Below are 57,671 nucleotides of genomic sequence, written 5' to 3'. Positions count from 1 at the left end.
TATAATTTCTTAAAAAATATACGAGTCTAATTCTTTTCGTTAGTCTAATTTTAAAAACAAAAAAAGAATGAAACTAAAATAAATATTAGGGTGTGAAATAATGCCATTGGAGAACATTGGGCTAACCGTAAGTGCAATTGGCTGTATCTTAGGGATTTTACTGATTATTTTCGGAGTTTCATTCTTTCTAATCGAAAATAATAATAAGGTTATGCTTGCAAAAGCTGCAAGAACAATAGGGATAGGAGTTTTAACGATAACAGCAAGTATTCCGTTTTCCATTCCGAACCACTTATTAGCAGAATCCACTTCAGATGGAACAAGCATATTAGGTGTAATCATTTTGTCGGTCTTCCTAGGATCCCCGTTATTATTTATGGGGCTGGCTTGTTATATAGGCCTAAACGAAAAAGCTAGTCAGATTTTAAACTCTTCTACAGCCCAAGAAAAAATAAGATACTACTCTCCAATACAGAAAAAGAAGATACTTTAATGTAACAATTTAAAAGCCTAATTTCTCAATTAATACTGAGGAATTAGGCTTTTTATATTAAAATCCTTAAGGTGGTAGTTGATGATGCAATTATTTAACTAATGGTGCATTACTCAATAAGCAATAATAGCCTGGATCACCAAGCTGTTTTTGTAAGATTATTGTGGAACATCACTGAATCCTGTGAATTTGTTTTGTTTGTCTCACACTTCAGATTACAAGTCTATCGGCTGTCCGCCTGTCACCCCATAGATCTGACCGGTAATATAACTTCCTTCATCGGAAGCCAGAAGAACATACACCGGCGCAAGCTCTACCGGCTGTCCTGCACGGCCGAGAGGAGAGTTTTGGCCAAACTCAGGGATTTGTCCTTCCAATTTTCCGTTATCCAACTGCAACGGCGTCCAAATTGGGCCTGGCGCGACACCATTGACACGCACACCCTTCGAAGCAAAGTACGAAGACAGAGTAACCGTGAAGTTGCTGATCGCGCCCTTTGTAGCGGCATAATCTATTAAAGGTACGGACGGATCGAAAGACTGAACCGATGTCGTGGTGATAATCGCGCTTCCTGATTTCAGATGTTCTTCAGCAGCTTTTACAGTCTCAAACATGCTGATGATGTTAACTTTGAATGTGTCATGCACTTGCTTCATCGTAAGATCACTTAGGGATGGCTGCGCGATTTGTTGTGCGGCATTCAATACGAGCGTGTCCAATTCGCCGAAAGCTTCCACTGTTTTTGTAACAATCTCCGTCGCTGCGCCGTCTTCCCGCAAGTCATATGGCAGCAGCAATGCTTTTCTGCCTGCTTTTTCAATTAATGCTTTGACTTCGTTGGCATCTTCTTCTTCCCCAGGGAAGTATTGGATGGCGACATTGGCACCTTCGCGCGCATAAGCAATGGCGGCGGCACGGCCAATCCCGGAATCGCCACCAGTTATCAAGGCATTACGACCTTCCAGGCGATTATATCCTTTATACGATTCTTCTCCGCTGTCAGGCTTAGGTCTCATTTCATTCTGTAACGCTGGAGTGTTCTGTTCTTGATCCGGGAACTTGTCCGTGTAAAACTTCTTACGTGGGTCCGTCAGATGTGAGCTTCCCATCAAAATCATCTCCTATCTTGTATTATTCTTAGATCTTAAAGATTAGAAAACTAAGGCATTCACCTTAGCCTTTGGCTGAATTCCTTTGTTGCACTTATGCAGATAAGAAAGTATATATTTTCCTATCTGTAAAACACTTTGCCGGGTTGCAATAACCACTCCCTGTGTTCTTTATTGATTTTCCCTGTGACATCTTCTTTAAACATCTCCAGATGTTACCCTCTTCAAACCCACTCTTATTGCAAATCCCTCCTAAATTAGCATCGAAGTAGAAGTCGAAGAGGGACTATTAATTTATAAATAATTAAGAAACCGAGCGACTTTTCTCATGGAAAGGTCGCTCGGTTTTTTAAAGTTTTTGTTCAAAATAATTCCTAAATAACACCCGGTCAGAGGCTATTAAATTCAGCTGCCGTCAGGTTGTGTCTTTCTCCACCCATAAAGCTGCATGACGTCCTTGTAACATATAAATCATTTTCATTCCCACCTTTCATGTTTTTTAAAGTAATAAAGTTAATAAGGACGCATATAATTAGCTGCTCTATCTCGGTGTTCTTCATAGATTTTTTCAACATTTTCATTATGAATTGCTTCCTCAGGAGATACCACACGCTTGGTAATCGTTATCGTGAAAAAGATAATGTTTATCGTCATTCCATATCACCTCCTTAAATTACCCAAACAGAAAAACCGCAGAGAGACTCCTCCCCTGCGGTAAAAAAAGGCATAAAAATACCACAGGGACACACTTCTCCCTGCAGTATGGGTATGCTTAATAATTACATAAAAAACTTAAGCGATCCATTCCGATCTGGTCGAATGCGTGACTTTCAATTTTTTTGAAGTTGTAGTTACTTGTGAATTTAATTTAACGAATACCATCATTTCATTCGACCTCCTTAAGAATTTTTTAATTTACCTGGCAATTATATCCTTATTTCAACTGTTTGTAAACATGTTTTGCGTAATTTTCTAAATTATCTTTCGACACAAAGCAACATTCGTATTAAGATTGGTGTTTCGATACACCGTGGACATCGTGCGTTTACGCGGATATTGCGTTCTGCATACTCTAATCGTAGAGAACGAGATAAGTTAATAACAACAGCTTTTGCTGCGTTTTATGCTGACTGCCAGGTGATCCAACCAAACCAGTTCTTCAGTAAATTTTACAGCACCGATACCAGCATTGTTAAATAGAATATCATCTTTACCAAATGTCGATAACGTACTGATCGATTGAAAAGTAAGTGTATTTCTTTAGGTGGAGTTCACCAAATGACAGGAGCTTCCGATATAAATAATACAAATGTTATTTAAGGAGAGGTTCTATTTGGCAATTCAACCTAAGTTCCAGATTGGACGTAAATCCCAGCAATATATTGCCTCAAAGAAATTTACAAATCGTGAAGGACCAAGAGCAGTATTTTCAAATACACTTAAAGATATCAAAATGAGAGGATTAACGGATGATAATTTTGATGTCATCATGTATTACGGTGTTGGTGGAATAGGAAAAACAAGCTTACAGAGCCAATTAAAAAAGGATTTATTGGAACTTGAGCCGAACGCACTATATTCTACCGTTGATTTTAAGGATACAGCGCTACATTAACCTCCTAGGGCACTTCTCGAGCTTGTACGAGAAGTCAACTATAAGCATCGTATCCAATTTCCGCATTTTGAAATTGCTTATTCTATTTATTTTTATAAGCGGAATCCAGATATATCCTTTAATGAAAAGAAGCTTCCATTTGAAAAAGAATTAGGAATCATGGCAGATATTATTGGCCAACTAGATGGTCTTGGAATGGCTGGAATCGTTTCAGGTATTGTTGGAAAAGTGTATGAAACAAAGAAAAACTGGAATTTGGATAAAGAAGTAAAGGTTTATTTAAAGGAATTGGAAAATGCTTCTGTTCAAGATATTGAAGAACAGCTTGTTGCATTCTTTGCTTTTGATCTACAAAAGGCAATCGAAAAGCATCAGATTCCTAATACAGTGATATTCCTAGATACGTTTGAAGCTTTATGGTCAGGATTAAGCAATAAAGCAGTGGTTCACACTAAAGATAAATGGGTTCGGGATTTGATTGGATCTTCACCCAATATTTTGTTTATCATTTGTGGTCGCGAGTATTTAGAATGGGAAAAATATGACGCTGACTGGAAGAAAATTATTAAGCATCAGATGGTACACAATTTTGATGAAAAGAATGCTTCTCAGTTTCTAGAACAAAGCGGCATCAAAGAAGAAGCAATACGTCATAAAATGATTACATCAAGCGGCGGTTATCCATACCATCTTGATTTATCCGTTGATACCTATTTTGAAATGAAAAATCGCGGTGAGCAGTTAGACCCTAGTCGATTTGGCTCTAATCACCGAGAGATTCTTGATCGATTCTTGCAATATTTATCAGATCAGGAAATAGAAACATTAAAAATCATGTCTATCGCTCGATTTTATAATAAAGATCTTTTTCAACATTTACTTACCGAACATCCAACCGGATATGCGATAACAAAATATGATAATTTTAATAAATTTTCATTTATCACATGTGAAAATGATAAATTATTCATTCACGCTCTTATGCGTCAAGGAATGTTAGATTACTCGAGTAAAGATTTAATAAAAAGTGTACATAAAACATTGGCTGACTACTATGCGAGAAAATTTACATATGAAGAACTTGAAATGGATCAGGAAAAAGATATAGAAACGTTAAGTGAACAAATCTATCATCAAAAATCCTATCTAACACAAAAGCAATTGATCGACTGGTTATCAGAAGAAATGCTTCCAACCTTGAAGAAGTTGCAACTCCGCGGAGAATCACGTTTCCTTAGAGAAACATTATCCGAATTATATAGTGAGCTAGGTGCAAAAGGTTTAGGTATTTCTCTTATGCAGATTTTAGTTGATATGGTGCATTTAAATGGAGAATATGAACAAGCCATTGCAATGATTGATGAGCTGTTTGAAGGTTTGGATACGGAAGAAATTTTAGAATCACAACAAGCTTGCCACCTATTCATTCGAAAAGTCCATCATCAAATGTTTTCACATCCAGTTGATGCCCTTATTCAGGAACTATTGGAAATTGAGCCTATTCTTGCTAAAAAGAACTGGCCAAAAGAGTATAATGAATTGATCTTTATGCTTGGTGGAAATTTAGGCGTTTTATCTGGCAATATGACTTTCAGCAGGAAGTGGCTAGTAAAGGCGATTCGTTTTGCTGAAGAGAACAATCAAATGAATTATTATTGCCGCGCTTTAAGGAAATATGTTGATATTCTAAAGATAAATGGACATGTAAAATGGGCAAAGGAATTTTGCGAAAAAGGAATTCGTATTGCAAATGAAAATGGGTATGAGCGATACGCTGCGATTTTAGTTGTAACACTTGCAGACCTTTACCGTATGGAAAATAATAATTTACTGTGCGAAGAACTGTTAGAAAAAGGAATGCAAATGATTAAGCGGGTTGGGATTAAAGGATGGATTGGACATATCCATGGGTCCTATGCAGAAATGTATTTTCAAAAAGGAGAATACGAAAAAGCAGCAGAAAAATGGCAGGAAGCTATTACGATCTACCGTAGCATTAATCTAAAATGGGGCTTGATTGTTGGTGCTATTGGACTTGAAAGGTGCAGGTTACAGGGTGCCGCAATAGAATCCATGGAACAAATGGAAAAATCGCTTGAATTGGCAAACGCTCTTCATTATCGAAGAGAACAGGAATTTATTGGTCGAACAATTAATGGTGAAAGGGATATTCTTGCTTTGCCGTTTCTTTAAAGCCAAGATTGAGAGGAGAATGAAAGATGAATATAGATATTTTAGGATATTGGGGCGGCTACCCGACGAGGGGCGGAGCTACTGCGGGCTACTTGATTACGACAGATGAAGGACGTATCCTCTTGGACTGCGGCAGTGGCGTGATGAGCAAGTTATCATTAATTTCAAAAGCTGAGGAACTATCTGGCGTTATTTTATCCCATTTGCATTACGATCATATGGCAGATATTGGTATCTTGCAATATGCAATGAATGGTGCTTTACGAACAGGACGAGCAGCTGAGAAGATAAAAATATACTCCCCTGCCGAACCAATCAATATGTGGGAACAAATTCAAAGTGCACAATCGGTCAATATTCCAATTGAACAAGAAAAATCATTAGAAATAGCTGGAGTACAAATCGAATTTCATCACGTAAACCATACGATCCCTTGCTATGCTGTGAAGTTTACTTACGGTGATAAAGTATTCGTTTATTCAGCTGATACAGAATATATCGAGTCATTAGTGGATTTTGCAAAGGATGCAGATATTTTCATATGTGAAGCTACCATTTGTGAAGGAAGCACCCATACGGTTGGAGCTGGACACATGGACGCAAAAGAAGCTGCACTCATTGCAAAAAAAGCAAATGTTGGCAAGCTAGTTCTAACGCATCTTCCGTCGGACGGAGATTTCGATTTAATGAAACGTGAGGCAAGGGAAGTGTTTGGAAAAGAAGTATATTTGGCGATGGAGGTTGGGAGGCTTAAGGCGTAGGCAGGTCTTTACTTCTTGATGGAGTAGAATAGTATTAAACATAAAATTATCGGAAGTATTATATAAAGAAATAGTAATAGATGTTTAATTAATTCGTTTTAGTCGGCACCCCCCAACGTTATAATATGACCGTGGGGGGTTAGTTTATTTTAATGATATAAAACCTAAACCTAAAAAAGTGAAAGGAAAAAAGTGGGTAGTATAGTAACATTTAAAAATCAAAAGATAACATAGTGTATTTTCAAAAAGTAATGTGGTAGTGAGGATGAAGGAATATGAAGCAAGACCCACAAACGCTAAAACCAGTAATTTTGCTAAACAATGTCATTTGAGTGATATTTTTAAGAAATGCACCTCAAAACGGAACACTTTATTATGCAAAACGGTACTTTTTTTGTTGTGGGATACATGCTTCCTCAATCCCATTTCTTTTGTTCCAGAAATTCAATTACATCTTCTAGATTTGTGGTATAAAGTAGTGTATTTTTAAAATCATACATCGTATTATGTTCCACTACAAGATATTCATCAGGATGAATGGTACCGAATAATTTTTTCCATTTGAATTTCTTTTCCATCTCTTTTGTCTCCTCATTGACTCTATCCATATCTATTTTTAGAACAGCAAAACTTGGAGCTTTAATTCTAGTATTTGGAAACTTACTCTCTAAGGACACAACTTTTACCATGGTCACCCATAACTACGTCGGAATGTCGCGTTCAACTCCCATATTGATCAAACATTAAAAACATCTCCAATTATTTAAGACAAGGAAAGTATTCTAGAATTCCCCCTTTTATTTTACCGTTTTATAATATTACCCTTTGTTTAAATATTAGTCTAAGTGACCACTTTAGGCATAATTTCTGTGCCTTGAGGAATAATTAACAATAGACTAAGAAAGATAGGTGAGAGAAAATAGATATCAATCAAACGTATAGACCAGGCGAAGTAGTGTATATCATAATTCGCAACCCTCACGCTCAAGATGTTGCCCAAGTTCAACAAGCAGCTGTCGTTGAAAATCCGGATGCCCCCAATGAATTGGCTCTTTTTTTGCACGAAACTTATTTTCCTTTATCTGATGAATTTGCGATATATAGATTGGAAAATGATGCGGAACAAGCATACCAGGATGCATTTGGGAATCCAGAAATAGGTGGAGAGTTCTATGGTTAAGCCATTTGTTCCCCAGCTTGTGTATGTTGAACCACGTGCAATGGAATATCCGTTGGCAAAAGAATTGGTCTCCAAATTTGAAGCAATGGGAATAGAGATCCGAGAAACGACATCCCATAATCAAATCCGCAATTTGCCAGGAGAAAATCATTTTCAAAAGTATCGCACCGCCAAATCGACACTGGTGGTGGGTGTGCGAAAAACATTGAAGTTTGATACATCGAAACCTTCTGCTGAATATGCGATTCCATTTGCTACCGGCTGTATGGGCCATTGCCATTATTGTTATCTGCAGACAACGATGGGGAGTAAGCCATATATCCGTACATATGTGAATGTGGATGAAATTTTTGAAGCAGCAGATGGATATATGCGGGAACGAGCACCAGAGCTGACTCGTTTCGAAGCATCCTGTACCTCCGATATCGTTGGGGTGGATCACTTAACACATACATTAAAAAAGGCGATTGAATACTTCGGACAATCCGAATTTGGCAAGCTTCGGTTTGTGACAAAGTTTGCCCATGTCGATCATTTACTCGATGCCAAACATAACGGCAGGACCCGCTTCAGGTTCAGCATTAACGATGATTACATTATTAAATACTTCGAACCCGGCACATCAAGATTGCATGAACGCATAGAGGCAGCAGTTAAAATAGCTGAGGCCGGATATCCATTAGGGTTTATTGTTGCTCCTATCTACTTACATGACGGATGGAAAGAGGGATACAAAGAAATGTTTGAAAAGCTGGAGGCTGCTTTACCTGCTTTTGCAACGAAAGATCTTACATTTGAAATGATCCAGCATCGATTCACCAAACCAGCTAAACGTGTGATCCAAGAAAATTACCCAATGACCAAACTGGAGCTTGATGAATCCAAACGTAAATGGAAATGGGGGAGATATGGGATTGGAAAATATGTCTATCAGAATGAGGAGCAAGAAGATATAAAAGACACGCTGGGAGGCTATATTCACCATTATTTCCCTGAATCTAGAATTGAATATTTTACGTAAATTTTTTCTCTTCTATAATGATACAAATAATTTAAATCCTTAGCATAAGCTCATGTGTATCTTTTATTTAAATAATTTTGGTCCACGGGGACAGGTTCATCGTCCCGTAGTTAACCTAAAAACTAATTGGGTCAAGGAACCTGTTCCCACGGTCCATACAATTCTCGGTTTGTCGAATGTTCTTCGGTAAAATGCTCGTCTATTTTTTCATTTGGAGCATACAATGTTTTCGAGGTGGAAAAATTGAGAGAAGCAACAGCAGATAAATTACATATTTTTGTCATGATGTTTTTAATCAGCCTGATCATGAGTATTCAAGCACCGATTTTCACTCCTTATGCTGCAATGATTGGAGCGTCCAGTATATTGATTGGAATTATGCTTAGTGCCGCTCAGCTCGCTAATCTAATAGGAAATTTAATTGCAGGTCCACTTGTTGACAGGTTTGGAAAGCGATTATTTATTACGCTCCCATTGCTTGTATCGGGTAGTCTATTTATCTTTCATGGCTTAGTGGCTAACACTGCAGAATTATTAGTACTGCGGGCATTAAATGGATTTTCATTAGCCTTTTTGATTCCAGCAGCAATGGCACTACTTTCAGGATATGCAGAAAATAGCCGGCAGCAGGGAAAAAACATGGCTGTAAATGGGATGCTTGGTACAATCGCAAGTATTATTGCCCCACTGATTGGAGGAAAGCTTGGTGTTATGGTTGGATACGCCAATTCTTATTTTGTTATTGGGGCAGCACTGATAATAACGTCTGTTTATACGATGGTTTTTCTAAAAGATAGACAAGCAGTCACTGTGAATAGAAAAAATCAGTCGTTGGGACTTATTCATGTTTTGGCAAATCCGGGTTTGCATGTTGTTTTTCTGGTAGGCTTTGCCGTGATGTACATTCATGGTGTGATCATCTATGAAGTCCCTTATTTATCAGTGGAAAGAGGACTATCTACCGTCACAACAGGGAAATTGTTCAGTTTTATGGCTATTGGAACATTCTTTTCCTTATCTCTGTTTTTTATTAATCGCTTTGCTCCTGTGAAAAGGATGATGTTCGGATTATTCGGGATGTGTATGACTCTGTTTGCACTTATCAATGAGTGGACTACAGCCTTATCACTTTTATTATTTTTAATGGGGTTCTTTTTTGGGGTGATAATGCCAGCAATGGCCGCAGCAGTAACAGATGCTGTAGCCAGGGAAGGACATGGCCGTGCATTTGGGGTGATGTCGGCGGTCTATTCATTAGGAATGATTTTCAGTTCATTTGTAACCGGGCTTATTCGTGAGGTTATCTCTCCATATTTTATTGCCTTTTTAATAGGTATGCTGGTTCTGTCATTTGTCGGCTATTTGAAATTGCGTATCCCGCGATCTGCACATACAAAAGTTACTACTTTACGGTAAAAGAGGAAGGGATGACGATGAAAAAGATACTTGGTTTCATTGGAATTATTGTCGCATTGGGATTTACGGCATATTTAGAATCTCCTGAAGAGAGCTATTTTGGATTTAGATCAAGCTTTACAAATGAAACGAATGAAGAGTCAGAGGAAGTAAGTGCTGAAGTGGAAGAAGTCGATCCATTCGAAAGCTATTCATCCATAGAATATGAAAAAGTGGAAACCAAAATTGAAGATGGATATAGAGTGGAGTCATACCGTCAATATAACATTACTAAGGATGACGAAGGGAATGTTGTAAAAAAAGTACCAACAGATAATTATGATTACTTAAGATATAAAATAGAAGATGAATAAGCAATGGCTGAAAATTTCTAAACGGTTCAGCCATTTTTTCTTTTTATTGCCAGCTATGTTAATTTTTTTTCACTTTCAAATATTTATAATGACCTCTCCCCCACAGCCGCAGACGTGAAGACAATCCAGTCCTCTTCCAATTGCCGTTTACCTTAAACTAATTTCAAAGAATTAACCCTGATAGTGATCTGATCGTAAAGAAATGTATGTAGACTTATCAAAAGATTCTTCAAACCACTCTGCTGGCTAATAGATGCTTCTTTTATTTGCTAGGAAACAAGGTATAAGACCATGAATAAATAAAATCTACGATAAAAACTATACCCCAGATTACACCGATTGCATAAAGGGTTTCATTTGGATAAGGTGACTCCTTTACAGTTCCTTCATCCAGCCAAGAAAAATCGGTTAAATAAACTATAATTTCAGCAATACTATCCGTCCCCATAGACCAAAATATCGTTTGAGCTATAACAAAAAGTACTAAATGAATTAATGAGAATTTACGATATTTCTTCGCAATATATTTAGGATTACTATTTCGTTTCATAATTTCATAGTCTTTTTCCGATAATAACTCAACACCACGTAGTCTTCCTATTTTTTTCCTCATACAACGATCTAATCTGATAAAATCGAATATACCAAATGTGCATGCATAAATGACAAATACAGTAATAATTAATAAAAACGTTGAAAATTCGCCTGTTTGACGATATACATAGATTCCAAGCAGCACTTCCAAAATTAATAATAAAAGAAAGGTGAAAATAAAAACCATGCTTAGTCTTGGTTTACTAAAGAAATATCGAAATACGCCAAACAATAAAATTGAAATTAAAGACAACACCTCTGTTATGATAAATAATTCCCAATTATATTCAACGATAATATTCATAAAATGCTCCTTTACCTTTTTATGGGGAACAATTGATTTCGGCAGAGGTTTTGAAGAGAAGGAAAATCCTCTGCCTGATAGATATGAAATTTATATTAACGATTTCGATTTTCAACTTGAACTATCCAGTTCAAATCTGCTTCTAAATGTAATAACATACCAGTGATTAATAAATATTTATTTTCGTCACCTTGAAGTAGTAACTCCGTTTTTAAGTTAGTTAATTCCATTACTTCTTTTATAATCATTTCTCTTTGTTGTTCAAGCATATTCTTTTCTTGTTCAAAGTGAATTTTACGGGCACAATTCCATTTAAAGAAAAAACCCTCTTTTGATGTGTAGTAAGGCACAGGTTCTAGTAACCATTTTTCTAACTCATCTTTGCCTTTTGGCTCTATTTCGTATAGTTTTCTTTCCTGATCATCCGATCCCGGTGACGAGACTAAATTATCACGTATTAAGCGATCGAGAGTGGTATATATCTGACCAGGATTAATTTTACCATTGATTCCAAGAAGGGAATCTAATTCTAATTTCAATTCGTATCCATGATGTTGTTGCTGGAATAATAACGTTAAAATCCCATGTTTTACTGACAATTTATCAACCTTCTTTAAGTGATGACTGAATATCCAATTTACTCGCAGTTTTGCTGGAAATCCAGGCTGCACAGAGACTTAGAGTAACTCCGGCAATCATCGCAAGTATAATATTACTAATAGGAAATTGGAAAGAAATAAATCCTTCCATCAGCTCAGATTTACTTGTTACATAAATTAAAACTATACCAGTTGCAATACCACCTATTACTCCTGATAGTCCAATAAGCAAGCCTTCAGCTAATATCATATTTCTAATCTGTTGTTTAGTAAAACCAAGCGCTCGCATCGTTCCAATCTCGAACTTTCGTTCATACGTATTCATCAATAGCGTATTAGCTGTACCAATGCTAGCTAAGCCGATGATTATCAACAACATAACTAAAATAAGTTCATTCATACCAGAAATTGCTGAAGTGGTAGATTCAACTTCATCTTCTACCGTTTGGACCTTTGATAGATGATTGCCAAAATCAGACCATAACTGATCACGTGTGGAATCAATCGCTTTACTGTTCACGGTAAGCAGCAAATCAAAGCTATTTGTCCATCCAAATTCATTACTAAGATTAGTAGCATCCATGAATGCAACATATCCAGAATGATGCGATGTTTTGACGACTCCAATAACTTCAAAGGACTGTTCACCACTTGGGCTATTCATTCGTATGCTTTGCCCAATATTCCCACCCCATTCTTCAAAGGCTCGATCTCCGAGCAACACAGTAGATTTCTGTGTTAACGCTTTGTACAAATCCTTCTCTTGAAGATCCGCAAATAATGAGGGGCCATCTTCACTTACCGAAATAACGGAAAATTGTCTTTTTCCTTCATTAACTGTTTCCCATGTAATTGGTGCTGCTTCAGCTAATGGCTTAACGTCTGTTACCGCAGGATATGAAAGAAGTTTTGTGATATCTTCAGCAGACCATGATAATTCAGACGTAACCCTCATATCTCCCCCATACGTACTTCTTATTTCTTTCTCATACCCTTGAGGTGCTGATTCTACCACTGCACCAAGTAATAATATAACCGATATACCAATTGCTAGAATAGCAGCTGTATTTGCATTGCGGTTTATTTGCTGGAACAGATTTTTTGTAGCCATGATGCCAGGATAATTGAAAAATGATTTTAAAATAGGTGTAAATATTTTACTCAAGCCTATCAATAGTAAAGGAAACAAAAGAATGACACTCGCTAATACAGCTGCATATGTAACAGGGTGATCTATAAATACAAAGCATAGAAGACCCACTCCAACCACAGCTCTAAGGATGTGCAGTCTTGTTGATCCATCCCTTTCATTTGCCATTTTTAATGTGAATAAAAGTGATGTCTTACCTGCATTGTAAATAGGAAAAAGAGAAAAAACGATAGGATATAGAAATCCAATGATAATAGCCACAAGCGTTGGGAGCTCCCAATTTAAAGTGTAGACCATATCAAATTCAAATACACTAAGAAGGGCTTGTATAAACATGTCTCCAAACCATATGCCAAGTGGAACGCCAATTGCTGTACCAATCAATGCTAAAAGTATCATTTCAATAAGCACAAGCTTAGAAACAGCGCTTTGTGTATAACCAAGGCTTTTCATTATTGCAAATTCCTTTTTTCGTTCGATAACACTTGTATAAATCATATTAAAAACAATAAACCCACTGATAAATATTGACAATCCGGCAATTATATAGAAAAAGGTATAGATACCACCTATATCATTGCTCTGAAGATCATCTGCCACTACAGGTTGGATAAATACACTAGAACCTAGGAAACTTTGCTGAAGTGAGTGAAAGAGCTCCTCACCATCACCTTTGGTTTGAAAACGCATATAGGAAATCTCGTTATATTGTCCTGTCCACTCTCTTAACATATCAAGTGGAGCCAAAATGCGAAAACTGGTTGATTCAGCACGTTCCCAATTACTCGGACTTGCAAGCAATTGTGTATACTCAACAATGGCCGAAACTTTCGCTTCTCCCATATTGGTAAACCGAACGGTATCTCCAACCTTTTTACCTAAAAGGTTTGCGACAGCTTCTGTTATTACTATCCCTTTATTATCTAAGCTACCTTCAATAACTGGCAGTTTTAGCAGAGGGCTATTCTGATCGTTTACACCTGTAATTCTTACAGATCTTTCATTCAGAGAATGATCGCTTTCTAGTTCAAAGAAAGCTTGCTTATCAAGGGCGAGCAATGTACCTGTAACAGCTGAATCGTTTTGAATAGATGAAATCATTTCTTCAGAATAGCTATGTTCATCACTTAAAACCCAATAATCAGCATTAGCTACATACATTTGCTCATAATAGTCAAATACGTCTTTTGTTGTTTTGTCAGCTACCAGCATAGCTGTTACAAAAGACGTCCCTAGTATAATAGCAAGCAGCGTAATGAAAAACCTCTTTTTGTTATTTGTTGTTATATTACGCCATGAAATTCGCCAAATACTTAGCATAGTCACTATCCTTTCTGGATATAACTTTATCTATAACCCCGTCTCTAAAAAGAATGATACGATCTGCAAAACCAGCTGCAAAAATATCATGTGTGACCATCACAATCGTTTGCTTGTTTTGACGATGGAATTTCAAAAACAATCCAAGAATCTCCTCTGCCATAGCCCTGTCTAAATTACCTGTTGGTTCATCAGCTAATAAGACAGTCGGGTTATTAACAAGTGCCCTGGCAATGGCTACACGTTGTTGCTGACCACCACTGAGCAGATTGGCTCGTTTATGATTAAGTCCCTCTAATCCTACTGAATGTATTAACGCATTGATCATTTTACTTTTTTCATTCGTCAATTTTCCATCTGCATGGAGAGGAAATGCAATATTTTCTTCTACAGTTAAAGTAGACAGTAATTGATAATTTTGAAAAACAAATCCTAGTTTTTTTCTCCTGAAAATCGTTCTTTCTTTTTCATTCATTTTATTTAAAAATTTATTATTAATTTGTATGTCTCCATCGGTAGGTACATCAAGTCCTGCCAATAATTGAAGTAACGTGCTTTTCCCAGAACCACTCGGACCCATTATAGCCACGAATTCCCCTTCTTCGATGGCCAAATCAATACCCTTCAGTACTTGAGTTCTTTGCTGCCCTTGCAAAAAATCCCTTTTTAGATTGTTAACTTTAATCATATTAATAACCCCTCCCGTTCTTTGCCATTTTATTATATACTAAGTATATAGTGAAATAAAGCATATTTTTTTATAAATACCCTTTTATATTATATTCAAACTCAATACACATATAAAAATACGTCTAAAATATATACTGAGTATATATTTTAGACGTATCATTATTTAGCATTTTTTTAATATACCAACCTATCTGTTCAATTCAGATTTCTGGTTGGTTATAATAATAAAGAATAATCCTGTGTAGGGCTGTTTTCAGAACATCCACATCCTCTTTGATCCATATACCATTTGTAAAATTCTCTCTTTGGTCTAAGGTATCTCCTGATTGAACAATCCTGTTCTTTAATAAATTCAACAAGAATTGGTACTTATCCTTCTTTGATAAGCTCCCTTTAAAGTAGACAGATATAGAAATAAAAATAGCCTGCATCTATCATGTGATTGGTACCGAGCTCCGAAAGTTAGAGTAATAAATCTAACTTTCGGGGGTGTTTTAAATATAGTGTGGAATTTAAGATGAAGCTTGTCACCGAGTATTTAGATGGCAATATCGGCTATAGTTCATTGGGCAAAAAAATATAATGGGCAGCCAGACACCTATATGTGATTGGGTAAAAGCCTATGAGTCACAAGGAATGGATGAGTTGATACGAAGTAAGACTAAAAAGGAGTACTCTGTTCAATTTAATTAGATACGATACATTTTATGTTAAATACTGCTGCTTCTTATTTAGATACTAGAAATAGGAAGAAAAAAGGTAAAAACGTTTAAAAACGAGTCTCCATGTCAAACCACATAATTTTCTAATATTACAATTAGAAAGTAAGTTTTTGACTTACTGTTTTGTGTCCGAAGTATTGGCGTAAATCCAGTATACTGACTGATATGAGAAAGAATTTCCTTACATATTAGTTTATCATGATTTAGAATAGGGAAATCATTAGTAAAAGGTTAATAAAGGAGACGAGACTATGCCGTATAATACGTTAAGTGATCTTCCAGAATCAGTAAGAGATAACTTACCGCATCACGCACAAGAAATTTTCAAAGAAGCATTCAATTCAGCAAGTGACGAATATGACGAAGAAGAAACTGCTTTTAAGGTTGCCTGGAGCGCCGTAAAACAAAAGTACAAAAAAAATGACAATGGCAATTGGATAAAAAAGTAATCGTTTTATACAGGTAGTTGATTGATACTGTTTTATTAATTAGGATTGCTATTGAGGAAAATCAAATATCTAGCTGTGAAGATTGTGTTGAAAAAAAGAATATGAAATGAATCTAGCACAATATAAATGGAATGGAGAAAAGACAAAGAAGAATCATCTCCCCAATTTAAAACAACACTATATATACAACCTATTACAACAGCAAATGACACATATTTTTCTCGCCATTTTTCAAGTTTAGAAGTCTTTTTATTACTCAAACTTTGTCCCTCCACAAGAAAAAGAGGAGCGTTTCAATGATTGCCTTGTGTAGCTATTGCATCCGTTAGCGAAAGAACTCAAAGCCCTTCCAACTCGTTCAAAAGGTGTTCACAAAGAATTTATGAATTGATTGCGCCGAAATGCAAGAAAAATTCGTTCTTTTATGGTAGTTTAATAGCTTCAACAAAAAAGTGCATTAATCCTTATTGGATCAATGCAACCGACTGATGAAGATCACACATAAAGGTAAATCAATACTTAATCACTTTTCTTTAGTTCTAATTATTTCGCTCCAAATCTTTTAGCTGATCTTATGCGCGCACGCTCAGCTTCTACCTCTCGATTACGAGGCTCCGCACTGGTCTCCAACGTATTCAATAAATTACTTGTGACTTTAGCTATTTCATTGATTGCTTGATTAAATGCCTCTTCGTTAATCTTTGATGGTTTGTTATAGCCTGTTATCTTTTTGACGAACTGTAGAGAAGCCGCATAAATCTCTTCATTGGTAGCTGGTGGATCAAAATTATATAATGTTCTAATGTTTCTGCACATAAGATTCTCCTTTTTGTTTTCGTTCTAACCATAAGTCCATATCCGTTGATTTCACTATTTCATTATGTAGGACACTTTGATATTATCATAACACCCCTTGTTCTACTAAACTGCCCGTTACTTTAAGTACAATATTTCACAAAGTTATTTTACCATATATATTTTAAAATTAGCTTCTACCTTGTCATTATAATATAAAACCCCTTTAAATTCAGACGACTTTTATTTACCATAATAACGGATTGTTGCATACACTTGAGTTAGTACTAAAGAACAAAACCTTGAATGGTAGTAAAAGAACTAGAAGATTTCGCTGTGATAAAATTTATCAAGAAAAGCAATCGGATAGGAATTTAAAAGAACGTAACACTAATAATGAAATACGTTCTAAAATGAGATTTGGTGACATCCTTGTCGTCCATGACCTTAGCCATTTTGGTCGAAATAAGGTGGAAATAAAAACGGGAGGGCTAGTCTCTATCAAACTAATACATTAGAATAATAGAAAGCCAGCCCTTTTTTCCTGTTTTTATCTTATCAACACAAAACCCCCACCTCCTCCCTCACCACACCAAACTCTCTCAAAAACTCCATCCTCACCGTTCCTGTAGGTCCATTCCGCTGCTTCGCTATAATTACCTCCATCTCATTCTTCTGTTTACTCCGTTTATCGTAATAATCGTCACGATACAAGAAAGAAATGACATCTGCATCCTGTTCGATATTTCCTGACTCACGCAAGTCAGACATGAGTGGTCGTTTATCTTGCCTTGAATCCACACTTCGTGACAGCTGAGAAAGCAGTACGATTGGGATGTTCAGCTCCAGTGCTAACAATTTAAGTTCCCTTGTCATTTCACCGATTTCTAAATCACGGCGATCACGGTGGGAGATGGCTGGTTTTATCAATTGAAGGTAATCGATGAACACCAAATGATTTTGTTTGGGATTCTGATGGACTTGTTGTCGAATTCCCGCTCGAATTTCGGAAAGGCTGTACTTCCTGTCAAAGATTTCTAATTCCCAAGTTGTCATTTCTCCGATTGCGCGCATCGCGTTTTTATAATCATTTGTTGTAAATCGATTGCTGATATCATGCCATTTACTCGCATTTACCCTCCCTTCTGCAGAAATCATTCGTTTCAATAGCTGCTTCGTCCTCATTTCTAAGCTATAGATGAGGGATGCCCCTCCATTCTTACAATGTCCTGCTGCTAGATTAAGGGCGAATGCTGTCTTTCCAACGGATGGCCTTGCAGCAAGGATAATCAAATCCCCTCCCTTGAGCCCTCCTGTTATTTGGTCAAATGATGCGAGTGAAGTGAGATAGCCTAGGTTCTCAGGACTGGGCTTCAACAGTTCTTCACCTATTTCAACCAAGTTATCATAGGTACTTTTTTCTTCTTTATCTATAGTTAAATCCCTGCATGCCTGTAAATCCTGCAGCAAACGCTCTATCGATGTGTTGGAAGGATTACTCAAGAACTGCTGTATGGCATGTTGGGCCACGCGTAGCTGGTATGCGTCAATAAGAATCTGTTGATAATGTTTAAATGTTGCAGTGCTTGGTACGGATTCAGCGAGTTCGGTGAGATACGTGACCCCACCAACCTCCTCAATCTTATCTCCTAAAACCGTTGTTACAATGACAATATCAACAACCTCTCTTTCTTTATATCCCTGCTTCATCGCTAAGAGAATTTGCCGATGTTTATTGTGGGTAAAGTACGACTCATTAATCTCTAATTCTTTAAAAAGCGTGCCCTCGATTAAAATCGATCCTAGTATACTTGTTTCCGCATAATACGTATCCATCCCTATTTTCCTGCCTTCTTCTGTACTAATTTGTCGAACTCTTCTAGAAATTGTTTCTTCACTTCTGGAGGAACTTTTTCCGCTTCTTCATGCCATTTCATCATTTCTTCTATATGCGAATCTTCCACTTCAGGGTAAGCTGCAATTTCACTAAGCATGGGCGGATAAGGATTTTGCATAATAAATAGAGAAAGATTTCTCATGACCCCCGGATAATCCATTTCCTTCAAGTTAGGAAGTAACATCGCAGCCTTGCGCTTTGTCAGATTAAACTTTGGATACATTTCATTAATCGTCTTTAACACTTCGATTGCTTCTTGATGTAACATTTAAAATTCCTCCTTTAAAAGTTCGGCAAATATATCTTCTTTTTCTTTACTATCTGGCTTACGAAATGGAATGAGCTTATTATCCTTTTCTAATTCTTTTTCCAGTTCATAGGATTGAACAGCTTCAATTGTCTGTAACCCAGCATGCTGCCATTCTTTCAATATTTTTTCAGTGTAACTATACGTTCGGCCGCCTTTTTTCACCGTTATAGCAATTGCTTCTTTGACTATCTCAATGCCTGTTGTTTTGGTCCATTCAATCAACGCTTCTCGAATCAATGGGGTTAGCTTGTTTATATTTTCTTCATAGATTTTAAATAGAGGATTCATGTCACGCTCGCTTCCTCCTCCTCTTCTCTCTTCTTTACTTTTATCTTTATGTATGGGCAACTCTTGGGTCGAGTAAGAGGTCAAGTGCAGGGTAAAGTCCTGGGTAACATCTTGGGCCATCTCCCCAGTCAAGTCCCGGGTCAACTCCTGGTTTTTAGTAGTAGAAAAATACTGCCCGATTGCTTGAGGTAATGGAATCATTTCATAAACAGGTGCCTTGTTTTGATGCCCCTTTTCATAACGAATAAAGCCTCGTTCAAGCAACTTCTTCCTCGCATTGATGATCCCCTGTTTAGATAGACCGGTAAATTTCATTAATGTAGAATTAGGCGCATTGAAAACACTCTTTTGCCCGAGTCTATTTCCAATGTTCATCAGCGTGTGCCAAAGTACAATTTCTCCCGTAGTCAGATGATTTAGCATTAACCAATCCATTAAAAAGTTCTTATCCCTATGAAAATTGAATGTTGTCATGTTTATATCTCCTTAAGATTTTATTTTTTTCACGTGCGTTTTTCCCTACCAAAGTCTTAATAGCAATGCCAAATAGGCAAATTGCAATTCGAAAGTTGACCTTCCGAATGCAGCAATTTACCTTATGTTCTCTAGCATCCATCTTTCCAGGACTTCTTCCAGGAAAAAGATTCTCCCGCCAATTTTTATATGAGGAATCTTCTTCTCTTTTACGAGATCATAAATCGTATCTTTATGCAGTCCTAAATAGATTGCTACATCTTCCACTGACATTGTTCGTTTTTCCATCGTGTTTCCCTCCCTTCACTTCTATAATCGAAGGAAGTTGGGGATTGGGGGTGGAAATGGTGAAAGTTTTTTTAATTTGGTGGTTTTTTGGGGTTTAGAAGGGATTTTTTGGAGGAAAAAATAGGTGCTATACAAAACCCACTATTAGAATTATACTATTATAGATATTATTCTAACAAATCAGAGGGGGCAAGGAATGAAACACTTAGTATCACTACTGTTGGTTGTTGTTATTAGCTTTGGAGTATCACCAGTTTTGACTTTTGCAATTGAGTCGAAGGAACCTGAATTTGAAGTATTTTTACAGGAAATTGGCTGGAATAAACAAGATTATATCGATTATCTTGAAAGCAAAGATTGGTACTTAGAATATTTTGATTCGGTGGATGAGCTCGGCACACCACTTACGGAGAAGTCTATTCAACCTGTACTTGATGAATTTAATTTGAGTCGGGAAGAGTTAAATGTACTTCTTATTGAAAACGGTGATATAGAAGAAGGACAAGATGTATTAGATGGCACATTTATCATTTTTGAAGAAGAACTACCTGAATTTATTGACTTTTACTTAAATGGCTGGGAAGGTACTCCGATTGATAATGAAAACCTTCAGCAGCTTCTTGAGGATTATGGCTTTGATTCAAACAAAGCACTAGAACAGTTTTTGAATCAAAATGGTGATTCTATTGAAAACTATGAATTTATCGAAGACCTTGAACTAGCCATCGATTATTATATGTATGGCGATGAAAATTTAGACGGAATTTTTGATCTTTTCACAGCGATTGGACTTACTGATGCAGAACTTGAGAAGCTATTTGCTCATCTTGAAACGCTTGATTTTGAAAATCCTGCATTTGAAGAAAAGTTATTTGAACTTAGCGATAGAATGATCGCATTGGAATATTTTGAAACTGCCGAAGAACTCTCTGCTGAACAAATCGCGGAGCTTTTGGATATTTTTAGTGACATGCTCAATCTTTTCCAAGTAGAAACAAAATATTATCTTGTAAAAGACGGCGATAAACAAACCATATCACTGGAAACTTTGATGACTATAGAGACAACAAATGGGTATAATCTGTTAATTGAAATATACAACAAGCAAGGGGAATTTCTTGCTGATATACTGTTGACAGCTGACATGTTTGGTTCAGAGTTAATACAGGAAACTGGAAAAGACCTTAAGAAGGCAGAAAAAATCGTGACGGAAAATCAAAATGCAATAGCCCCACCTGCCAAAACAGTTAAAGGAGGCAAGCTTCCAAAGACAGGTTCCGACTATGTTCCAAATACATTAGCTGGACTTGCACTTACTTTAGCTGGTGTTGTGTTATTCCGCCGTATTAGGGCTAAAGGGAATTAATCAATGATAAGGACTAACAAAAGAAGAAACAGACGCGGCAAGCGCTTGGTTCTTCTTACACTATCAATTATGGTTATTGTATTTGGACTATGGTTTAGTGGCACGAATGCATATACTTATTTAAAAGGCTATATGCTCTTTAAAATAGGTCAAGTAAACGCTGAGGACTATAAAGTAGAGCCAGATTTGAAAGCGACTGACGAGACAGAACAAAATGATGAACACCAAGAAGATCCAGATCCACTTTATTCTAAGCGTCCTGAAAAGGGAGAAAATATTGGTGAGCTTATTATTCCAAAGTTAGAGGCAAAACTTCCAATTTATCACGGAACAGATGAAGAAGAGCTAGATATAGGGGTAGGCCATTTTGCTGGGAGTGTTCTGCCTGGTGAAAAAGACAATTCAGTCCTATCCGGGCATAACGATACCGTGTTTCGCAAACTAGGTGAGGTTGAAAAAGGAGATCTGCTTGTTGTTCAAACATCTGCGGGGGAATTTACGTATAAAGTAAAGCAAATCCGTATCGTAGACAAGGATGACCGAACAGTAATTGTTCCGAAACCGAGAGCAACATTAACACTCTCTACATGCTACCCGTTTGATTTGATAGGAACATCACCGGAACGTTATATTCTGGTGGCGGACTTAGTGTCTTCTAAATAAAGTGTAGTTCTAAAATATCATGGAATTGCTCAGGCTGTCGACAAAGTTGATAGCCATTTTTTTATCTCAATCAGAGTCAATAGACACCAGTATACGTATATATTTTCGTCGAGTAAACAACTCTTTTAACTTGGTTCAGGATATTAGAAGAATGGTTCATCTTTATTTCCATATAGAAATAGTGAGATAAACAGTACTTTTGCCTTAAACAACTTCTTCCGGCTAATAGGGTGTCCAAAAGTGTCACTTTAGGAGTTATTTTACACTTACTTTAAGCGATAACTAGCACTATAGTTAAGAAACCCAGCTTATCTTCTCATGAAGATAAGCTGGGTTTTAAAGTTGAAGATGCAAAATAGCTTTCAGAGGAGTATATATAGTATATTTAGCAAATAAGCATAGTATATTCGCTGTATATTTTCATACATGATCTAAGAATTATCGTATGGAGACTTAAAACGTTCACTTAGTTTTCATAAGTAAATTCTCCACCAATTGTTCTTTATCGTTTTATTTCTTTTTTTCGTTTCTTAACCTTAAACAAAGAAAAAATCAACAGCGCTCCTCCAAATGCTATTAGTAAAGCAATAGATAAGTGATAAATATCCTTAGTTACTTCCAATAATTCCATTGCATAAAGAACTATGAAAGTCCAAATAGCTGTAAGTAATATTCTCATTTTTACCACCTTTATTTAACAAAGATCTAACCATCCATCATTTGGTCTTTTATCGCGTTTATCAATCTGTTTTGCAATTTGCCCTCCCACATCTGCATATTCAAGAGCAAATGCTACAGCAACTCCAATATATGAAGCTAACTTTGGTGCCCCCCATACTTTTATTTTACTTGTTACAGTTTTAGTAAAAACCCTTCCTGCTTCTTTTTTCCCCACTTTAATAACTTCTACAAATAAAGGTAATTCCCTTTTTCTTGTTTTAGGAATAAGAGCATTTTTCAGAAAGGAAGTTAAAAAAGAAGTAATTTTCACTATAAATCACTTCAAGTAAAAGTTTCAAAACTCATAAATAATGGTGGTTACTCCCAAACATACTAAGATTAGTAGTTTAGGGGTCGGTCCCACCCGTAATAGATGGCTAGGCTACTTGAATCAATCCTCATACTTAACAATCCTATAAATCTTGCCATTTATATTAATCTACTTTTATATTAATTTACTTTTTGCTCTGATACGAGAGGTTCACGGGGACAGGTTCATCGTCCTATAAACCTAAAAACTAATTGGGTCAAGGAACCTGTCCCCACAGTCCTTTCCTCCCATCTTTCCAAACCAAGAAGGAATCCCCCACCTCAACCTTGAAATAACCTATTGTAATACATAATCTAAGGAGGATGACAGATGATCTTATCAACTGAACAGACTGAGAAGCTGCTTCCCGTATCAATGGAACCTGAGCGTATTCAGCAAATCCTTTCAGAAACAGCGAACGCAAAAGCCCTTATCCAGCTGGATCAAAACGCTTATTATGATGTAGAAAAGGACGCACAGATCATCTCCCAGTACTACCAAAACATTAATTTTATGCAGCCAGGTATCCTGGACTCTATCCGTCAGCTGCTGGAAGCAAGCCATACAAACATTGTCCGTTACGATCCATCTGAGTATGTATATCCTTGGGTCGACCTCCAGCCAGATGGCAGATTAAAAAGCATTTACTCGGGAAAAATTAGACAACCCGAAAATGTCATTAAAGAAGATGCGAATACTACAAGGAAACGAAGGGAAGCAGCAGAAGCATTCCAAGCTTCCGGGCAAAACGAAGAGCAACGTCTAGCGCAAATTGAATCGAACTTTAAATATAATTGTGAGCATGTCGTACCACAGTCCTGGTTCAATGAGAGGGAGCCAATGCGCGGGGATATTCACCATTTATTCACGTGTGATCCAGCCTGTAACTCAATGCGGAGCAACTTCCCATACCATGATTTCAGCGACTACAATCCAGAACTGATATCCGTCCAGGGTGTAAAGGAATCCTGCGGCAAGTCATTGGATGAACGATTTGAACCGGAATACGGAAAAGGTGCTGTTGCCCGAGCCATGCTCTATTTTTTACTAAGATATCCTGATGAAATAGAAGCTTCCCATAAAAAGGAAATAGATGTATCTCTACTCCTGAAATGGCATGAAGATTTTCCACCTGGCATTTATGAGAAGCATCACAATCTCGCTATCTATGAAATCCAGGGCAATCGCAATCCATGGATCGATTATCCGGTTAATCTGATGCGTATTTTTCAATAAAATGAAGAAGCGGCTGGGAGAAAAGTGTATTAGGCTAAGAAGAATCCGAACTATATTTCAAAATTTTTTAATTAGAATTCGTTCGGATTTTTTTCTTATTATCCGTTTTCTAATCTCCTGAAAGTAGATGTTTATTCTGTTGCATTACGGGAATTTAAAGAATAACCAATAAATAATATCTATATTATGAAAGGGAGTTTTTTCATTGGATATGACAATAGAAAAACATAAAAAGGCAAAAACAGGATTGATTGTTGCTGGAATAATTGCAGGAGCTTCTTCATTAGTTCTTCTGAATAGTAATGCTCGCGAGAAAGTAAAAGATACTTCTAAGAACATGAAGGATTCTGTAAGCAAATATGCAACAACAATTAAAGAAGATCCAAATGGTACGAAGAATGCTATTATCACTCGTATTCAGAATGCAACAGAGATTTCCAAAGAGGCAATCAATAAAATACAGGCAATTTTGGATACACAAGTTAAAGATATTAAAGATACAACTAAAAATGTAGTTGAGGAATCAAAAGAAGTTGTGTCTTCAGTGAAAGACGCACAAGGTGAATTAGTCGATGTAAAAGATAGAGCAGTAGAGCCAAAGGATCAATTATTATCCGCTAAAGACGACGTAAAGTCTAAAGCTGAGTCCAATAGCAAGGCGACATCCGTCAATTAATAAACATTTAATAATTAGTAACCTTTTTCAAAACCATCTATTCATTTTCTATTTAACAGGATTTTCAACTACTACCTTTGAAGAGACCAGATTAACCTGATTTGCGTTTGCATCCCCAACAGCTCAGGGAGCTTCACTAAATTCCTTGTATTTTTCAATCTTCTCTTCAAAGGCATCTGTTTCTATATGGAACGAATATCTAATATTGGAGAAATTGAATATGATTATAAGAATATACCTCTTCTGCGATGTTTTTTAACAGCAATTCTCACAAGAATTTACCACTTGTTGCCAACATGCTTACCAATAGTAATATCAAGAAAAGTGGATGTATAACGTTAAGGATTTTGGAAAGGTAAAAAAGTCTAATTCCCCCACATTTTATAGAGGAATTAGACTAATGGTCTTGCACAATCGCACTCTTCAATGAAAAATAGTTCAAGCAGAATTAATAGCCTTCTAGCCACTTAATTAATAACAATCGGAAACTCACGAATTAAGAAAACTTTTTACAGCAGCCATAAAGGCTAATAAATTATCATCGTGCACAAAATGCCCAGCATCCTGTATCGTTACCAATTCACATTTCGGAATAAGCTCAGAAACTTCCTGCAATTTGTTTTGAGGAATGTGACTGGATCCACCACCTATAATAAGAGTCGGCATCGTAATGCCGGTAAGACGCGCCCACCATTCGGGATTGGGTTCATTAAGTTGACTTAGAATCGATGGTACAACCTCCCAATCAAACGGTAGAGGTTCAGAAGGGCTGGAAGGAATTTCAATCGGCTCATCCTGAAAAGGCGGTGGAGTGTCTTCAATAATCAACCGTTCTATCCTTGACGGAAATGTTTCCGAGAAAAGATAGGATACTGTTCCTCCCATTGAATGACCAATTAGGGTAAACCTTTCAAGATTCATAGCATCTGCAAAATGAAGTAAGTCATCACACATTAGTTCAAAAGAGTATTTGCTAGTTCTCGCGCTCCCACCATGCCCCCGCTGGTCTAAAGCTAAAACACGGTATTCCCCTCCTAATTCAGCAGCCACTTGGTCCCATGTTTCTGCACCTGATCCCATTGCGTGAAGTGCAACAATCGGTGGTGAAGAAGGTTCCCCAGTCTCGCGATACTGAAACGTGAGTCCATTTAATTCAATTTGTTTCACCTTTATTTCCATCGATTCCATTTCCTATCATCTCCTTTGTTGGATTTCATTATTAATGACCTATAAATACAGCAAGAGCACATTTAAGCGCCATTTTCTGAAATAGGGTAGTAAAAGAAGCAACATACTATTCATCATCTCTAGATTTTTTACTGGTAAATAACCAACCAAATATACCACCGACACTTATCCCAAAAATGATTGATGAAGTCATATTGTCAAATACTAAAAAACCAACAACTGTCATCATGAATATAAATAAATAAACTGGGAACCAGCTTACGTTACGCATTCATATCCCCCCTCACTCTTCCGCTAAATGGCCCTGTACAAAAGAACACAATCCCTTTCTTAAAATGCTCGTGTTGAGGATTTTTGTTTAAACTCTACTAAAGATAAGCTCGTTTTAAACGATAGGCTAGTTACAAAATTCCCTTATAATCTGCTGCTTGAGTTCTTCTATCGGAAACTTTCCTGGATAGGTAGAGATCATCAACATCATACCTTGTAGTACAGTTGAAAAATATAATGATCGCCTTCTTGAATCTTTTTCTCCCATTTTTTCAAATATTTTACATTGCAACTCAAACTGTCTAGTATTTTCATCAATAATGCGATGACTGTATTTTATCAGCTCTTCATCTGCTTCTGGCTGAGTTTGCAAGTGCAGATAGAATCGATGGACTTCCGGATTTTTATGGATATTATCAATCGCACCATTGACAATATATTTAAGCTGCTCAGTAGGTGTCTCCATATCGACTGCTTCTGCCATTACGTCAACCACTTCCCTAATTCTGGCCTCAACCATTTCAGATAGCAACATTTCTTTCCCTTTATAATAGCTATAGAGTAACCCTTTCGAAATGCCCGCTTGATTGGCAATATCGCTTATAGAAGTAGCGTAATATCCTTGTTTAATAAATAACTCCATAGCTGTAGCACGAATTTTTTCTTTGGACGCTTGGCGGATACGGTCATTCTCTTCGGGTGTACGCGGCATTTAACTTCACACCTCCATAAATGCAGTGATTTCTTGATATAAATCTTCAGAGTGAGTAAGCGGTAACATATGATCGGCATTTTGCATTTCAATGAATCGGATGTTTGCAACCTTACGGAAACAATCGGCAACCCGATAATTATCTGCCAAGTCCTTATCGCCGATAATAAATAATGTTTCGGGATTCAATTCTTCTAATCTTTCATATGCTTTCGGCTGAGGCCATTTTATGCGGAAATCAGCGGGCCACTCAAGCACTCGCTCGAAATGCTGCCTAAGCATTTTAGCCGTGAGATCTTTTTGTGGACTGTCGATAACGACTTGATAAGTTGGGGAATTAAGTGCAAGTTCTAACATTTTATCTATATTTGGTGCAGCTTCCGATATTTTGATATGATAGTTTTCAAACTCTTTTGAATAAGAATAACCAGTTAAAGCAGGAGCAATTAATACAAGTTTTGATACTCTTTCAGGGTAATTTAGTGCAAAATCCGTTGCAATCTGCCCACCCATCGAGTGGCCAATAATCGTTGCCTGTTTAAGCTCTAGGTAATCCATAAGTTTCCGTACGTCTTCAACATAGTTTGCATGTTTTAAAGGAGATGGTGATTTACAAGCACCACGGCCATCAAAAGTAATCACGTTGTAATGCTTCGATAAAAGAGGTGCTAAAAATGTCCATAGCCTCAAATCAGCCCCTCCACTATGGATAAGAACAACAGGATGCCCATTGCCAGTGCTCTCGAAATATAAATCCAATGCACTCCTTCCCGATTTAAATGAATTTTCTGTTATATTTTATTATTGAATGAACGTTTAGTCAATAGAAAATATGTATTAATATATTCATTTAATTTATTAGGAGTTCTAATGTAAAATAATTGTGATAAAGTTAGATTAATATTATTAGAGTGTAAAGGAGTATTGTTACTACATAAGTAGAAATTAGAAGTACTCAAAGGTAAATTTGAAGATGATGGGGCAGCTGAGATGAAGGACGTTGAGAGCATAATCTGAAATGAGGTAGCTTGCAAATTGGATTGAAAAAGTGGTGCATTACATATTAACAGTCCAACGATATATAGTATAATACACGGAAATAACAAATCTTTGAGAAGGAAAAAGTAAGGACATATGCTAAATGACCTTACTTTTTTGCTTTTTTGCTTTTCATTTTTTTTGATTCTTTTATATAATTGATATAGTTCCCTGTTCCTTCGATTGCTGACACAGCAACAATGGCCCATTCAAGCGGGGAAAGCTCATCCAGCGATTCTTTACCGTAAAGCATTGTAAATACGATGATGATTCCGTAGAGGAGGGATTTAGCGAAATACTCCCAAAGTGGGGAGTAATTATCTATATTCACTCTATCGTATATCTTATTCACAAGTGAAGCTATTCCTAAAATAATAACCAAGATTATAATTTCCATCGTCACAAAACCTCCATAACAATTCTACCATAATGCATAGTAGTTCTATGTAAATGAGTCGAATCCAATACTTAGATAGTTGATCAATTAAAAAGGACGAGAATAGTAACATTATAGAAACGGATAAGAATTACACTTTCTCGCTTCGATATTATAATAGAATAATCATCTAGGTTCAATTTTAATAGATATCCGTTACCTGTTACCATAAAACATATGAAATCGCTTGTCTTGTAACTTTCATGAATCAATTCTAGTTCAGGCTATATAACGATTCCTGATTAGTTGTCATATAGTCCTCAAATGCTTCTACCTTCAATGGTCTACTGTAAAAGTATCCTTGTCCAAGTATACATCCATCTTTACTGAGTTCGTCCACATGTTCCTCAAGTTCGATTCCCTCTGCAATCACATTTAATCCAATAGAACTGGCTAAGTTTATGATAGCCTTTGCTATTTCTTTACTTTCTTTATTCGTATGTATATCTTTCACAAACGATTGGTCGATTTTCAAAGTATCAATAGGAAGTTCTTTAATATAACTTAGGGAACTATAACCAGTTCCAAAATCATCGATAGAAATCTGGATGCCCAGTTTCTTTATTTCTTTTAAAATGGGAATCGTACTTTTGATATTTGCCAAGACACTTTCCGTAATCTCTAATTCAAGCCTTCTAGGATTTAATCCTGTTTCTTGTAAAATTGTTTTTAGCTTATCGACAAAATCTCGGTCCACTAACTGACGAACGGAGATATTTACAGATAAAGTTAAAGGTGGAACGTCCAAGGCTCCCCAAGCCGACGCTTGACGGCAACTTTCTCTAAGAATCCATTCTCCCAAAGGAACAATTAATCCCGATTCTTCGGCTAATGGAATAAATTTCCCTGGAGAAATAATCCCTAACTCTGGGTGATTCCATCTAACCAACGCTTCCATTCCCATTAATTTATTTGAAGTCATGTTAACTTTCGGTTGATATTCTAAGTAAAATTGTTGCTCTCTGATCCCTTGTCTTAATGCATTCTCAAGTAAACGCCTTTCTAATGATTGATGTTCCATTTGTTGATTGAATATCATATAATCATTTTTACCGCGTTCTTTTACATAATAAAGAGCAGTGTCCGCATTCTGGATCAGATCCTCAGGAGATTCTCCATGATCAGGATAGTTTGCCACACCAATACTGCAGGTAAGTGGATACTCTTGATCAGATTCGCCTATAGGTTTTTGAAACTGTAATAACATCATTTGGACAATATTGATAGCATCTTCTTCACCGTGCACATCTCTTAGCATGACAACAAATTCATCACCGCCTAATCTAGCTACTATATCTGTTGGACGTAAAACTGATTGAATTCTTTCTGCTGCTTCTTTAAGTACGAGGTCTCCTGCATCATGTCCCCATTGGTCATTAATCTGCTTAAAATTATCCAGATCAATAAAAAATACAGACAGTTTAGACCTGGAGTATTTTCGATCCATAACTTCACTACGAAGCTGATTCATAAACGAACGGCGATTAGGAAGATTGGTCAGATGATCATGAAATGCTAATTGGTAAATCGCTTTTTCTGCTTCTCTTCGTTCACTTATATCACGCATGACGACTAAAATTAGTTCATTTTCATAATTTATAAATGAAGGATTGTTTATACTAACGATATCTGCCTCTACATCCAGATAATATCCTTCTGAATGAAGAAATCGGAATTCCCTTTTTAATGACTTTTTTATCGTTCTGCCAGAATATGAAATAATTTCATTTCTTACGTTATCCTGTTCATCAGGGTGGATGTTTTTATAAAAATTACTCTTTTGAATTGAAGGAACGTCACCATTTAACACTTTTTTTAGTGATGGATTGACATATTGAATGACCCCATTTCTATTAATAATCAAAATAAAGTCCGTTAAGTTTTCGGCAATCATTCTGTGAATTTTATTGCTTTCTGTTTCATGCTCCAAATACTCACTTTTGCTTAAAGATGGCTTCTTGATAATGGTTGCATTTGATAAAACATGATTTGGATGATTTAATTCTAATTCAACTAAAATTTTAACCTCTTTACCAACCAGTACGCCGCCAGTTTCTAAGGCTGCATTCCAAGTTAGACCAAATTCATCTCGGTTAATTGTTGCCTCTGCTTCATAACCGTAAACTTCTACTCCCCTTGGGTCTGTAGCTTTACCCCCGAAAGCAACATCAAAAGTTATTGATTTCGTTATAGCTTTTATCGTTAAATCACCTGTTAGTTTATAACTATCGCCATTTTTTGTAATTGTAGTCGATTTAAAATCAATCGTTGGGTAATTATTAACATCAAAGAAATCAGCTGATTTTAAGTGTTTATCACGTTCTCGGTTGCGTGTGTTTATACTATTACCCTCAAATTTGAATGCAATCTTTGCTGTTGTTAAATCCGTTAAATCATCAGCCTCTACATCCGCTGTAAAGGAATCAAATTGACCTCTTACCTTGGAGACCATCATATGTTTCACTTCAAATCCAACTGTTGAATGTATATGGTCTACAATCCAGTTTCTCATCTATATATACTCTCCTTGCATTCTCTTCCTAATAGGCAAGCTTTTTAATTGCATAATACTTTGGTACTATAACTTTACAACCCAAGGAAGGAATAGGCAAAGAAAATAACTCGAATTAAAGATATATTAGTGCCCGTCTATCTTAGGAAATATAAAAAAGACAGAGTATAATACTAAATGGCTCTGTTTTGTGGTGCATATTAATTTAATGACAGACCAAATGACGTAAATTGCGCTGTCATTTTAGATAGTATACCGTTAGTTATTTAACACAAAAAGGACTTTATTAAGAGATCCTGGTCAATTTTCTTAATCAACTAAAGTACCAATTAGTTTCAGTAAAACCAATCACGTACCAATTGTGTTCGTTAGTTTGATATTTAATATACCTTACTATTGGTTCCAATCTCTTTTTAACAAAGAAAAGGAATAATGGTCATAATATTTACCCCTAAATAAATGCTTATCTCTATATACTCCTTCATTTACAAATCCAATTTTTTCTAATAGCTTCATAGAGTTAACATTATCTAAAGCAACATAAGCGTTAATTCTATTCAATTTCATATGATTAAATCCACTTTCAATTGCACTAATTAATGCCTCTTTCATATATCCTTGTCCCCAATATTCGTGCCATAAATCATAGCCAATTTCTGCAATATTGTTCATTCTGTCCCAATTATCATATCCACAGGTTCCAATCTGTTCTTGGTTAGCACCTTTTTTGACTAATACCCAACGATTGTATCCCTTTTCTTCTGGATCTTTATTCCATTCAACAAACTCTATTGCATCATTTCTACTTGTAAATAATTCTTCATCATATAAAAATTCACATACCCTCTTATCACTAAAAAGCCTATAAATAAAATCAACATCCTCATTATTTACATTTCGCAATAATAACCTATCTGTTTCTAAATTCGGAAATTTTCTATGTTCAATCATTTAGACAACTCCTAATCATTTATTAAATTATCCTGCCTCGTTACTTCAATATCTGTCACCTCAATATTAACACAATATTCAAGAAATAATTACGGAATTTTGCAATAGAAAAAGACGATCAATTATGATCGCCTCGTTTAACAATCGCACCATTTACTTTAATAATAAAAATTAATCTTCATAGGCTTTATACCAATGATATGGTTGTATTTCTTGTAATGTTTTAAACTCCAATTTACCATTTGGATTAGTTACAGCAGCTTTTACATTTTCTCCCCAGTAAAATAGCCTTTCTTGACATACACCACATGGAGTTAAAACGGTAAATTCGGAATCCTCATCTTCCCTAACAACACAAATAGTATGAGTGACCATTGTATTTAGTTTATGTGCTTCAAGAATTGCACCGGTTTCAATACATAATTCTGTCGAAGCATTGATAACGTCTGGTGCCACACTGGTTAAGATTTGCCCGTCTTCCGTATACATTGCTGCGGCTCCACCCCAACCTGAAGGATATCTCTTTTCTATCAAATCTATTGCTACTTGATAAAGCTTTTGTTCGGTGTCCATTTACTTTTCCCCCTATTTTTTCTCTATAATAATATCTTAACAGAATTTAGTTTCTTCAAATAATCTGCCCTGTTAGCACAATAGCTCCCGTTCGATTTCATCTTCAACACTAATGTACCAGTAGCTTAACAAGCTAGGCATGTATATTACAATAAACAGGCACCTTTTTTAATCATGTGAATAAGATTATCTTGAACAATGAGAAGGAAGGTGTACAAATGTCAGATAATTTACGTCAACAACCTGGAGGAACTGCGCATCACCATTATCACCATCATTATCATCATCATTATTATTATCACCCACAACATATGATGCATCATGGGCAACATATGATGCATCATGACGGTTATCACGGCTCCCAACAAAGTCAATATGGGCAACATATGTCGCATCATACAAGCGATGGCTATCATCGACCTGGGGAATAAGACTAAACGTATTCATATTTTAGAACAAATATTCCTCTGAAATTATGCAAATAAAAGTATTGAAAAAAATATAGGGATAAATTCTATTCCCTATATTTTTTGAGACATTTAGGGACAACCCCAATTTATCTAAGAACCATTCCCATATTTTCTCTTTAACTTCCCCATCACCAAACTAAAAGTTTTTTTATTAACAAGCATTGCTTCTTCAACTAATCTGCCCAGTTAGCTTAATAGCTGCCGTTCGATCTCATCTTCAAGTAACGCACCAATTAAATTTAATTATTCAGTATATTGCTCTTAATAAAATAAAACCCGTGTCCATTTTCTTGTGGTACAAATCCTGATAAAGCTGATGAATTCTCTACTCTATTTTGTTCTTCTACTGTTATAACTGTTTTAAGGTCTTTCCCTTCAATATCCTCATTTTCACGCACTTCTTGTTCCTCTACTGTTACAACTCTAATTTTATCTCCATTACTAACGTCAGTTTGTTCTTTTGCTATTACATCTGTAAATCCAATTGATAATGCAAGAACTCCTATTAAACCAAAAACTAAACCTAATTTTCTTTTCATAAAATACCCCTCCGTTTTCAAAAAATTGTATCTTCTAATAAATATATTACCATAGATTAAATATAAAACCTTCTTCAACTCTACTGGCCCGTTAGCCATTCATGAAGCGCAAAATCAGCGCTACACCACAAGGAATGAAAGTTTGTTTCTATGTCTATAATGACTTTTGGGTGCATTCACAACAATCTTGTCTCAGCTTTTAAAAATCATAAAATGCTGGGTCTAGTTTGTTTTTGTCTTTTTTAGGATTTTCGGATGTAAACTTTCATGGTAGCTCAATATCTGTACATCTGAATGATAACATAATATTCAAATCAGATTGAAATCCAATCCCTGAATTAGAAATAGCGATCAATAAATTGATCGCTTTATTGAATTCTTGCACCATTTAGTGTGAGAAATATTTGTTAATCCGAAAAAATTTTTCCTTTATTCAGGTTCAACGTATGATTGTTAATTGTGATGGTATGGTTATTTTTCCATTCAATATCAACTTTGTCCATATTGTTATTCATGATAAATATTTTTCTTAAACCAAAGGGGACATTCTACTATTCCTAATACACCGATGGAGGTAGCCGCTCCGCCATTTACAGTATAAAAGTCAATAGTGATTTTAGAATCAGGTGATTGTGTTGTTACAATGGGTTCTCTCGCATATTGTAGTTGGTTGGAATCCACACTATATGTTTGCTTCTTATGATTTGAAATATTTAGAGGATCCACAAGGTTCATTTGGTGAAGAGGATAGCATTCATACAATGGCAAGAATAGGTTTAAAAGAGGATATGCCCAATGCCTATGAAATTCTTGATCGTTTCAACTGGGAATCAGAAGATATGGAAACAGTCATGCTTGACGCGCAAAATATTTCAATTGAGGAAGCAGCAATGAATTGGGGCGATGAGAATCAAGATAAAGTAAATGAGTGGACAGAAGGCGTAGAGGCGGTCGACGGAGATGAAAGGACCCGGCAATAGCTAACGGCGAAGCTGATGCATCACTTGCTCCTTGGTTACCTGTAACGCATGGTGCTTTTTATGAACAATACCAGGAGGACATTGTTATTTTAGGTGAAAACTTAACCGGTGCAAAAATTGGTTTTGTTGTACCTGAATATATGGACATTGATTCGATTGAGGATTTACAACCTAAAGAATAAGAATATTTTAGGGGCAGATTTGCTTGTTTATCAATTGGTCTGGCCCTTTTTCATTTGTACGCTTCAATATTTTTATTTCAATAACTTCTTCTTACGTTAGTACAACAAGGAAAAGGCAGCTACCGTTCGAATTCATCTCTCGCACTCGTTACTTTATGTACAATACTCCATAATCTTCTATGTTAATCAACCAAAAATGGCGATGCCCTATTTAAGTATCGCAACAAAGGGCTTCACTATAGTCATCAAAATGAAATAAGCCTAACATCATGATCTTTAGCTAGGAAGTAATGTCTATTTCCACCTCTCCAATTTATGAAGGTTTTTTACAAACATTCCTGCCAAAAACTTCGGAAGCCCCATCTCGATGCATTTATCTTTTACAAATATTTTCATTTCATCTACAGAAAATTCCTTTTGAATGAATTCTCCTTCCTGAAAACAATGCTTACAATACATTAAACTTTTATCTAAATCCTTTTCCGTACCACGGTCTTCCATCTTCTTTAATGGCATGGCACAGCTTTGACATTTTTTATATCTTTTCATACTATCACCCCATATTATACTTCAATACAGCTTGTACTGTTTGATATTTTGACTCTTTTTAGTTGAGGAGCTATAAGATTTTTTCTCTTGCGCTCTTCATCGATTCTACCTAACTGAGATGCCAACTGGTTTATTACTGACACGATTATCCAACATTTATCAAATTTAATACTTGTTCTTACAACTAACTTGAATATATTGGTAGTTTTATTAGTAAACTTTTTCTTGTTGAGCGTGACTCTGCAGGTTGTTCTGCGAAGTCTAGACGAGAGTGCCATTTCCAAGCAATCCTTCTATTACTTGAGTTAATAAAACCATTAATTTGAATATATGTCAACAAAACATTCCGAAAATTCCCTTTTTAATTAAAACTAGTGACTGATACAATATCTTTCACTCAACAATCACGAATAGATAAAGCCTTTTTACAATATACAGCTTTAAGTATAGTTCTTGAGAAAAGTGTTAATTACTTATAGTATTCACTTGAGTTATAAAGATGAGGAGTTATAATGTTTAATTCATATAATTACAAAACAGGGATATTCTATTCCCAACGTATTGTAGAAAAAAATTATAATGTCGCAGCAATAGAAAATAAAATTTTAGAACGTTTAAATGAGTACAATATTGATATTGTAAAGAAATTTTCCGATCTTGGATATTTGAATTTACAGCGACCAGGTTTAAATGAACTAATAACATATCTTATAAATTTAGAAAGTAACATTGATGTTGTTGCTTTTTATTCTTTTGATTTTCTAGGTAGAGATAAAAGAAGGATCAGTTTTGTAATGCCGAGAATCAAACGATATGCCAAGGAAGTAATTTTTATCGAAAATAAAATTCTGCCTCATAGTAATGGTATAAATAAGGATTTTATTGATAATAAGATTGCTTGGAAGTTAATTAACTAGCAGAATTACTCTTAGGGGCATCATAAAAAATCATATTACTAATTAATCCAAGCTGTCCCCCTAAAGCCATTCCTTTCACTCCATGAAAAATGGATCCGCTTTCTTAAGCAGATCCTTTATCTAGTTGCTCCAAATCCACCAACCCATTCTGGGGTAATTCAATTTGAAAATGTGTTCCCATAGCAGTGCTTTCAACAATGCTGATGTTTCCCAAATGCTCGATTAATACCTTTTTAACAAAAGGAAGTCCTAATCCCATCCCGCTATCTTTATTAGACATAAATGGATTAAAAACACTTTCCCAATTTTCAAAAGGTATCCCATTTCCAGTATCCCAAAAATGAATTAAGATACTCTTGTCGACAACTTCTGTTCTAATCGTTATTTTCTTAATTTCCTTACCCTCTGGAATAGCCTCTACACTATTTTTGATCAAATTAATAAACACTTGTTCCAGATAGGTTTTATTTATGTAAGCCTTTAATGGTTTAAAATGATTGATGAATTCAATTTCCACATGACGCTCTTTCGTAATTTCTTGCGACATTTCTATAGCATTGTAAATAACTGACTTCAAATCATCTACTTTAAGTACTATTTTGGACGCTTTCATATATTCTTGGTAATTGTCTGCAAGTTCTCGTAAATGCTCTGAAGACTTCATGATCATCTCTATAGCACCATTGTCTCTATCCGTCATGAATTCTATCTTGTTTAACATTTTAGAAAAACCTTTTATTATCTGATTAGTGTTTTTAACCTCATGTATTAAACTGGCAGTTAGGCTTCCTGTATAGTCTAACTTTTTTTGTCTTTCCATCAACTCATGGTAATTTAACTTCATATTCGTGTTCAGCTTTACAAACTCTAACATAATTAACGTAGAGAATAGTATGACTCCTATGCTACCAGTTATCATGCCCGTCGCTGGATGAAAGTTTAATAAACCAAATGTATAAAAAAGCACTGCATATATAGAAAATCTCATTAAAAAGTTTTTTGTATTCGCATTCAGAAGCTTTGGCAAAATAATAAATGCCATTGTTAAGATAAGCACAAAGCTAGCCATATGAATTTTAAACAACAAGCCTAACGTCCCATAAACTGGGTAATAAAATTTAATAGAAGAAAAATCTAAACTAACAATATTTAGTTTAGCAATACCTAACGTTGTCCAATCAACAAGATAAACAAATACACTCCAAGCAAGTAATAGGTAGAAGTTTTTTTTATTAAATACTGACTTAGAAATACCTTCTATCCATCGATTGTTACCCTTTCTCATTGGCTCATCCTGTATGATGATGGATATTAAATAAAAGAGGGTAGGTATAGTAAAGATTGGACCGAAGCGGAACATACGAAAAAGTAATAAAACAACATCTTCATTCCAAGACTCTTCAAAGTAAAGAACTCCTATGTAAAATTGCCAAAAAGCTAGTAAACACATCCCTATGAATAACCCTTTGGACAGTTTAGATCCTTTAAAAATTTGACTAATAGCAAAAGCTAATACAATAGGAATAAGACCAATTGTAATAATTAATATTCCAATAAGCGAAGCAATTCACCTCTCTTGACCAAGAATTTACGCCCTATAAATTATAGCATAAAGAACCTCTCTTAATGTAGGGAATATGAGGGTTTGAAAAGGAGTTTATACTTTTTTAGTTGAGTTGATGAGAAGATATTTCCCCTAGTATAACTGCATATGGAAATGATAAAAAAAACCCTCCTATTCGAGATTTATAATAATCCCAATAGGAAGGTTTTCCATAACTTTATATAAGTCAGACCCTTAAAGAGCCACGGAATCCCCTTGCAGCATAGTAGGAATCTGCTCCATTATGGTACATAAAGACCGTGTCGTAGCGACGATCGCAAAAGATAGCCCCGCCTAGTTTTCTAATATCAGAAGGTGTCTCAACCCAACTAGACGTTTTTAAATCGAAATTACCTAGTTTCTGCAGTTGTCTGTATTGTTCTTCCGTTAAAATTTCGATACCTATGGAATTTGCCATATCAATAGCGCTATTTTCTGGTTTATGTTTTTTCCTTGACTCTAGCGCCTCGCGATCGTAACAAATACTTCTGCGGCCTTTAGGACTCTCCGCTGAACAATCGTAAAAAATATATTCATCCTTCTCTTTATCGTAACCAACCACATCTGGTTCACCGCCAGTTTTTTCCATTTCACTGAGCGACCATAGCTTTTCAGAATTAGCATCCAGCTTTGCTTGGATTTTCTCCCATTTCAGGCCTGGATGACGGTTCATATTTGTCTCAAAACGAGCTTTTAATGATATAAGTAATTCTTCACGTTGCAGTGTTAACTTCTTATGATTACTGTTTTTATTATCCTCTGTCATATCAATTCCTCCATTAATTTTTACTCATAATGAAAGTATATATAAATATTTGTTTATAATAAATCATTTTCTAGAACTAATTAAATTAAATGACGATATTGCATTAATTATTCATCCACTCGCTCTATTCTGTAATCAATCCATAAGCAGAAATATATTTAATTCTTCGTGATACGAGCAATGACACAATATAGGCCAAAATAACGATGCTCACACATAGTATTAATATAGTTGGTAAATGAATAGTAAAGTCCAATCGTTTAACCCCTGCGCTTGAAAGTAAAGCGGAAAGCATTGGATTCGTGAAAAAATAGCCCAGCACACCACCGATTGCAACACCTGCAGTAATTACAGGCAGGAAACTGATGGAAATTTGGCTCATCAGTTGAATGGTTGAATAGCCTATTGCTTTCATTACACCAAACTCTTTTTTGCGTTTAATAATCATCGTTTTAATTACCAAATACAGTATCATCACTACGATTAGAACGGTAATTGTTAGCACCATCACCATAATAGCAAACACTGCAGCTGTATACATGCCCGTCTGGCTTTCAATATTTTCATCAATATCTAACGTTTCAACAATATTATCTCCATACTGCTCCTTTAGATTTTTTATAAAGTCTTTGTTCTTAATATCATTTAAGTATACATATAAGGTCGACCCTTGGTAATCTGATTGTAATTGCTGAATCCCATCCATTGTCAGTGCTGCTATCTGTCCTAAGTTACCAATAGATTGGCTCACCCCCGTTACTAAATAACGCTTTGTCTCCGCTCCATATTCAACTTCAACCGTATCACCAATTTCTTTATTAATTTGATTTGACACTACCCAGGAAATGGATATTTCGTTTTCATGCGTAGGCTGTCGTCCTTCATAGACGACATTATTCTCTAAATCGTCATAACGATCTGTAACATTTGTATATACGGTTTGACCATCAACTTTTGTCGTAATCAAGTCGAAAATATTCACTTTCTTAACATGATCCATTTGTTTTATTTCTCTCAAAAATTCTCTTGTATCAGCTTCCGGCTTAACATCAATAAAAACATTCGCTGGTTCAGATCCAAACATGTTAACAAATGCTGTTTTATCTGATGCAATGTTGTAATATAGTACCATTGAAAAGACAGATGCAAAAGTTAACGCAATCATGATTAAAAGAATCATCGTATTTTGTTTTGCATTTGCCAGCATTGATTTAATCGCAAGCAAGAAGTGAAGACCACCTGTTGCTTTTTCCAGCGGGAAGTGATTTTTTCTAAAACTGTGCGTTCGAATGCCTCCCCGCAGTGCCACAACAGGCAAAATTTTTCGGACACGAAAGGCAGATAGTAATGTCACGATTACAACACTTAAAACAACAACAAGAATACTGACAATATTAATGGTAATATCAAAGCTTTGTTCCCATACTAAACCATTTAAAGCTGAAACAACTCCTCCAATAAAAGGCATTAAACCATATGACAATGCTATCCCCGCCATACTTGCACTTAAGGCTATTAAGATAAACTGCAAAATAATGGAAGAAACAATTTGCAGGCTCGTATAGCCTAACGCTTTAAGTGCTCCTATATTCGCCATTCCATCTTCAATGCTGTTTGATACACGGAACTTAATGACAATTAGTGAAACTAGTACAATAATGGCAGCAAAAGCTACTAAAATGGTAGCCACAATATTAACCGTTAATGTATTCACACTTTTCACCATTTCAATATCTAAACCCAATATATAGGAAGTCGTCTCCCCAACAACAGATTGTGGAAATTCTTTAGTAAAATCATTTAACAGCTTCGTTGATTGGGTTTTATCTTCCATCACTGCAGATAAGATCATCGCATCGGATTGTTCGTCTAATTTATCAGCTAAAGCTTGATAGGGAGTGTCCGGCAGCATAAATTTCATAACGCCAACGTTATTTGTACCCATCATCGTTGTTTCTAAGAATCCAGCAATTCGATATTCATAGTCCTTATTTTGATAGTGAATAGTAAAGCTATCACCTAATCGATAATTTCCACTTGTTTTAAAGCTGTAAGGAATATAAATATCATTGGCACCCGATGTATTTAGCTTTTCAATTAATTTTAACGGTCCCATCATACGACTGTTCCCTGCATTAAAAATAATGATACTATTATTTAATTCACTATTGCCAAAATCAAATTTGGCTGAGCCCATCATGATAATTTCTTCTGTCTCGGTATTTGTTATTCTAGAATAGTTCGCTAAAAACGCTTCATAATCGGCATGGTAACTTGCTTTATCCATCATAATGGAAACATGGGGATCGCTTAATTGTTCCACTTTGTTATCAAAAAATGAATTTATTTGAGTAATGACCATTAGACCAATATTAAGCAGAAGCGCGGCAACCAAAATAAATATAAATAGCGATACACTCGCAGATTTATTTTTCCTAATATTAGCCATAGCTAGATTTATAATGTTCACCTTACCACCCCATTTCTGAAAGGAAAGTCCTTAGCTTCTCACGACGGTTTGCATCCTCACTCTCACTGTATGCACCTAACTTCAAATCACCGCAGATGACGCCATCTCGCAAATATAAAATTCGATTTCCTCTCAATGCCGTTTTAATATCATGCGTTACCAGAATAATACTTTGCCCTTCGCGATTTACATTTGTAAATACATCTAAAACACTACCACTAGACGAAGAGTTCAATGCCCCTGTTGGCTCGTCTGCAAATAATACTTTCGGACTGTTGATTATCGCTCTAACAATTCCAACTCGCTGCGCTTCACCGCCTGAAAGCTGAGTTGGAAATTTAGACCAGGAGTTTTCTGTAATTCCTACTTGTATTAATAGTTCCTTTGCTTTTGATACGAGTTCACGCTTATTCTTATTGACTAAAAGGCCACTTGCCAGTACATTGTCCAGTACGCTCATATTATCCAGTAAATAAATTTGCTGGAACACAAAACCACAATTATTTCTTCTAAATATCGCTAGTTGATCATTGTTTAATTGAGATATTTCTTTCCCTGCAAAGTCAATTTCACCTAATGTCGGTTTATCCATACCGCTAATAGCATAAAGCAAAGTGGATTTTCCAGAGCCTGAACTACCCATGATGATTGTAAAATCCCCTTGTTCTATACTGATATCCAGATTTTTCAAAACATGCTGCTGAATTCCACCGCTGGAAAAGGTTTTACACAGCTTCTCTGTTTTAATAATTGTATTTACCATGATTACTTGCACTCTCCCCTTATTAAATAATGTTTTTGTTTTTTAACATAAAAAAGACTGTAATCAAGATTACAGTCTAATCATACAAAATCAATTCTTATTAAATCTTTATGTAATTCTTAATTAATCCTTAATTAATATGCTAGCCTTATCTTCAAGACTACAGTAAAGCCATCACTTCGATTGTAACAGCTAATGTCACCATACATATTCTCCATGAAGTACTTTGATATATAAAGTCCAAGCCCTGAACCATTCTCTCCTCCGACATTTTCCCCCCGGAAATATTTATTGAATAGTAAAGGTAATTCTTCTTCACTTATTCCCGGTCCAAAATCTTGAATATGCAATTCTAGATACCCCTGATTGATCTGAGACTGGATAGTCACATTTGTTCCTGCATACTTATATGAATTGCTAATAATATTGTCTATTACCTGCTGCATGCGCAACGGGTCAGTTAATATGATGCATTGTGGAATTGGGTCATAATCGATTCGATGATCATAGTTAACATTCTGAATCATATTAACTAGTACTTCACTCGATTCTTCAATTACCGTTAATTTTAACTGCTGCAGTTCTTCTAACGTCGCATGAAACATATCTGTAACAAGTAAATTAATTTGCTCTGCTTTCGAATGAATTGTATTTACTTGCCTAATCAGCTTTTCATCTTTTGCTTCCAAAAGCAGCAATTCGCTAACCGCTTTGATTGAAGCGACAGGCGTCTTAATATCATGACTTAATGTAGCAACAAGTTCTTTCTTACTACGGTTGGATTCATACTCTCTTTGGCGCGCAGCACCGAGTTCCTCACGCAATAAATCAAAACTTTCCGTGAACGCCCCAAAGGTATTGTTCTTGTCCATATTTAAAGGTATATCCAGATTACCTCTAGCAACATTCGATGCGAAAATCTTAAGCTTTCGAAAGGGTTTCAATAATGTTCTATAAATATAAGTAATATAAATTATACTAACCAACATTAATAGGCCGAATATCAAACTTATCGTTATAGCCAGTTCACTCTTCGCTTGTTGAATCATTTCTTGCTCGTTATTACGGATAATTATTTTCCCTGCAATCCTATCGTTATGCTTCACATCCAAAACGGTATCTCTATTTTTTATTGCATCGTATATATTGATATAATGATAGCCTCTTGTTTGATAAATAGCGTTCTCCAAATCATCATCTATTATAGCAAAGGCTTGCTCTATATTGCTGTTATTAAAGGTTTCTTCCGTGATGTGTCCCCAATTTTTTTCAGTGGTTTTAACCACATCATTAATGGCTGCAAGATCCACTTCTGAAATGTTATTATTCTTAATAACGATTACGGAAAAGACTATACCTGAACTAAAAATAAGCAATATCGTTATCATTAGCCATCTTATTCTCATTGGCTTGAATCCTCTAAAACATATCCCGTACCCCATACCGTTTTTATCCATTGCGGTTCTTTGGATTACTTTCAATTTTTTCACGCAAATGCCGAATATGTACGTTCAAGGTTCCATCCCCAACAAAGGAATCCCCCCATACATTACGAAACAATTCATCTTTTGTGATGATTCGATTTTTATTTTTCGCCAAATAAGAAAGAAGTTTATATTCCATCGTTTTTAGCTGAATATCAATGCCATTTACTCTTACACGATGCAGCATTGTGTCAATTTGTATCTGTCCAAACTCTAAAACTTCTTGCTTAATGCTAGAAACACTTCCATATCTTTTGAGCACTGCTTTGACTTTAGCTAGTAAGATACTTAGTGTATAAGGCTTTTGAATATAATCGTCACCACCAATGTTAAGTGCAATCAGAACATCGTCATCGCTAGAACGTGCACTGATAAATAGAATAGGAATCTGTGTCGTTTGTCGCAGTTTTTTGCACAAATCAAACCCCGAGTCATTTCCGAGATTAATGTCCAGAAGAATCAGCGATAGCTCATTCTCTTGTAAAAAACGTTCGCACTCAGCAGCACTTGTCACAAATGCTGTTTCTACTCCAAACATATTAAAGTATTCACAAGTTGTTTCAGCTAAAGCAATTTCATCATCAACAATCAAGCAATCTAATTTCATCGTAAATCTCCTAGAAAGATACTTTCCTACATAGTCGGCAGGATATCTACAGTATACAATACATTTGATAAGCAAATGTATAATTATGGATTTGAGTCATGCAACGCTATAAATTAATAATTAATTTATAGCAACTGCTGAATATGATTAGAAGACTAGAAAACCACAATGTTAAAAACCCCATTTACGAATCTAACGTTTGTAAATGGGGTTATTTTATAAAAATAAAAAACTATTATTACTCTTCGATTTTTCGCACGAAAGGAGGTACCAGTCTTTAGGATTATTGAATTGGAATCCCTCTTATGTCTCACGTTCAGTCGACATTATTATCCACAAACTGATCAAGCAATGCACGGACTTCGTCTGTTGACTCTGTGCTCATCAATTGATTTCTTAATTCACTTGCCCCTTTAAAATCACGGACATATATCTTAAAAAATCGACGAAGCGGTCTGAACTGACGGGCTTCCAATTTTGAATATTTATCATGGAGATCCAGCTGCAGCCTTAGAAGATCAAGCAATTCCTTATTACTATGTTCTTTCGGCTCTTTTTCAAAGGCAAATGGATTTTTAAAAATACCGCGCCCAATCATAACTCCATCAACACCGTATTGTTCTACAAGTTTCAAACCAGTTTGACGGTCAGGGATGTCCCCATTAATTGTCAAAAGTGTATCTGGTGCCACCTCGTCACGAAGTTTCTTAATCTCTGGAATTAGTTCCCAATGAGCGTCTACTTTGCTCATTTCTTTTCTTGTACGTAAATGAATAGAAAGATTAGCAATGTCTTGTTCCAAGATGTGCGTTAGCCAGTCACGCCATTCATCTACATTTGTGTAGCCTAATCTTGTCTTCACACTTACAGGTAATCCTCCTGCTTTTGCTGCTTGGATAATTTCTGCTGCAACATCCGGCCTTCGGATAAGCCCGCTTCCCTTCCCATTCGCTGCAACATTAGGTACTGGACATCCCATATTGAGATCCACACCGCGAAAACCTTGTTCCGCCATCCCAATACTCATTTGCCGAAAATGCTCGGGTTTATCCCCCCAAATATGAGCTACAATCGGTTGTTCATCCTCTGTAAAAGTCAATCGTCCACGTACACTAAAAATCCCCTCTGGGTGACAATAACTCTCTGTATTTGTAAACTCTGTAAAAAACACATCAGGTTTGGCTGCAGTGCTCACTACATGGCGAAAAACAACATCTGTTACATCTTCCATTGGTGCTAGTATAAAAAACGGCCGTGGTAAATCAAGCCAAAAATTTTCTGTCATATTTAAATTCAAATCCTTTCATTTTGGTTCCCAGATCAAGCCTGATCCTTAGAAAAACTAAGGTTGCAATGATGTAGTAAGAAATATGTCTTAACTACTAAAATCAAAAAGCAAAAAAACTCTGCTTCCTTTACACTTTATACCATGTTTAAGCACTTTTTATCAAACTGATCTAACATTTTTATTTTTACTAGATACTTGCTGTAAAGTCAAAATAAACTCTTCCGAAGACCCCAACCAAAATACTCATTTTACTATTGGACTATGCGATTGGCATGAAAAAGAACCGGAAATCGGAAAAGTTTAATTTCACGAAATCGGTGTCTGAGTCGGTAAAATTTATTATCTTTGCGGGATGTTTATTTTTCACTAAATATAGTAGAAAAAAGAAACACTAACACTACACTATTCTACCATATTTAGTAGCAAACAATTTGGTAGAATTTAATATAGGTGTTTCAAATCGTTGACAGCCTTATTGGATAAATACGCCCTAATGTCTCTTGCACTTTTTCAGCATTCTATAAATAATTCTAAGTACCCTTTACATTTTGCTAATCCATTTTTCTTTACCTAAAGTTTTAAAATAAATATAAAATCGCACCTGAATTAAGTCTTTAACTTAATTCAAATGCGATTAATGATAAAAAGCTTCCTATTTGCGATTTTTTAAAATCGAATAGATTGGCTACTTGATATGATGATGTAACTTTGAGAACAAAATCCTAAATGGACGCATTTTACTCACCTCTAAAATTCCATTTATAATAACGTATTACAATGTATATTTCAATAACATTTAACTTTTCCAGAGGTGATTGGCCTCCTAAACAAACGCACTAGAAAGTTGAATTAGCATTAATATCTATTCAGCTAAATCTAAATCAAAATGATAAAATTGAGAGTCCTTTTTGTATCCATTTTTTTCATATAATCTTTGAGCAACGTAATTATCTGGCGCCGATTCCAAACTAATACTTTTAGCACCTGTTTTAATAGCAAAATCTTTTGTTTTATGCAAGAGCATTTCTCCTATCCCTCGGTTTCTGGCTTCTGCATCTACATACAAGTCATTTAATATCCATACTCTTTGCATGGATATTGATGAAAATGTGGGGTAAAGTTGAGTAAAAGCTACATACTCTTGTTTATCTTTAACAACTAATATAACAGAATCTTTGCTTTCTAAACGATTTTTTATGTAAGTCTTAGCACCTTCTAAATCTGATGGTTGTTGATAAAATATACGATACAAATTAAATAAATCTGATACTCCTTCTAAATCTTCAATGGTAGCTTGATAGATTTCCATTTAAATTCCTCTCCACTCATATATAATTTAATTTTATTAATTTCAATTTTATATGGTATATTATTCTAAATACATAGCTATTTTAAGGTTTTTTTTAATATTACTTAATTTTACACTTTAATAATATATATCTACTTTTAAATTTAAAGGAGAGACTACTTTGGACGAAATTGATCAAAGCATTCTTATTCAACTTCAAGAAAATGCACGAATATCAATGACAGAATTAGGTAAGAAGATTGGACTTTCAACTCCTGCAACAAACGAAAGAGTAAAAAAACTTGAAGATAAAGAAGTGATAAAAGGGTATAGGGCTATCATCGATCCTGAAAAACTCAATAAAAATGTAACAGCATTTATTTTATTCGATACAAAACAAGGGAAAAAATTCAAAGATTTTTGTAAAGGTCAACCTGTAGTAGTAGAATGCCACCGTTTAGCAGGCCAGTTTAGTTATTTAATAAAGGTCGTAACGGAATCAGTGAAAATACTTGAAGAATTTATTGATGCTACTTTACCTTTCGGAGAACCGACTACCTTAATAAAATTATCTTCTGTTGTGGAATATAAACCATTTATTTACTAATGGTGCTGTTGTTTTAGGTAGACAAAGGCATACGAATAGATCTATTCGTATGCCTTTGTCATGATCCATGCTCTTCTTCCGGGCAATGGATAGAGAATGTATATATTAAAGAAATTGCACCTTTAGTGAAGTTTCAAAATTCCGTTTCCGATTATTACACTCCTGCTCCTATAATATTCACTAATCGAAAATTTCTTGTTTAACAATCGCACCAATTAGAGAAAGGAATATATTTCTATAAACTAGGTACTGCTGGACAATCTTGGTTTTCAACTTCTACGCCAAAAAACTGATAGTAGAATTCTTTTTCTGTTTTCCCTTCTTCGTAAATACCGCCACTTCCTCCAAATCCTATTTTTTCTTCAGGTAACTCTTCTATAATTTCTCCTTTTTCATCTACATAAAACGCACGTAATTGATACGCTCCAGAATGGTCCTCGTTAACCCAACCAAAATCAGAAGGTGACGAGGTATTTATAATTCCACTTTGGGAAAATTTATAAGCTATTTCGTTGTTTTCTATTTTAAATGGTTGTGCACCTTTCACATTGTAGTTAATTACTACACATCCCTCATATCCCAAAGGCAATAAATATGTTTGGTCTACTCCTTCTTGTTGATAGCTGAATGGCCAAAATAATAATCCCACTATAATAATAAAAATTATATATGATATACCTAATATAGTTTTATATATTTTAGATTCTTTATTCCTAATAACAAATTCCTCGATTAAAAAATATATAATGATTACTATAACAGCAAAAAAACTCATACCAAATAATCCAATAAAGAACATAAGACTAAATAATGTCGCAACGAACATATAAAAAATAAATTTATAAGTCCAGTTATTTCCGGGTATTTTATTTATTATTAATTGGATTAATATAGAGAGCGGAAAAAAATATAAAAATATACCTAGTAAAATTACAAAAGCTACCATTAGAAAGCTACCAGCTACAAGTTCAAAGCCAAAAATACTAACTATATTAAATATAATCAAACAGGAAATCCAATATGTTATTATAGATGCATTAAATTTATATTTTAACAATTACTCACCTCAAAATAGTAGCGTAATTTTATGCTCTTGTTTATGAACCCAATTAACCGAGTCATTTATGCGTTCGGCCATTTGTTTTGCAAATTCCAACCTTTTTGGATTTATATCCAGACCGGTAATAACAAATCCACACATAGCTAACTAGAATTATCATTTATAACTCCATTTTTAATAAGGGCTAATAGTAAGATTAGCCCTTATTAAAACTTTACTTATTCTCTATTAAACTTTCTATTTCCTTAAGCATCTCATAAGCGCCTTCTGATTTATTTGAGCAAACAACAATGGTAAGGTCTAAATTCGGATAATGCACAGAACGGTAATTCACGCCTGGATCATATCCCATCTGAATATATTTCACAACACCTTGTTCGTTTAATTCCATATATCCACCATAACCGTAAAATATATCTTCTACAACATTTTCGCGAGGAGTCAACAAGATTCGAGTCATTTTTTCTGACAATAGTCTGCCATTCATTAACGCCTCCCAAAATATCCCCATATCCGTTGCAGTAACATAGGCACCACCATCTGGTCCACCCTTTGCTGGCAGAGAAAAAATATTTGATTTCCACGTACCATCCGGTTTTTCCATATACCCAATTGAAACGCTTTCAGGTAATTCATCCATTGAAAAATACCCTGATTCAGTCATACCAGCTTTTTGAAATATATTTTCTTCGATATAATCAGCAAAATCCATGCCACTGATATGCTCAACAATAAGTCCTAAAATAATATAAGCAGTATTATTGTATTTGAAAGAAGTCCCTACTTCTGCTTGCATTTTTTCATACTGAAACATTGGCAAAAAGTCCTTTGCACAGCGAACCCGATACATTGGCAGGCTTTCCCATAACACCTCAAAATCATCCATTTCATCTTCGTCGAAATAATCAGGAACCCCAGATGTATGCGTTAGCAAATGATGAATGGTGATTTTTTCATCAAAATACGGAAAATCAATATCCAAGCAGTTGATAATTTGATTGTCAAATGTGATTTTTCCTTCTTCCACCAACTTGCAAATCGCAATCGATGTAAAAATCTTGCTGCCGGATGCAATCGAAAATCGAGTGTGCGTTTGATTTACAATCTTTTCCGAGTGGATTGCATAGCCAAAGCTATCTGATAATATTGTCTTACCGTATTTGCGCACATGAATGCTTCCAGAAAATTGAAGTTCCTTTTGCTTTTTGGCCAAACGATTCCAATTCATTTGTTTATCCATTTTAACTCCCCCTGAATGTGTTTTTTTCAAAAAAATTTCATGCTTATTATTAAACACATTCAATTAACCTCTTCACATTTGATAACGAGTCATTTTGCTCTCCTCCTTTACTTTTTTGAGTTTAGCATTTCAAATAAATTCTCTCAATAATTTGTTATTTTAGCTCACAGATTTTTCAGGTTACTTTATCATTTTTGCACACTAACGATTGGCTTGTTTAATTATTGCACATGAAATAATTTAATCATCCTAGGAAGCGTACAAACTTCACTACGAATTACGGCTAAATCATAAATTATTTCTTTAGATGCTGTTTTCTTTATGTAGTAATCATTTAAAAGAGGGAAGTGAGATTCAAGCCTTTTTAGATAATGGTAAACCCTTCAGGGTAGGAATAATTGCATGTTTGAATAAGCTCTTGCTGGTTTAGTTAAAGATGCATTGCTAGACAACAAAAAGATAAATAAGAAAAATGAAAACAAATATTGTATCTATGACAGCCAAGTAAAATCCAATTTTCGATTTCCTTAACTTCTCTAAACTATTATTAAAGATGCTATCGTATAAACCTATTACAAATAATACTAATGAAATAATAACCACAAATATATTCTCAGTGATTAATATTGCAAGTAAATAAATCAACCATCTACGAAAAAAATTAAACAATAAACCAAAAAACATCAATGATATTGCATTAGGATTTATTTCTAACTCATCTTCAGACGATATTTCACCTAATCCTCTTTTAATATTTTTATAATCTTTTATGAAGCTAACATTAACCCATAGTATTATTAAAGAATATATGAAGATGAATATTTCTTGATTATTTCTTACAAGCTCCATCACTTATGAACAACCCCCTTAATATTATCAACGATCAAAATTATTATGGTTAAATCACTATGTATCAAACTTCCAGTCAGTTCAATTTCAGAAACTCTATCTTATTCAAGAAACCTGTCCAGTTATATGAATAACCACATCCTAATATTAACTAAAGAAAAAGACGATCGTTTGATGATCGCCTTGTTTCACTCTTGCACCATTTACTTTAAACAAAATAGTGTTAAAAATTATTATTAATTTCTTGTTCCAAACATCACTTTAAGGAATGGTGGTGTAACAAGTGTTGTTACAATAATAACTATAATCATTGAAGTATAATATTCTGCTGGTAACAAACCGCTTTCTAATCCCATTGCAGCTAGGATAAGTGCCACTTCACCCCGTGATACCATCCCTGCGCCAATGCCCATTGATGATCTAGTGTTAAATCCAGATAAACGAGCACCAATTCCCGAGCCAATAAATTTTGAAAGAATAGCAATAATAGAGAAGAAAATCATAAACCCAATTTGACTACCAATCCCTTCAAATGATACGGATAATCCGATACTTACAAAGAAAAATGGCACAAATATTCCATATGCAATTGGTTGAACCTGTTTTTCAATTTCATGTCCGTAATTCGTTTGAGCAATCGCTATCCCAGCAAAGAATGTACCAATAATTCCTGCAACACCGACATATTCAGCAAAATAAGCAAAACTAAAACAAATAATCAGTCCTGCACTTAGTACTGCTTCTGTAACTTTAAAATTAGAAAATATTTGAATAAATTTTGGTACAAGCCATTTCGAAGCTAAAATTATAATAATAAAGAATAATATTTTCTTCCCAATCAATAACGCTATGTTCGTATCAGCTCCTGCAAACACACTCATAGCAATAGCAATTAGAATAACGACAATAATATCATCTAAAACAGCAGCACCTAATAAAGCTGAACCCTCTGTACTATTTAACCATCCTAACTCTCTTAAAACTTGTACAGAAATACTAACGGAAGTTGCTGATAGTAATAAACCACTAAAAATGGATTCTGCCATTGAAAAGTCGTAGTATTGTGCAACAAGATAAGACATCACAATTGGTGCAATAATCCCACCTATTGCTACAAATAAAGCCGACTTTTTATTTTCATTTAAATCTTTTAAGTTTGTTTCTAACCCCGCTAAAAACATTAAAAGTAATACACCAATCTGACTAAATACAGTGACTAATTCAGTATCATGAACCCATCCAAGAAGTGCGGGTCCTAAAATAATACCAACAATAATCTTACCAAGAACAGAGGGCTGACCAAGTTTAATACTTAACTGACCAGCTAATTTAGTTGCTAATAATATAATTACTAATTGCAATATGAACATTCTCTACCTCCAACAATATTTGAACACAAAAAAACACATAGAGGAGCCCTTAATGACAGGCTCCTCCATGTGTTTCGTTCATAATTTAATTATGATAATTGTAACAATAATTTGCTGTCTTGTAAATGGTATTTTATGATAAGATCTGTTTCCTTCTTCAACTAATCTGCCACATTAGTGAAGAAGCGATCGCTCTAATCGAACAATCATAAAAACATAATAAGGTCTGATATCGTCAACAAACATGTCCCAAATGCATAGTATAAGGATAAAACCAATAATGAGAAGGGGCATAACATACATGATGTATCCTCATACGAAACTTTACTATATCAATGACCAGATAGGTTTTGGAGTTTTTGCAACTAAATTTATTCCAAAGGGAACAATAACGTGGGCGCTCGATGAATTAGACCACATACTAGAACCAGAATTTGTCGCTAAATTGGATAAACATAGACGCAAATTTCTCAATAAATATACTTATCGTAATCGAAACGGTCAATATATACTTTGCTGGGATCTTGGCAGGTACGTAAACCATAGTTTTCATGCGAATTGCATGGGAACGGCATATGATTTCGAAATTGCTATTCGGGACATTCTTCCTGGTGAGCAATTAACAAGTGATTATGGAACATTAAATATAGGTAAATCTTATAAATGTATACCAGAGGAAGGGACAGACCGGGAGAGGGTTAACCCTAATGATCTTTTACATTATTACAAAGAATGGGATCAACAAGTGATTGAGGCTTTAAAACATTTTAACGACGTTGAACAACCACTAATTCACCTCATTCAGCCTGATTTCAAGGAAAAAGTTATGGTTGCCGCCAAGGAGAATATACTTCTCGATTCAATCAAAAGTAACTTTTATGATCGTTCTTCTAAGAGAAAATAGTGTGCAGTACATTACGAAAAAGGATTTGATACAATTCAAGACAGTGGTGAATCTTTTAGAGATTTTTTACTATCATTTTCTAATTTATAAAGATATTAGTAATAATGAACATGTAGCGGAAGATAATATTTTAATAGCTATAGATTAATTTTGGAAAATTTAATATATTTCAGTTAGACAGTTTTCTCTTCAGCCAACAAACTGTCTCTTGTTATAGAGTGCTATTGATAGACAACCAGTAACAAGAGCATTGGAATTCCCCTTAAAATTCATAATTTACATTCTTCGCCCTCCCCAACTATGGTTTATATAAACACTAACAATTTTTATAAGTTTAATTGATATATATCCAATCATTCCACCAAGTGTATTTAAAATCAAATCATCAACATCAAAACTTCCGAATCTAAAAATAAGTTGAAGCAATTCAAATGCCAAACTTAAACAAAACGTTGCTACCGTAATCTTTTTAAAACTTTGAAACTTACTTGACAATAACGGAAGAATAAATCCAAATGGTATAAACCCAATGATATTTCCAGTTAAATTTTCAACCCGTATGTTGAAATTTATATCATTTGCCAGAAATAAATAATACGTTATCGTCTTAAAAGGAATAAAGTTATAACTATTCCAGTAATAACCATCAAAACTTAAAGTTAAAAGGCTTATTATGTCTTGAATCGTAAGGTATTTGAATAGAATTAATTTTGAAAGCACTAATAAATAAAAGCATAATGCAATTGTTAATCCTGCTTTTATTACAATTTTCATAAGCAATATCTCCCCCAATTCCCAACATTCTATGTATCTTAAAAGGAGCAGCTACATGCTCCCTATTGAATTTCATTAGAATCAATTTGTAATTTCCGATAAAAAGTTATGACACTCTTTATCATTTTTAAAAGTAAGAAACCAATGATTCCGCCTATAACATTCAAAATGACATCATCAATATCGAATCGGCCAATTTTTAAAACAATCTGTAAAATTTCAATTGTAAAGCTGATAATAGTTGAAGCAACCATTACTTTCATAAATCTACTGCATTTTTTAAATAGCAATGGAAGAAAAATTCCCAGCGGCAGGAAAAGTAAAATATTTCCTAATGTGTTATTGATAATTATGTCCGTATTAACATGGTGAGTTCCATTTAAATATCCAATTGTATTTTTAAATGGAATGAAATTCGAATTGTACTTTAAAAAATCAGATATCCCTTCTGAATCAAGTGGAGTTGTAATATATCTGTTATATGTAATTCCATTTATATAATAATCAGTCATTCGGATAATGATTCGTTCAAATAGCAACATAAATAGAATGATAAATGAGTATAGACTGAATAAAATCCATGTCCCTTTCTTAGATACCTTATAAAATGGAAACAGTGACGCCTGTAAACCTTTTGCTAATGGTTTTTGTTCTCCGAAACTAATCAATGCCTTTTGTGTAGCTTCTTCTTCTGTAAAACCCTGGTCTAAATATTCATTTTTCAATAAGGTTAGATGATCTTGCATTTCATCAATGATCTCTCTTTTTTCATCCTCGTCACAGTTTAATTGACTAACAATTTGATTAATATAGGTTTCGATTTTTTTATCCAAGCCATTCCCTCCGAACATACTTTAATTAAATTGCTAATTTGATTCCATTCTTTTAATTTCTTATCTAACTCTTTCTTTCCATCTTGTGTAATACTATAGTATTTCCTTCTCCCCCCACTCTCTGAACTCCCCCAATATGATTGAAGCCATTCTTTATTTTCTAAACGCTTCAAAGCGGGATAGAGCGTCCCTTCACTCATGTTGTATAGTTCATTACTATTTTCTTTTAACTTTTTTACAATTTCATAACCGTACATGTCCCTTTTATTTAGCAGGGATAAAAGCAAAATATCAATACTGCCTTTCATTATCTCTTTATCCATAACTACACCTCATCTTTCAAACCAATCCTGTTTACATCGTACACCATAGTACATCGCATTACAAGGTTTAGAAATAGAAATTCTCTCCAAATTTTTCATGAATAAAAAGGAACATTTCATTTTACATAATTGTTTAAAATTTATATTCAATAAATGGTTTCATAACTTTAGCACTATCAACTTCCATAAAAGGATGAACATATAGGAATTTATGTAAATATAGGTATCTTGTTTCTAACATTTCTTTTAGTTTAATTGTAAGTTGATGGTTGGGAGGAGAATTCAGAATTTATTTCAAATTTTTACATTAATTACATTCAGTTTCCCAACAAAACATGGTAAATTTAGGATAGGAAATATGTCAGAGTTATTAGAAGAGTATAGAAAATCAATTTAAAGCTAGTGACCAGCTTATCACCATATTTGCCATAATAAAAGAGTATGCAAAAAGCCAGGATTGGGAAAATGTTGAAAAGTGGGTTAAAAAGGGATTTAAAAAATTCAAGACAGTGGTGAATCTTTAGGAGACTATTACTATCATTTTCTATTTTATAAAGATATTAGTACGAAAATACAGCCTTTTATTAGGTGATTCAATGTATTAAAAAGGTAAGTATAAACATAGTGCTACTTATTATCAAGAAGCTCAACATTTTTTACTCAGAACTATGAAAATCAAACACTTAGAGGAATCTAATAAAAAAAATGCATTAGTTTAGTTCTTTTCTCAATTCCAGTTTCTTATTCTAATTACAACAGTTTAGCATAAGGAAAGTATCCAATCATGATTGTAATAGCAGACTTAGTTTTTGGATATTTTTTAAAATCGAAAATATTTATATATAATGTTCTGAAGATATAGTATTTATTGAATTTCTATTTAGGAGAATGAATATGTTTATTTATTGGATCCAGGTTGGAGTAGCTATTGTTATGCTTCTTCTCTCTACATTAGCTGCTTTGTATGAAGGAAGCGGAGTTTAGCAGGATATATTTAGAAATGAGTATGCAATCCCGTTCTCAAAATTAATAAATGGGGAAGTAACTAATGCTACTGATATTGTAGTTCTTGATTACTTTGTGTATGCTACTAAATTTTACCCAACTTTCCCTATAATTATGACCTTAAGTGGAATAGATTTACTTGTTTTGATTGGTTATTTTATTTTTAGAATGTCAAGAAAATTTATTAGCTATACTTTTATTATCGGAATTCTATTGGTTCTTTTAAGTACTTCCTTAATAAACCCACGTACTAGTGGTGGAAAATCATTCTTTTATACGTTTTTAGTGAGTGGTTTATGTTTAATAATTCCATTGATTATAGATTTTGTTTCATCATTTAAAAACAATAGACACACGGCCTGAGTTAAAAGATCATCTGTCTTTTGTTCTTATAAATAAAAAAGGTGGAAAAGGTGATTTATTGAAAAAACTTATGGAGAGTAATTTTGATGAGAAACTGGTAATTTCTATTTTGTTGCTCGCACTTTCAAGCTGTATTGCTATATCAAGCTCCCAGAAATATCAGCAATATGAACAGAACTTTCTACTAAGTCAAATTATATGGTTTTGTTTAGGGACCATCATCGTTCTATTCATTTTTGTGTTTGATATGGAACAAATTAGGAAACTAACACCATACCTCTACGTATTTGGAATCCTATTATTAATTTTCGTTCTATTCGCACCCAATACTATTGCACCTATAAGAAATGGAGCAAAATCATGGATTTTATTTCCTGGTATTGGTCAAATTCAACCATCGGAATTCATGAAAATCTTTCTCATATTAATGCTGGCTTACATAACAAAAAACCATAAAGAGAAAATTGGAATGGGAAGTGTATCTCAAGATGGTAAATACTTAATAAAGATTTTTTTTGCTTCAATCATTCCTATTTACTTGGTGTATCTTCAAAATGATTTCGGTACATCGCTTGTTATGCTCGTGATTACTATATTTATTATTTTTGTATCAGGTATCAATTGGAAAATAATAGTCGGGTTTTTAGGGATGGCGATTTCGGTCATTGCCCTTCTTGTCTTATTATTTCTTTATAGTCCAAACACATTGCTTCTTTTCATGGATACGTATCAATTAGACCGGATCTATTCCTGGTTGAATCCATTTCAATATGAAGCAGGAATAGGGTACCAACTTAGCAAGTCAATCTTAGCTATTGGTTCTGGAATGATTAGTGGAAAAGGATATTACGGTGGCCAAGTCTATATTCCTGAGGCACACTCTGATTTTATATTCACAATGGTTGCCGAAGCATTTGGATTTATTGGAGCATGTACGGTCATATTTTTCTATTTCTTTCTTATATATCGTATTGTTGCGATTGCTATCAAACAAAGAGAAGAAACTTTTGAAATTATAATTTGTATTGGAATGATTGGGATGATTGGGTTTCACACATTTCAAAACATAGGAATGGTTTCCGGGTTACTTCCTATAACTGGAATCCCGCTTTTACTTATGAGCTATGGGGGAAGCTCTGTACTAGCTACCATGTTTGGATTAGGTATCGTTTTAAACATCTCTTATCGAACAAAGAAATATTTATTTTCATAGGAGGTTTCCTAGGGATGGATAAAGATTATGAAATACTAAAGCGAAGAGTTTCCCTTGTATATGGGTTGATTTATATCCTATTCTCAATTTTAATGGTAGGTTTAATCTTCTATCATTTCTAACCATCACATGATCGACATTTCTTGTCTTTTAACAAGTAAAAATAAAACCTACTTTCCACCGTTTCAGTTAAAATAAAGTTTACCGACAGAACCCTAATCTTCAACTTTTTTGCATTAAAAATGCCCTTTTTCCGCCACTTTTCTCCTGTTTTTTTACCTATTTTTCAAGAGTTGGAATAAAGTTCTCCGAGAATGTTGCATAGTGGAAAGAAGAGAAAATCGAGTAAAGACAAGGACTAGACACGAAAAAGACCCGGAAATCGGAAATGTTTATTTTCACGAAATCGGGGTCTGAATCGGTAATGTATATTTTGTTTAGGTGATGTTTATTTTAGTTAGACAAATTTCTGTGTAATTAAAAAAAACTCACTAAATCCACACCCACCTCAAACCCGCATTCCACCGTTTCAGTTAAAATAGAGTTTACCTA

Annotated in this window: 61 protein-coding genes; 20 read left to right on the top strand and 41 right to left on the bottom strand. The window is 34.9% G+C overall.

Annotated elements, in window-relative coordinates; all coding sequences use genetic code 11:
* The first annotated feature begins 100 nt into the window (after nt 1-100).
* Nucleotides 101-493: a hypothetical protein gene (locus tag CWR45_RS06380; protein WP_115749044.1), complete on the top strand. Its 393-nt coding sequence runs from the start codon at nt 101-103 to the stop codon at nt 491-493.
* Between the two features lie 215 nt (nt 494-708).
* Here the strand turns inward: CWR45_RS06380 and CWR45_RS06375 are convergent, their stop codons facing one another.
* From CWR45_RS06375 to CWR45_RS20100, 3 genes are all read right to left on the bottom strand, one after another.
* Nucleotides 709-1,602, bottom strand: coding sequence for an SDR family oxidoreductase (locus CWR45_RS06375; protein ID WP_115749043.1), 894 nt, complete (start codon nt 1,600-1,602; stop codon nt 709-711).
* 513 nt (nt 1,603-2,115) lie between these two features.
* Nucleotides 2,116-2,256 (bottom strand): YrzI family small protein, encoded by a 141-nt coding sequence (locus CWR45_RS06370; protein WP_115749042.1) that lies wholly within the window; start codon nt 2,254-2,256, stop codon nt 2,116-2,118.
* A 323-nt stretch (nt 2,257-2,579) separates the two neighbouring features.
* Nucleotides 2,580-2,702, bottom strand: coding sequence for a hypothetical protein (locus CWR45_RS20100; RefSeq protein ID WP_245975379.1), 123 nt, complete (start codon nt 2,700-2,702; stop codon nt 2,580-2,582).
* A gap of 233 nt (nt 2,703-2,935) precedes the next feature.
* Between CWR45_RS20100 and CWR45_RS06360 the strand changes: the two genes are divergently transcribed.
* From CWR45_RS06360 to CWR45_RS06350, 3 genes are all read left to right on the top strand, one after another.
* Nucleotides 2,936-3,217: a hypothetical protein gene (locus CWR45_RS06360; protein ID WP_115749041.1), complete on the top strand. Its 282-nt coding sequence runs from the start codon at nt 2,936-2,938 to the stop codon at nt 3,215-3,217.
* A 159-nt stretch (nt 3,218-3,376) separates the two neighbouring features.
* Entirely contained in the window at nt 3,377-5,410 is a 2,034-nt protein-coding gene (locus CWR45_RS06355) for a tetratricopeptide repeat protein (RefSeq protein WP_115749040.1), read from the top strand.
* A 26-nt stretch (nt 5,411-5,436) separates the two neighbouring features.
* Entirely contained in the window at nt 5,437-6,171 is a 735-nt protein-coding gene (locus tag CWR45_RS06350) for an MBL fold metallo-hydrolase (protein WP_115749039.1), read from the top strand.
* Between the two features lie 416 nt (nt 6,172-6,587).
* Here CWR45_RS06350 and CWR45_RS19755 read toward each other — a convergent pair whose 3' ends face one another.
* Complete coding sequence (locus CWR45_RS19755) at nt 6,588-6,749, bottom strand: hypothetical protein (protein WP_170138807.1); 162 nt, start codon at nt 6,747-6,749, stop codon at nt 6,588-6,590.
* A gap of 341 nt (nt 6,750-7,090) precedes the next feature.
* Between CWR45_RS19755 and CWR45_RS06340 the strand changes: the two genes are divergently transcribed.
* The 4 genes from CWR45_RS06340 to CWR45_RS06325 all read left to right on the top strand — a co-directional run bounded on the left by CWR45_RS06340 (nt 7,091) and on the right by CWR45_RS06325 (nt 10,141).
* Complete coding sequence (locus CWR45_RS06340; RefSeq protein ID WP_115749037.1) at nt 7,091-7,351, top strand: transcriptional regulator SplA domain-containing protein; 261 nt, start codon at nt 7,091-7,093, stop codon at nt 7,349-7,351.
* Nucleotides 7,344-8,372: a spore photoproduct lyase gene (gene splB, locus CWR45_RS06335; protein WP_115749036.1), complete on the top strand. Its 1,029-nt coding sequence runs from the start codon at nt 7,344-7,346 to the stop codon at nt 8,370-8,372. The genes CWR45_RS06340 and splB overlap by 8 nt, the downstream gene beginning before the upstream one ends.
* Before the next feature lie 243 nt (nt 8,373-8,615).
* Entirely contained in the window at nt 8,616-9,788 is a 1,173-nt protein-coding gene (locus CWR45_RS06330; RefSeq protein WP_115749035.1) for an MFS transporter, read from the top strand.
* Nucleotides 9,789-9,805: 17 nt separating this feature from the next.
* Nucleotides 9,806-10,141 carry a hypothetical protein gene (locus CWR45_RS06325; RefSeq protein WP_147294826.1) on the top strand — a complete coding sequence of 112 codons (336 nt, stop codon included), beginning with the start codon at nt 9,806-9,808 and terminating at the stop codon, nt 10,139-10,141.
* Nucleotides 10,142-10,403: 262 nt separating this feature from the next.
* Here CWR45_RS06325 and CWR45_RS06320 read toward each other — a convergent pair whose 3' ends face one another.
* The 4 genes from CWR45_RS06320 to CWR45_RS06305 form a co-directional block, all read right to left on the bottom strand.
* Complete coding sequence (locus tag CWR45_RS06320) at nt 10,404-11,039, bottom strand: hypothetical protein (RefSeq protein WP_115749033.1); 636 nt, start codon at nt 11,037-11,039, stop codon at nt 10,404-10,406.
* 95 nt (nt 11,040-11,134) lie between these two features.
* On the bottom strand, nt 11,135-11,638 hold the full coding sequence (locus tag CWR45_RS06315; protein WP_115749032.1) for a PadR family transcriptional regulator: 504 nt from the start codon (nt 11,636-11,638) through the stop codon (nt 11,135-11,137).
* A 4-nt stretch (nt 11,639-11,642) separates the two neighbouring features.
* Entirely contained in the window at nt 11,643-14,108 is a 2,466-nt protein-coding gene (locus tag CWR45_RS06310) for an ABC transporter permease (protein WP_115749031.1), read from the bottom strand.
* Nucleotides 14,077-14,796, bottom strand: coding sequence for an ABC transporter ATP-binding protein (locus CWR45_RS06305; RefSeq protein ID WP_115749030.1), 720 nt, complete (start codon nt 14,794-14,796; stop codon nt 14,077-14,079). Before CWR45_RS06305 ends, CWR45_RS06310 begins: the two co-directional genes overlap by 32 nt.
* 975 nt (nt 14,797-15,771) lie before the next feature.
* On the opposite strand from CWR45_RS06305, the gene CWR45_RS06295 reads away from it, so the two are divergent.
* A complete protein-coding gene (locus tag CWR45_RS06295) occupies nt 15,772-15,969 on the top strand; it encodes a ChaB family protein (RefSeq protein WP_115749028.1) in 198 nt (65 codons plus the stop codon).
* Between the two features lie 543 nt (nt 15,970-16,512).
* Here CWR45_RS06295 and CWR45_RS06285 read toward each other — a convergent pair.
* The 5 genes from CWR45_RS06285 to CWR45_RS06265 form a co-directional block, all read right to left on the bottom strand.
* A complete protein-coding gene (locus CWR45_RS06285; protein WP_115749026.1) occupies nt 16,513-16,785 on the bottom strand; it encodes a DUF2277 domain-containing protein in 273 nt (90 codons plus the stop codon).
* Between the two features lie 537 nt (nt 16,786-17,322).
* Nucleotides 17,323-18,600, bottom strand: a complete 1,278-nt coding sequence (locus CWR45_RS06280; protein ID WP_115749025.1) for a replicative DNA helicase — start codon at nt 18,598-18,600, stop codon at nt 17,323-17,325.
* 2 nt (nt 18,601-18,602) lie between these two features.
* Nucleotides 18,603-18,929: a hypothetical protein gene (locus tag CWR45_RS06275; RefSeq protein WP_115749024.1), complete on the bottom strand. Its 327-nt coding sequence runs from the start codon at nt 18,927-18,929 to the stop codon at nt 18,603-18,605.
* Nucleotides 18,930-19,733, bottom strand: coding sequence for a DnaD domain protein (locus CWR45_RS06270; RefSeq protein WP_115749023.1), 804 nt, complete (start codon nt 19,731-19,733; stop codon nt 18,930-18,932).
* 117 nt (nt 19,734-19,850) lie between these two features.
* Nucleotides 19,851-20,021, bottom strand: coding sequence for a helix-turn-helix domain-containing protein (locus tag CWR45_RS06265; RefSeq protein WP_115749022.1), 171 nt, complete (start codon nt 20,019-20,021; stop codon nt 19,851-19,853).
* Nucleotides 20,022-20,217: 196 nt separating this feature from the next.
* Between CWR45_RS06265 and CWR45_RS06260 the strand changes: the two genes are divergently transcribed.
* Both CWR45_RS06260 and CWR45_RS06255 read left to right on the top strand, forming a co-directional pair.
* On the top strand, nt 20,218-21,387 hold the full coding sequence (locus CWR45_RS06260) for a processed acidic surface protein (protein ID WP_115749021.1): 1,170 nt from the start codon (nt 20,218-20,220) through the stop codon (nt 21,385-21,387).
* Between the two features lie 3 nt (nt 21,388-21,390).
* Entirely contained in the window at nt 21,391-22,050 is a 660-nt protein-coding gene (locus CWR45_RS06255; RefSeq protein ID WP_211315938.1) for a class D sortase, read from the top strand.
* Between the two features lie 502 nt (nt 22,051-22,552).
* On the opposite strand, the gene CWR45_RS19750 is transcribed toward CWR45_RS06255, so the two are convergent.
* Both CWR45_RS19750 and CWR45_RS06250 read right to left on the bottom strand, forming a co-directional pair.
* Entirely contained in the window at nt 22,553-22,729 is a 177-nt protein-coding gene (locus CWR45_RS19750) for a hypothetical protein (protein ID WP_170138806.1), read from the bottom strand.
* 15 nt (nt 22,730-22,744) lie between these two features.
* Nucleotides 22,745-23,041: a hypothetical protein gene (locus CWR45_RS06250; protein WP_115749020.1), complete on the bottom strand. Its 297-nt coding sequence runs from the start codon at nt 23,039-23,041 to the stop codon at nt 22,745-22,747.
* A 369-nt stretch (nt 23,042-23,410) separates the two neighbouring features.
* Here CWR45_RS06250 and CWR45_RS06245 point away from each other — a divergent pair, with 369 nt between their 5' ends.
* The gene (locus tag CWR45_RS06245) at nt 23,411-24,316 is read left to right on the top strand and encodes an endonuclease I family protein (protein WP_115749019.1); all 906 of its coding nucleotides are present in this window, start codon (nt 23,411-23,413) and stop codon (nt 24,314-24,316) included.
* A 205-nt stretch (nt 24,317-24,521) separates the two neighbouring features.
* Nucleotides 24,522-24,992, top strand: a complete 471-nt coding sequence (locus CWR45_RS06240; RefSeq protein ID WP_115749018.1) for a hypothetical protein — start codon at nt 24,522-24,524, stop codon at nt 24,990-24,992.
* A 489-nt stretch (nt 24,993-25,481) separates the two neighbouring features.
* On the opposite strand, the gene CWR45_RS06235 is transcribed toward CWR45_RS06240, so the two are convergent.
* From CWR45_RS06235 to CWR45_RS06195, 10 genes are all read right to left on the bottom strand, one after another.
* Nucleotides 25,482-26,171 carry an alpha/beta fold hydrolase gene (locus tag CWR45_RS06235; protein ID WP_115749312.1) on the bottom strand — a complete coding sequence of 230 codons (690 nt, stop codon included), beginning with the start codon at nt 26,169-26,171 and terminating at the stop codon, nt 25,482-25,484.
* Between the two features lie 115 nt (nt 26,172-26,286).
* On the bottom strand, nt 26,287-26,451 hold the full coding sequence (locus CWR45_RS19745) for a hypothetical protein (RefSeq protein ID WP_170138805.1): 165 nt from the start codon (nt 26,449-26,451) through the stop codon (nt 26,287-26,289).
* Nucleotides 26,452-26,577: 126 nt separating this feature from the next.
* Nucleotides 26,578-27,162, bottom strand: coding sequence for a TetR/AcrR family transcriptional regulator (locus tag CWR45_RS06230; RefSeq protein WP_115749017.1), 585 nt, complete (start codon nt 27,160-27,162; stop codon nt 26,578-26,580).
* A 6-nt stretch (nt 27,163-27,168) separates the two neighbouring features.
* Entirely contained in the window at nt 27,169-27,921 is a 753-nt protein-coding gene (locus tag CWR45_RS06225; RefSeq protein ID WP_115749016.1) for an alpha/beta fold hydrolase, read from the bottom strand.
* 388 nt (nt 27,922-28,309) lie between these two features.
* Entirely contained in the window at nt 28,310-28,597 is a 288-nt protein-coding gene (locus tag CWR45_RS06220; protein ID WP_115749015.1) for a hypothetical protein, read from the bottom strand.
* A gap of 253 nt (nt 28,598-28,850) precedes the next feature.
* Nucleotides 28,851-31,148, bottom strand: a complete 2,298-nt coding sequence (locus tag CWR45_RS06215) for an EAL domain-containing protein (protein WP_115749014.1) — start codon at nt 31,146-31,148, stop codon at nt 28,851-28,853.
* Nucleotides 31,149-31,541: 393 nt separating this feature from the next.
* Nucleotides 31,542-32,099 (bottom strand): GNAT family N-acetyltransferase, encoded by a 558-nt coding sequence (locus CWR45_RS06210; RefSeq protein ID WP_115749013.1) that lies wholly within the window; start codon nt 32,097-32,099, stop codon nt 31,542-31,544.
* 171 nt (nt 32,100-32,270) lie between these two features.
* Nucleotides 32,271-32,672, bottom strand: a complete 402-nt coding sequence (locus CWR45_RS06205) for a cytidine deaminase (protein WP_115749012.1) — start codon at nt 32,670-32,672, stop codon at nt 32,271-32,273.
* Nucleotides 32,673-32,858: 186 nt separating this feature from the next.
* Nucleotides 32,859-33,119: a hypothetical protein gene (locus CWR45_RS06200; protein ID WP_115749011.1), complete on the bottom strand. Its 261-nt coding sequence runs from the start codon at nt 33,117-33,119 to the stop codon at nt 32,859-32,861.
* 262 nt (nt 33,120-33,381) lie between these two features.
* Complete coding sequence (locus tag CWR45_RS06195; protein ID WP_115749010.1) at nt 33,382-33,681, bottom strand: hypothetical protein; 300 nt, start codon at nt 33,679-33,681, stop codon at nt 33,382-33,384.
* Nucleotides 33,682-34,316: 635 nt separating this feature from the next.
* Between CWR45_RS06195 and CWR45_RS20090 the strand changes: the two genes are divergently transcribed.
* Together CWR45_RS20090 and CWR45_RS20085 are read left to right on the top strand one after the other, a co-directional pair.
* Nucleotides 34,317-34,661: a glycine betaine ABC transporter substrate-binding protein gene (locus tag CWR45_RS20090; RefSeq protein ID WP_245975362.1), complete on the top strand. Its 345-nt coding sequence runs from the start codon at nt 34,317-34,319 to the stop codon at nt 34,659-34,661.
* Entirely contained in the window at nt 34,658-34,843 is a 186-nt protein-coding gene (locus CWR45_RS20085; RefSeq protein ID WP_245975378.1) for a glycine betaine ABC transporter substrate-binding protein, read from the top strand. The genes CWR45_RS20090 and CWR45_RS20085 overlap by 4 nt, the downstream gene beginning before the upstream one ends.
* Nucleotides 34,844-35,137: 294 nt before the next feature.
* Here CWR45_RS20085 and CWR45_RS06180 read toward each other — a convergent pair whose 3' ends face one another.
* Nucleotides 35,138-35,392 (bottom strand): zinc ribbon domain-containing protein, encoded by a 255-nt coding sequence (locus CWR45_RS06180; RefSeq protein ID WP_115749009.1) that lies wholly within the window; start codon nt 35,390-35,392, stop codon nt 35,138-35,140.
* Nucleotides 35,393-35,904: 512 nt separating this feature from the next.
* On the opposite strand from CWR45_RS06180, the gene CWR45_RS06170 reads away from it, so the two are divergent.
* Nucleotides 35,905-36,309, top strand: coding sequence for a recombinase family protein (locus CWR45_RS06170; RefSeq protein ID WP_115749007.1), 405 nt, complete (start codon nt 35,905-35,907; stop codon nt 36,307-36,309).
* A 103-nt stretch (nt 36,310-36,412) separates the two neighbouring features.
* On the opposite strand, the gene CWR45_RS06165 is transcribed toward CWR45_RS06170, so the two are convergent.
* The 8 genes from CWR45_RS06165 to CWR45_RS06130 form a co-directional block, all read right to left on the bottom strand.
* Entirely contained in the window at nt 36,413-37,594 is a 1,182-nt protein-coding gene (locus CWR45_RS06165; protein WP_245975361.1) for a sensor histidine kinase, read from the bottom strand.
* A gap of 505 nt (nt 37,595-38,099) precedes the next feature.
* Nucleotides 38,100-38,678 carry a DUF4256 domain-containing protein gene (locus tag CWR45_RS06160; RefSeq protein ID WP_115749005.1) on the bottom strand — a complete coding sequence of 193 codons (579 nt, stop codon included), beginning with the start codon at nt 38,676-38,678 and terminating at the stop codon, nt 38,100-38,102.
* A gap of 124 nt (nt 38,679-38,802) precedes the next feature.
* Nucleotides 38,803-41,148, bottom strand: a complete 2,346-nt coding sequence (locus CWR45_RS06155; protein ID WP_245975360.1) for an ABC transporter permease — start codon at nt 41,146-41,148, stop codon at nt 38,803-38,805.
* A gap of 1 nt (nt 41,149) precedes the next feature.
* Nucleotides 41,150-41,911, bottom strand: coding sequence for an ABC transporter ATP-binding protein (locus CWR45_RS06150; RefSeq protein WP_115749004.1), 762 nt, complete (start codon nt 41,909-41,911; stop codon nt 41,150-41,152).
* A 134-nt stretch (nt 41,912-42,045) separates the two neighbouring features.
* Complete coding sequence (locus CWR45_RS06145) at nt 42,046-43,317, bottom strand: HAMP domain-containing sensor histidine kinase (RefSeq protein ID WP_115749003.1); 1,272 nt, start codon at nt 43,315-43,317, stop codon at nt 42,046-42,048.
* Between the two features lie 43 nt (nt 43,318-43,360).
* Nucleotides 43,361-44,002 (bottom strand): response regulator transcription factor, encoded by a 642-nt coding sequence (locus tag CWR45_RS06140; protein WP_245975359.1) that lies wholly within the window; start codon nt 44,000-44,002, stop codon nt 43,361-43,363.
* A 316-nt stretch (nt 44,003-44,318) separates the two neighbouring features.
* Complete coding sequence (locus CWR45_RS06135) at nt 44,319-45,287, bottom strand: tRNA dihydrouridine synthase (RefSeq protein WP_115749002.1); 969 nt, start codon at nt 45,285-45,287, stop codon at nt 44,319-44,321.
* 865 nt (nt 45,288-46,152) lie between these two features.
* Entirely contained in the window at nt 46,153-46,599 is a 447-nt protein-coding gene (locus CWR45_RS06130; protein WP_115749001.1) for a GNAT family N-acetyltransferase, read from the bottom strand.
* Between the two features lie 160 nt (nt 46,600-46,759).
* On the opposite strand from CWR45_RS06130, the gene CWR45_RS06125 reads away from it, so the two are divergent.
* Nucleotides 46,760-47,185, top strand: coding sequence for an Lrp/AsnC family transcriptional regulator (locus CWR45_RS06125; protein ID WP_115749000.1), 426 nt, complete (start codon nt 46,760-46,762; stop codon nt 47,183-47,185).
* A 235-nt stretch (nt 47,186-47,420) separates the two neighbouring features.
* Here CWR45_RS06125 and CWR45_RS06120 read toward each other — a convergent pair whose 3' ends face one another.
* From CWR45_RS06120 to CWR45_RS06105, 4 genes are all read right to left on the bottom strand, one after another.
* On the bottom strand, nt 47,421-48,242 hold the full coding sequence (locus tag CWR45_RS06120) for a DUF6843 domain-containing protein (protein ID WP_115748999.1): 822 nt from the start codon (nt 48,240-48,242) through the stop codon (nt 47,421-47,423).
* A 217-nt stretch (nt 48,243-48,459) separates the two neighbouring features.
* Nucleotides 48,460-49,485, bottom strand: a complete 1,026-nt coding sequence (locus tag CWR45_RS06115) for a serine hydrolase domain-containing protein (RefSeq protein WP_115748998.1) — start codon at nt 49,483-49,485, stop codon at nt 48,460-48,462.
* A gap of 444 nt (nt 49,486-49,929) precedes the next feature.
* Nucleotides 49,930-50,334 (bottom strand): hypothetical protein, encoded by a 405-nt coding sequence (locus CWR45_RS06110; RefSeq protein WP_245975377.1) that lies wholly within the window; start codon nt 50,332-50,334, stop codon nt 49,930-49,932.
* 236 nt (nt 50,335-50,570) lie between these two features.
* Nucleotides 50,571-51,704 carry a cation:proton antiporter gene (locus CWR45_RS06105; protein ID WP_115748996.1) on the bottom strand — a complete coding sequence of 378 codons (1,134 nt, stop codon included), beginning with the start codon at nt 51,702-51,704 and terminating at the stop codon, nt 50,571-50,573.
* 301 nt (nt 51,705-52,005) lie between these two features.
* Between CWR45_RS06105 and CWR45_RS06100 the strand changes: the two genes are divergently transcribed.
* A complete protein-coding gene (locus CWR45_RS06100; RefSeq protein ID WP_115748995.1) occupies nt 52,006-52,608 on the top strand; it encodes an SET domain-containing protein in 603 nt (200 codons plus the stop codon).
* A 276-nt stretch (nt 52,609-52,884) separates the two neighbouring features.
* Here the strand turns inward: CWR45_RS06100 and CWR45_RS06095 are convergent, their stop codons facing one another.
* From CWR45_RS06095 to CWR45_RS06085, 3 genes are all read right to left on the bottom strand, one after another.
* On the bottom strand, nt 52,885-53,382 hold the full coding sequence (locus CWR45_RS06095; RefSeq protein WP_115748994.1) for a VanZ family protein: 498 nt from the start codon (nt 53,380-53,382) through the stop codon (nt 52,885-52,887).
* A gap of 62 nt (nt 53,383-53,444) precedes the next feature.
* Nucleotides 53,445-54,215, bottom strand: coding sequence for a VanZ family protein (locus CWR45_RS06090; protein ID WP_115748993.1), 771 nt, complete (start codon nt 54,213-54,215; stop codon nt 53,445-53,447).
* Nucleotides 54,167-54,538 (bottom strand): PadR family transcriptional regulator, encoded by a 372-nt coding sequence (locus tag CWR45_RS06085; protein ID WP_115748992.1) that lies wholly within the window; start codon nt 54,536-54,538, stop codon nt 54,167-54,169. Before CWR45_RS06085 ends, CWR45_RS06090 begins: the two co-directional genes overlap by 49 nt.
* 990 nt (nt 54,539-55,528) lie before the next feature.
* Here CWR45_RS06085 and CWR45_RS20460 point away from each other — a divergent pair.
* Together CWR45_RS20460 and CWR45_RS06075 are read left to right on the top strand one after the other, a co-directional pair.
* Nucleotides 55,529-55,906 (top strand): DUF4306 domain-containing protein, encoded by a 378-nt coding sequence (locus CWR45_RS20460; RefSeq protein WP_115748991.1) that lies wholly within the window; start codon nt 55,529-55,531, stop codon nt 55,904-55,906.
* Between the two features lie 58 nt (nt 55,907-55,964).
* Nucleotides 55,965-57,119: an FtsW/RodA/SpoVE family cell cycle protein gene (locus CWR45_RS06075; RefSeq protein WP_115748990.1), complete on the top strand. Its 1,155-nt coding sequence runs from the start codon at nt 55,965-55,967 to the stop codon at nt 57,117-57,119.
* Nucleotides 57,120-57,671 lie beyond the last annotated feature (552 nt).

Source organism: Oceanobacillus chungangensis, assembly GCF_003369565.1.
Taxonomy (GTDB): Bacteria; Bacillota; Bacilli; order Bacillales; family Amphibacillaceae; genus Oceanobacillus; species Oceanobacillus chungangensis.
Note: the sequence above shows the minus strand (reverse complement) of the source record. Positions and strands in the feature narration are given on the sequence as shown.

Bases quoted from the DNA above. Each gene is read 5' to 3' on its own strand.
- CWR45_RS06380 (WP_115749044.1), top strand. From the start codon at position 101: ATGCCATTGGAGAACATTGGGCTAACCGTAAGTGCAATTGGCTGTATC.
- CWR45_RS06375 (WP_115749043.1), bottom strand. From the start codon at position 1,602: ATGGGAAGCTCACATCTGACGGACCCACGTAAGAAGTTTTACACGGAC.
- CWR45_RS06370 (WP_115749042.1), bottom strand. From the start codon at position 2,256: ATGACGATAAACATTATCTTTTTCACGATAACGATTACCAAGCGTGTG.
- CWR45_RS06355 (WP_115749040.1), top strand. From the start codon at position 3,377: ATGGCAGATATTATTGGCCAACTAGATGGTCTTGGAATGGCTGGAATC.
- CWR45_RS06350 (WP_115749039.1), top strand. From the start codon at position 5,437: ATGAATATAGATATTTTAGGATATTGGGGCGGCTACCCGACGAGGGGC.
- CWR45_RS19755 (WP_170138807.1), bottom strand. From the start codon at position 6,749: ATGGAAAAGAAATTCAAATGGAAAAAATTATTCGGTACCATTCATCCT.
- splB (WP_115749036.1), top strand. From the start codon at position 7,344: ATGGTTAAGCCATTTGTTCCCCAGCTTGTGTATGTTGAACCACGTGCA.
- CWR45_RS06325 (WP_147294826.1), top strand. From the start codon at position 9,806: ATGAAAAAGATACTTGGTTTCATTGGAATTATTGTCGCATTGGGATTT.
- CWR45_RS06320 (WP_115749033.1), bottom strand. From the start codon at position 11,039: ATGAATATTATCGTTGAATATAATTGGGAATTATTTATCATAACAGAG.
- CWR45_RS06310 (WP_115749031.1), bottom strand. From the start codon at position 14,108: ATGCTAAGTATTTGGCGAATTTCATGGCGTAATATAACAACAAATAAC.
- CWR45_RS06305 (WP_115749030.1), bottom strand. From the start codon at position 14,796: ATGATTAAAGTTAACAATCTAAAAAGGGATTTTTTGCAAGGGCAGCAA.
- CWR45_RS06295 (WP_115749028.1), top strand. From the start codon at position 15,772: ATGCCGTATAATACGTTAAGTGATCTTCCAGAATCAGTAAGAGATAAC.
- CWR45_RS06285 (WP_115749026.1), bottom strand. From the start codon at position 16,785: ATGTGCAGAAACATTAGAACATTATATAATTTTGATCCACCAGCTACC.
- CWR45_RS06280 (WP_115749025.1), bottom strand. From the start codon at position 18,600: ATGGATACGTATTATGCGGAAACAAGTATACTAGGATCGATTTTAATC.
- CWR45_RS06275 (WP_115749024.1), bottom strand. From the start codon at position 18,929: ATGTTACATCAAGAAGCAATCGAAGTGTTAAAGACGATTAATGAAATG.
- CWR45_RS06270 (WP_115749023.1), bottom strand. From the start codon at position 19,733: ATGACAACATTCAATTTTCATAGGGATAAGAACTTTTTAATGGATTGG.
- CWR45_RS06265 (WP_115749022.1), bottom strand. From the start codon at position 20,021: ATGGAAAAACGAACAATGTCAGTGGAAGATGTAGCAATCTATTTAGGA.
- CWR45_RS06260 (WP_115749021.1), top strand. From the start codon at position 20,218: ATGAAACACTTAGTATCACTACTGTTGGTTGTTGTTATTAGCTTTGGA.
- CWR45_RS06255 (WP_211315938.1), top strand. From the start codon at position 21,391: ATGATAAGGACTAACAAAAGAAGAAACAGACGCGGCAAGCGCTTGGTT.
- CWR45_RS19750 (WP_170138806.1), bottom strand. From the start codon at position 22,729: ATGAGAATATTACTTACAGCTATTTGGACTTTCATAGTTCTTTATGCA.
- CWR45_RS06245 (WP_115749019.1), top strand. From the start codon at position 23,411: ATGATCTTATCAACTGAACAGACTGAGAAGCTGCTTCCCGTATCAATG.
- CWR45_RS06235 (WP_115749312.1), bottom strand. From the start codon at position 26,171: ATGGAAATAAAGGTGAAACAAATTGAATTAAATGGACTCACGTTTCAG.
- CWR45_RS19745 (WP_170138805.1), bottom strand. From the start codon at position 26,451: ATGCGTAACGTAAGCTGGTTCCCAGTTTATTTATTTATATTCATGATG.
- CWR45_RS06230 (WP_115749017.1), bottom strand. From the start codon at position 27,162: ATGCCGCGTACACCCGAAGAGAATGACCGTATCCGCCAAGCGTCCAAA.
- CWR45_RS06220 (WP_115749015.1), bottom strand. From the start codon at position 28,597: ATGGAAATTATAATCTTGGTTATTATTTTAGGAATAGCTTCACTTGTG.
- CWR45_RS06215 (WP_115749014.1), bottom strand. From the start codon at position 31,148: ATGAGAAACTGGATTGTAGACCATATACATTCAACAGTTGGATTTGAA.
- CWR45_RS06210 (WP_115749013.1), bottom strand. From the start codon at position 32,099: ATGATTGAACATAGAAAATTTCCGAATTTAGAAACAGATAGGTTATTA.
- CWR45_RS06205 (WP_115749012.1), bottom strand. From the start codon at position 32,672: ATGGACACCGAACAAAAGCTTTATCAAGTAGCAATAGATTTGATAGAA.
- CWR45_RS06200 (WP_115749011.1), bottom strand. From the start codon at position 33,119: ATGAATACGTTTAGTCTTATTCCCCAGGTCGATGATAGCCATCGCTTG.
- CWR45_RS06195 (WP_115749010.1), bottom strand. From the start codon at position 33,681: ATGAAAAGAAAATTAGGTTTAGTTTTTGGTTTAATAGGAGTTCTTGCA.
- CWR45_RS06180 (WP_115749009.1), bottom strand. From the start codon at position 35,392: ATGAAAAGATATAAAAAATGTCAAAGCTGTGCCATGCCATTAAAGAAG.
- CWR45_RS06170 (WP_115749007.1), top strand. From the start codon at position 35,905: ATGTTTAATTCATATAATTACAAAACAGGGATATTCTATTCCCAACGT.
- CWR45_RS06165 (WP_245975361.1), bottom strand. From the start codon at position 37,594: ATGAGAAAGGGTAACAATCGATGGATAGAAGGTATTTCTAAGTCAGTA.
- CWR45_RS06160 (WP_115749005.1), bottom strand. From the start codon at position 38,678: ATGACAGAGGATAATAAAAACAGTAATCATAAGAAGTTAACACTGCAA.
- CWR45_RS06150 (WP_115749004.1), bottom strand. From the start codon at position 41,911: ATGGTAAATACAATTATTAAAACAGAGAAGCTGTGTAAAACCTTTTCC.
- CWR45_RS06145 (WP_115749003.1), bottom strand. From the start codon at position 43,317: ATGAGAATAAGATGGCTAATGATAACGATATTGCTTATTTTTAGTTCA.
- CWR45_RS06140 (WP_245975359.1), bottom strand. From the start codon at position 44,002: ATGAAATTAGATTGCTTGATTGTTGATGATGAAATTGCTTTAGCTGAA.
- CWR45_RS06135 (WP_115749002.1), bottom strand. From the start codon at position 45,287: ATGACAGAAAATTTTTGGCTTGATTTACCACGGCCGTTTTTTATACTA.
- CWR45_RS06130 (WP_115749001.1), bottom strand. From the start codon at position 46,599: ATGGAAATCTATCAAGCTACCATTGAAGATTTAGAAGGAGTATCAGAT.
- CWR45_RS06115 (WP_115748998.1), bottom strand. From the start codon at position 49,485: ATGGATAAACAAATGAATTGGAATCGTTTGGCCAAAAAGCAAAAGGAA.
- CWR45_RS06110 (WP_245975377.1), bottom strand. From the start codon at position 50,334: ATGGAGCTTGTAAGAAATAATCAAGAAATATTCATCTTCATATATTCT.
- CWR45_RS06105 (WP_115748996.1), bottom strand. From the start codon at position 51,704: ATGTTCATATTGCAATTAGTAATTATATTATTAGCAACTAAATTAGCT.
- CWR45_RS06100 (WP_115748995.1), top strand. From the start codon at position 52,006: ATGATGTATCCTCATACGAAACTTTACTATATCAATGACCAGATAGGT.
- CWR45_RS06095 (WP_115748994.1), bottom strand. From the start codon at position 53,382: ATGAAAATTGTAATAAAAGCAGGATTAACAATTGCATTATGCTTTTAT.
- CWR45_RS06085 (WP_115748992.1), bottom strand. From the start codon at position 54,538: ATGGATAAAGAGATAATGAAAGGCAGTATTGATATTTTGCTTTTATCC.